The organism is Kitasatospora sp. NPDC001309 (genome assembly GCF_042896295.1).
Classification (GTDB): Bacteria; Actinomycetota; Actinomycetes; order Streptomycetales; family Streptomycetaceae; genus Kitasatospora.
In genome coordinates this window covers 1-55030 of record NZ_JBIAXC010000013.1, presented here as the reverse complement: position 1 = coordinate 55030, position 55030 = coordinate 1, and the positions used below count along the sequence as shown (strand labels likewise).

The window sequence follows — 55030 nt, the reverse complement described above, 5'->3', positions numbered from 1 at the left end:
AATTGAACAGGTGGCTCAACTCGTTGTCCCGGGTGAAGAACCGGAACACCACGATGGACGTCCAGAACGCCGCCACCCACACGCCCGCGGGCAGGCGCCTGAGCAGCGGCGGGCGGGGTTCGGTGATCATGACGCGATGGTAGCGGCGGGCCGTCGGACGGCGCATCGGCCCGCGGGCGTAATCCCCGGGGCGGGGGCCGCCGCTCCCGGTTGTGGCCCGCCGCCCGATGCCCGATCACGCCCCCGACCGGCAGCGTTGTCCCCGTGATCGAGATCGAGCGACTGACCAAGCGGTACGGCGCCACCACGGCCGTCGACCAGTTGACCTTCACCGTCCGGCCGGGCACCGTCACCGGCTTCCTGGGGCCCAACGGCGCGGGCAAGTCCACCACCCTGCGCATGGTCCTGGGCCTCAACACCCCCACCGCGGGCGCCGTCACCGTCGACGGGGTGCCGTTCGCCGGCCGCCCGCGCGGCCTGCGGCACGTCGGCGCCCTGCTGGACGCCGGGGACGTGCACGGCGGCCGCAGCGCCCGGGCCCACCTGTCCGCACTGGCCCGCAGCAACCGGATCCCGCTCGGCCGGGTGGCCGAGGTGCTCGCCGAGGTCGGCCTCGGCAAGGCCGCGGACCGGCGGATCGGCGGCTACTCGCTGGGGATGAAGCAGCGCCTGGGCATCGCCGGGGCCCTGCTCGGCGACCCGCCCGTACTGCTCTTCGACGAGCCGCTGAACGGCCTCGACCCCGAGGGCGTGCTCTGGGTGCGCGGCCTGTTCCGCCGCCTCGCTGACGAGGGCCGCACCGTCTTCGTCTCCAGCCACATGATGGCCGAGATGGAGCACACCGCCGACCGGCTGGTGGTGATCGGCCGCGGCCGGCTGATCGCCGACGAGAGCCTGGGTGAGTTCTCGGCCCGGTACGCGGAGTCGAGCGTGGCCGTCCGGGCACCGGAACTCGCCCAACTGGTGCCCGTGTTGCGCGCCGAGGGTGCCGAAGTCGGCCTGTCGGAGCCGCAGTTCGGTGTCGTCACCGGGATGGCCGCGGCCCGGATCGGTGAACTCGCGCTGCGCCACGGCGTGGTGCTGCACGAGCTGGCGACCCGGACGTCGTCCCTGGAGTCGGCGTTCATGTCCCTGACCGCCGACAGCGTCGAGTACCTGGCAGGAGAGAGCCGATGAGCACCACGACCCTGATCCGCACCGAGAGCGCCCGCTCGACGGAACCCGCGCCCCGGTTCACCGACCTGCTCGCCGCCGAGTGGATCAAACTGCGCTCGCTGCGGTCGACGTACTGGGTGCTGGCGCTGGCCTCGCTGGTCGCGATCGGGATCAACCTGAACGCCGTCCACTCCGACCTGACGTACATCGACCACCCGCCGCGGCCGATGCCCGGCTTCCCGCCGTACCGGTACGACGCGCTCTACCACAGTCTCAGCAGCACCGCCTGCTACCTGATGGCGATCGCGGCCGGCAGCCTCGGCGCGATCACCGTGTTCGGCGAGTACACCACCGGCATGATCCGCACCACCTTCGCGGCCGTGCCCGACCGGCGCGGGGTGATCGCCGCCAAGGTGCTGCTGGTCGGCGGGATCACCGCGCTGGCCGGGGCGGTGGTGTCCACGGTGTCCTTCTTCGGCGGCAACGCGATGCTGGCCTCCCGGCACGTCGGGCTCTCCATCACCGAAGGGGTCAGCCTCCGGGCCGTCCTCGCCTACGCGTTGATCGTGCCGGTCTGCGCGCTGATCGGGATGGCCCTGGGCGCCGTGCTGCGGCACGCCACCGCCTCGATCGTCTCCCTGGTGCTGCTGTTCTTCATCCTGCCGCTGATGTTCGGCGGGGACCGCTACCGCTGGCTGCACGAGATCGGCGCCCACCTGCCGATGGACACCGTCAACCTGCTCACCTACAACCCCGACTCCTCGACCACGATCAGCAAGTGGGCGCCGAGCGTGCTGGACTCCTGGATCACCATGGGGGCGTGGGCGGTCGTCTCGGTGGCGGTGACGGTGGTCGTGGTGCGGCGCCGGGACGTCTGACGCCCCCTCCGGTGGCCCCGGCCCCGGCCCTGGCCCGTCAGACTGCGGGGGCTGCGGGCACCGCCGCCTTGCTGCGGAAGGCCGCGAGGGTGGCGGCCGGGACGCCGCAGGCGGGGAGGAAGGCCTCGGCGCCGCCGTGACGGGTGCGGACGTGGCCGAGGAAGACCGACATCGCCTCGGCCGGGGCCTGGAGCAGCGGGGCGGGGATGGTGAGGGTGCGGCCCTCGGAGTCGGTGACGCGGGTGGCGGTGCCCCGGTCGTTGAGGGCGGTGCGGTGGCGCTCGGCGAGGTTGGCGAAGATCTGCGGGAGGGCCTCGGCGGTGCGGGCGTAGTCCTCGACGATCCGGTCGGCGGGGACGCCGAGGAGGTCGAGCAGCAGGGCGGTGAGCAGGCCGGTGCGGTCCTTGCCGGCGGCGCAGTGCAGCAGGACGGCGCCGGGGCGGGTGGTGGCCTCGACGGCGGCGGCGACGGCCTCGGGGGCGGATTCGGCGAGCAGCAGGTAGAACTCGCCGAGGTCGGCGGCGGTGGTCATGGTCGCCATGTGGGCGGTGAGGGCGTCGGTGGCCGGGTTCACCGGGGCGGCGACCACGGCTATCCCGGCGGCCTCGGCGGCGGCCCAGTCGTCGGGCCGGGTCTCGCGGGGGTCGCGCAGGTCGACGACGGTGCGGATGTCGCAGGCGCGCAGCTGGGCGACGACGGCCTCGTCGGCGGCCGGGAAGGGCTGGGCGGAGCGGTACAGCACGCCGGGGCGGATCCGCAGGCCCTCCGGGTCGCTGAGGACGGCGGAATCGCGGAAGTTGACCAGGGACATGCGAGGGCCTTTCGGTGAAGCCGCACACGGGAGGGCTGAACGTCCAGTAGGACATCTAGACGTCTAGATGTCCAATTCCCCCGGCGGGCTCGGGGCACCCCTCCATCCCACCGCCGCCGGCCCGCCACGGCGACCCGGGGCGGGGCCCTCGGCTTCGTAGGATCGGTCCGTGGCGACGAACCCCCCGGGCACTCCCCCAGGCACTCCCCCGAGCACTCCCGAGAACCCTCCGAGCACTCCCCCCGACAGCCCGAACACCCCGGTCTACCGCCGGCTGGCCCGCCGGCTCCAGGACCGGATCGACGCGGGCGGCTACCCCGCGGGCGCCCGGCTGCCGAGCGAGCCGGAGCTGAGCGCCGAGTTCGGCGTGAACCGGCTGACCGTGCGGCAGGCCGTCGCGGAGCTGGAACGGGCCGCGGTGGTGGAGATCCGCCGGGGCGTGGGCACCTTCGTCCGCCCGCCCGCCGTCCGGGTCTCGATCGCGGTGGACCCGCGCAGCCAGCGCTTCGACCTGGGCAGCGTGCACGAGGCCGTGCCGGCGGGGGGTCGCGGCGACGGCGAGTTCGTGGTGGCCGCCCCGCCGGTGACCGGCTCGGCCGAGGACGAGGAGGCGGCCCGCCAGCTGGGCCGGGCGCCGGGCGAGCTGCACCGGCTGGACTCGGTGATCCACCTCGGCGGCCGGGCCCGGGCCGCGTGCAGCTACTGGGTGCCGTTCGGTCCGCTGCCCGCCGAGCTGGTACGGCCCGGCCACGCCGGGAACCTGGTGCTGGACCTGGCCCGGGCCGCCGGGGTGGAGCTGGAGTACGACTGGCGGGCCTTCGGCGCGATCGGCGCGGACCTCGCGGACGCCGAGCTGCTGGGCGTCCCGGCGGGCACCCCGCTGCTGGTCCGCGAGGGGGTCAGCTGCACGCCGGACGGCACACCGTCGCTGTACGTCCGGCGCCGGATCGACGGCAGCAGCGCGCGCTTCGTGCTGCACTTCCGCGAGCGGTAGCGGGAACGGCTCCCGGGCGTATGGATCCTGATAACGTTCAGCGCCGAAATCGCAGGCCACACGGGGGTTGGCAGTAACGGTGAACGAGACGGACGAGTGCGACATACCGAACGAGCTGGCCGAGGCGTACCTCGCCCTGCTCGCCGACACCTCCCGCACCGGGCGCCTGCCCCGCCGGGACGAGCTGGAGGCGCTGCGCCGGCTCGGCGAGCAGTGCGCCGAGGCCGGTTACGGGCTGCGCGAGGTGGTCTCGCACTGCCTGGCGGCGGCCCGGCGGGCCTGGCAGACGCTGCCGGGGACGGCCGCCGCGAGCAGTGTCGGCGAGCTGCGCCGGACCGGTGACGCGGTGCTGGCCGCCACCGACGCCGCGCTGGCCGCGCTGGGCGAGGGCCACGAGCGGTCCCAGCGCCTGGCGGTCCGTCAGGAGGAGGCGGCCCGAAGGGAGTTCATCGACGACCTGCTGCACGGCCGCAGCGACCTGGGGCTGCTCGCCGAGCGCGCGGAGCGGTTCGGGCTGCGGCTGGCGGGCGCCTACACGGTGGCGGTGGCGGTGGGCGACGAACCGTTCGCGGACGTGCACCCGATGCTGCACCGGGTGGAGCGGGAGCTGACCGGGCGCTTCGGCGAGCGGGACGTCCTGCTCGCCAGCAAGGACGGCCGGCTGGTCTGCATCGCCCCGGACTCCGAGCGGGCCGTGCTGGAGGCCTTCGCCGAACTGACGCTGCGCCCCGGGCCCGGCTACCGGCCGGTGCTGCGGGTGGCGACCGGCCGCCGGCACTCGGGGGCGAGCGGGGTGCTGCGCAGTTACGACGAGGCGCTGGACGCGCTGGACTACGCGCAGCGACTGGGGCTGTCGGCCTGCCAGTTGAAGGCCGAGGAGCTGCTGGTGTTCCCGGTGCTGATGCGCGACCGGGCCGCGATGGCCGACCTGGTGCGCAGCGTCCTCGGCCCGCTGACCGAGGCGCGCGGCGGGGCCCGTCCGCTGCTGGACACCATCGCGGTGCAGGCGGAGGCGGCGTACGTGAACGCGGAGGCGGCGCGTCGGCTGGGGCTGAGCGTGCGCACCCTCGGCTACCGCCTGGAGCGGATCAAGGCGCTCACGGGCTACGACCCCTCGGACGCGTTGCAGCGCTTCACCCTGGAGACGGCGGCGATGGGCGCGCGGCTGCTGAACTGGCCGGAACAGCCGCTGTAGGGCTCCCGCGCCCCGCCTTCCGCGGCGCGTCTCCCGGCCCGCCGAAACCCCGGGTGACCTGCTCAAGTCCGTTCTGTTGCCCGACCGTCACAGTGTCACGGGCAGCGCGCGTACCAGGGTGTCAAAAGGCCGTAAAGATTGCCGGATCCTGGCAATGTGCGAACGCCCCGCCCGCTGCCATGATCTCTGCGGCGCCGATGCCCGGTGCCGGGGGAAAGGCGGGGGGCATGGCCGGGACGGGGGACTTCTTCGCGGCCGCGCTGGCCTTTCCGACGGCGCTGTTCAGCTTCGCGCTGGTGGTGGTCGTCGGGTACTGGCTGCTGATGCTGATCGGCGGCCTGGGGTTCGACGCCGTGCACGGGGGGCACGGCGTCGGGCACCACCTGGGTGCCGGGCACGCCGGACATGTGGGCCCGGCGGGTCACGTCGGACACGGTGCCGGGGGGCACGGTGTCGGGGGGAACGTGGCCCACAGGGCGTCCGGCGGGCACGGCGCCGGTGGGGGGACCGCCGACGGGGGGACCGCCGACGGAGCCCACGGCACGGGCCACCACGGGGGCGTGCTGGACGCGCTGGGACTGGGCGGGGTGCCCGCGACGGTGGCGGTGTCGCTGCTGGTCGCGCTCGCCTGGTTCGTCAGCCTGTCCGGCACCGTCCTCACCTCCGGGGCACCGGCGCGCGGCGGCGTGTTCGTCGTCGCGCTGGTCGCCTCCTGGGCGGGCACCCGGGTGCTCGTCCGACCGCTGCGGCGGCTGTTCCCCGAGGACCGGCCGGTCACCCGGGGCGACTTCGTCGGCCGGGTCTGCGTGATCCGCACCGGCCGGGTGACGGCCGACTTCGGACAGGCCGAGGTGACCGCCGGGGACGGCTCCACCGCCACCGTGCAGGTCCGCACCCCGCAGGCGGAACCGGAGCTCACCGCCGGGCGCACCGCACTGATCTACGACTACGACGCGGACGGCGAGCACTTCCTGGTCGCGCCGTTCGACCCGTCCCCGCCGGGCCTCTGACGCCTCGTCAATACAGCTTCCCCGTCAACCACTTCGCACCACCATCCCGTCAAAGGACTCCGTGATGGACACCATCGCCGTGGGTTTCGGCGTACTCATCGCCGTCGTGCTGCTCATCCTGCTCGCCGCGCTGCTCTTCGTGGGGCGCCTGTTCCAGAAGGTCGAGCAGGGCAAGGCCCTGATCGTCTCCCGCACCAAGAGCGTGGACGTCACCTTCACCGGGGCGATCGTCCTGCCGGTCCTGCACAAGGCCGAGTTGATGGACATCACGGCGAAGACGGTGGAGATCCACCGGGCCGGCCGGGACGGCCTGATCTGCCGGGACAACATCCGGGCGGACATCCGGATCTCCTTCTTCGTCCGGGTGAACAAGACCGTCGAGGACGTCGTCAAGGTGGCGCAGTCGATCGGCACCGCCCGGGCCAGCGACCCGCAGGCGATCCAGGACTTCTTCGCGGCGAAGTTCGCCGAGGCGCTCAAGACCGTCGGCAAGCAGCTGGACTTCACCGACCTCTACACCCACCGGCACGAGTTCCGGGACCAGATCATCGCGGTCATCGGCACCGACCTCAACGGCTACACCCTCGAGGACGCGGCCATCGACCACCTCGAACAGACCCCGATGAGCCAGCTGGACGGCGACAACATCCTGGACGCCCAGGGCATCCGCAAGATCACCGAGCTGACCGCGATCGAGCACGTGCGCACCAACGAGTACCAGCGCAACGAGGAGAAGGAGATCACCCGGCAGAACGTGGACGCCCGGGAGACCGTCCTGGAGCTGGAGCGCCGCCAGGCCGACGCCGAGATCCGCCAGCGCCGCGAGATCGAGACCCTGCGGGCCAAGGAGGACGCGGTGATCGCCCGGGTGCAGGAGGAGGAGCGGCTCACCGCCCAGACCGCCTTCCTGCGCACCGAGGAGGTGCTCGGGGTGCAGCGGGAGAACCAGGCCCGCGAGGTCGCGGTGGCGCAGAAGAACCGCGAGCGGGTCATCGCGGTGGAGAACGAGCGGATCGAGAAGGACCGGCTGCTGGAGGTCGTCGGCCGCGAGCGGGAGACCGAACTCGCCGTGATGGCCAAGCAGAAGGAGGTCGAGTCCCGCCGCCGGGAGGTCGCCGACGTGGTCCGCGAGCGGGTCGCGGTCGAGCGCACCGTCGCCGAGCAGGAGGAGGCCGTGAAGACCCTGCGGGCCGTCGAGGAGGCCGAGCGGATGCGCAAGGCCGTGGTCATCCAGGCCGAGGCGGAGGCCCAGGAGAAGCTGGTCAAGGACATCAAGGCCGCCGAGGCCGCCGAGCAGGCCGCCTCGCACAAGGCCCGCGAGTCGCTGGTGCTGGCCGAGGCCCGGCAGCAGGCCGCCGAACTGGACGCGGCCGCCAAGGTCAAGCTGGCCGAGGGCGTCCGGGCGGAGGCCGCCGCCGAGGGCCTGGCCCGGGTCCAGGTGCGGGAGCAGGAGGCCGCCGCGGTGGAGAAGGTCGGCCGCGCCGAGGCCGTGGTGCAGACCGAGAAGGCCAGGGCGAGCGCGCTGGAGGTCGGCGCCAGGCTCAAGGCCGAGGCCGAGGGCCTGACCGAGAAGGCCGCGGCGATGGCCAAGCTGGACGAGGCCTCGCGCGGGCACGAGGAGTACCGGCTGCGGCTGGCCGCCGAGAAGGACGTCCGCCTGGCCGGGCTGGACACCCAGCGGCAGATCGCCGAGGCACAGGCCGCGCTGGTCGCCGCCGGGCTGGAGAAGGCCAAGATCGACATCGTCGGCGGGGACTCGGTCTTCTTCGACCGGCTGGTGCAGTCGGTGACGGCCGGCAAGAGCGTGGACGCCTTCGTCGGCCACTCGCAGACCGCCCAGGCCCTGGCCGGGCCCTGGCTGGACGGCAGCGCCGACTTCACCAAGGACCTCACCCGGGTGCTGTCCTCGGTCTCCACCGCGGACGTGCAGAACCTGACGGTGTCCGCGCTGCTGCTCAAGCTGATCGGCGGCGGCGGCGAGCAGGCCGGACAGCTGCGCCAACTGCTCGACTCCGCACGGAAGCTGGGCATCGCGGAGACCCCGATCGGGGCGCTCACCGGCGCCGCCGTGAACGGCAGCAAGTAGTCACCCGCCGAGCAGCAGCAGGCAGACACCCGCCGAACACCAGGGGAATGACCGTGGAAGCCCTCGACGACGCCCGGCCCGACGCCGGCAGCTACGAGGTCCTGCGTGGCCGGCTCGCCCGGGCCGCCGCCGAACTCGCCGACCGCGCGGAGGCGTTGAACACCCGCCGGGTCGCCGAGTTCGGCGGCGGGGAACTACGGCTCACCGGCACCGGGCGGCTCACCACCACCCGGGCCTGCCTGCCGCAGGACCTCACCGCCGTCGGCGGCCGACTGCTGCTCGGCACCCGCCCGGCCGAGGCGGAGGGCGGCACCGAGGACTTCACCGACCTCCTCTCCCTCCACCGGCCCGACGACCTCTCCCCCGCCGACGGCACCCTGCTGGACGACCCCCGGCTGCGCCAGGACCTCACCGACCTGCGCCGCTACTTCCGCGACGCCCGGCTGGAACGGCTGCGCCCGGTCGGCGGCCGGCTGCTCGCCGTCTTCCGCACCGGCCCGGCCGCCACCGACGTCCGGGTGCTGCGCTGGCGCCTCGACGACGACCGCGCCACCTACCAGGACGGCCGCGGCGAACGCGACCACACCCCCGCCGACGGCCGCCAGCTCGACTGGACCCCGCTCACCCGCGACGACCAGCTGCCCGCCGCCCCCGGCACCGCACCGCGCGCCGACCTCGCCGGGGAACTCCACCTCGGCGTGGACGGCGGCCGGCTCACCCTCACCACCCCCGACGGCCGCGAACTGCACCGGGAACCGCTCGCCGAGGCCCTCCAGACCCTCGCCGACGCCCAGGTCGCCCACGCCCGGCTCGCCACCCTGCTGCTGGTGCGGGTCCGCCCGTACCAGGAGGAGACCGTCCGGCACCTGGTGGTCCACCTGCCCACCGGCCGGGTCACCCGGATCGACGCCCTCGGCCAGGCCTGCCTGCGGCTGCCCGCCGACCAGGGCGTGGCCTTCCCCGGCGGCTGCCACCTCGCCGACGGCACCGTGCGCACCTTCGACCAGCCGGTCGACGGCCTCGCCTACGAACGCACCGTCCTCTCCCCCAACGGCGAGGACCTGCTGTACGAGTTCCGCTCCGCCACCGACGGCCGGGCGCTGCTCCAGCCGTACAACTCCGTCCGCCAGGAGGCCGCCGCCCCGCTCGCCTGCCAGGGCTACGCACTGCTCGACGACGGCACCCTGATCGCGCTGCGCCCCGCCGAGGACGGCCCGACCCGGCTGCACCCCGTCCAGCTCTGGCAGAGCCCGTTCACCAGCGAGCGGCACGCCGCCGAACAGCCGCCCGGCACCGGCCCGCTGGCCCGGATCGGCAACGCCGACCTGGTCCGCGGCCTGGCCGACTGCCTCGCCCTCGCCCGGCTGGCCGCGGCCGGCGCCGACACCCCGGCCGGGCACCACGCCGTGCTCACCGCCTGCACCCGCACCGCCGACCGGCACCACTGGCTCGGCCAGAGCGGCCTCGGCGACCTCGCCGCACCGCTCGCCGAGATCCGCGACACCGCCCGGCAGGTGATCGCCGAGTACGAAGCGGTCGCCCAGCTCACCGCCCACGCCGCCGCCCGCACCGAGGAGACCGCCGAGCACGTCGAGGGCCTGCTGCGCACGGCGCGCGGCGAGACCATCGCCGACGCCGCCGAATGGGTCGACCGGCTGGCCGCGCTGCGCCGCGCCCAGGGCCGGGTGGAGGCCCTGCGGGACCTGCCGCGCGCCCGGGCGGAACGGATCGACGCGCTGGCCGAGCACCTCGCCGAGGGGCTGGCCGGGGCCGCCGACCGAGCAGTGGTCCAGCTCGCCGAACCCGCCGCCTTCGAGCCCCACCGGCGCCGGGCCGGCGAGCTGGCCGAGCGCTGCGCCGCGCTGGCGACCGCCGCCGAGGCCGAGCCGCTGGGCCTCGAACTCACGGCGCAGAGCGAGGCGTTGCAGACCGTCTCGGAGCTGGTCGGCACCCTCGACCTGGCCGACGCCACCACCCGCACCGCCATCCTGGACCGGCTCGCCGACGTCCTCGGACTGCTCAACCGGGCCCGCAGCACGCTGACCGTCCGCCGCCGCGAGCTGCGCACCCGCGAGGCCGCCGCCGAGTTCGCCGCCGAGACGGCGCTGCTCGCCCAGGCCGTCACCGCGGCGCTGGCCGCCGCCGACACCCCCGAGGCCTGCGACGACCGGCTCGGCCGCCTGCTGCTGCGGATCGAGCAGCTGGAGACCCGCTTCGCCGACGCCGACCCGGCGCTCGGCGAACAGCTCACCGAACGCCGCACCGAGATCCACGACGCCCTCACCGCCCGCCGCCAGCACCTGCTGGAGCAGCGGGCCGGCCGGGCCGACCGGCTGGCCGCCTCCGCCGAACGGATCCTCGACACCCTGCACCGGCGGCTGGCCGCCCTGGGCACTCTCGAGGAGATCGAGGCCGCGTTCGCCGCCGACCCGACGGCCGTCAAACTCCGCGACCTCGCCGGACAGTTGACCGCCCTCGGCGACCGGGTCCGGGCCGAGGAGCTGACCGGACGGCTGCGCGCCGCGCGCGGCCGCGCCCACCGGGCGCTGCGCGACCGCGCCGAGCTCGCCGGAGACGGCCCCGGCACCCTGCGACTGGGCCGCCACCTGTTCGCGGTCACCACCCAGCGCCCCGAACTCACCCTGCTGCCCTGGCGGGGCCGGCCCGCCTTCACCCTCACCGGCACCGACTACCGCGCCCCGGTCACCGACCCGGCCTTCGCCGCCACCGAACGGTACTGGGACCGGCCGCTGCCCTCCGAGACGCCCGCGCTCTACCGCGCCGAGTACCTGGCCGCGAGCCTGCTGCTGGCCGCCGAGCCGGGGGAGCCCGACGGCGATCTGCTGGAGTACGTCCGGCGGGCCGCCGAACGGCGCCCGGACGAGGGCTACCAGCGCGGGGTGCACGACCACGACGCCGCGCTGGTGCTCCGCGCCCTGCTCGAACTCCGCGCCGAGGCGGGCCTGTTGCGGCACCCGGCGGCGGCCCGGGCGGCCGCCCAGCTGTACTGGGCGCACGGCGCGGACGAACGGCAGCGGCTGGTCTGGCACACCCGGGCCCGCTCGCTGGGCCTCGCCCGGCAGGCGTACGGCGGCGCGGTGCCGGCGCTGGCCGCCCTGGCGGCCGAACTGTCGGCCGCCGTCGCGGAGTTCGCCCCGACCGGGTCCGGCCCGGGCGCGGCCGGGGCCGGGGCCGGGGCCGGGGCCGGGGCCGGCGCCGAACCGGCCGGGGCCTACCTGGTCGCCGAACTCGCCTTCGAGACACCGGAGTTCGCCTACTCCCCCGGGGCCCGCGCACTGCTGGAGAAGTTCCACGCCGCCCCCGAGTCCGCCGGGCTGACCGAAGCCCTGACCACCCTGCCCGAGGACCCCTCCCTGCTCCCCGTACGGCACCAACTGGCCACCGCCTGGCTGGAGTCGGCCGCCGCCGACGCCGACCCGGGCGACCTCGCCGAGGCCGCCGCCGTACTGCTCTGCCCGACGCTGCCGCGCCGCCGCGCCGCGGGCGCCGTCGGCACCCGGCTGACCGGACTGCTCGGCGACCACCCGCGCCTGCGCGGCGGTGCGCTGGACCTCCGCCTGGACGAACTGCTCGCCCGGGTCCGCGGGTTCGAGGCGGTCGACGTCCCCGGACACCGCGCCTACCAGCGGCTGCGCGGTGAGCTGCTGGCCGCCGAACACGCCCGGCTGCGGCTCGACCAGTACCGGCCCGCGTCGCTCAACGGCTTCGTCCGCAACCGGCTGATCGACCAGGTGTACCTGCCGCTGATCGGCGACAACCTCGCCAAGCAGCTCGGCACCGCCGGCCCTGGCGGCCCGGTGGACCGCAGCGGCCTGCTGCTGCTGGTCTCCCCGCCCGGCTACGGCAAGACCACCCTGGTCGAGTACCTCGCCGAGCGGCTCGGCCTGCTGCTGGTCTCGGTCAGCGGCCCGGCACTCGGCCACCGGGTCACCTCGCTGGACCCGGCCGAGGCCCCCGACGCCGCCGCCCGGCGCGAACTGGAGAAGCTCAACTTCGCCCTGCACGCCGGCGACAACGTGCTGCTCCACCTCGACGACGTGCAGCACACCTCGCCCGAGTTCCTGCAGCGCTTCATCCCGCTGTGCGACGCCCAGCGCCGGATCGACGGCGTCGCGGACGGCGAGGCCCGCGAGTGGGACCTGCGCGGCAAGCGCTTCGCCGTGGTGATGGCCGCCAACCCGTACACCGAGTCCGGCCGGCTCTTCCGGCTCCCCGACATGCTCGCCAACCGGGCCGACGTGTGGAACCTCGGCGACGCCGTGGCCGGCCGGGAGGACCTCTTCGCGCTCAGCTTCGTCGAGAACGCCCTGCCCGCCAGCCCCCACCTGGCCCCGCTCGCCACCGCCGAACGCACCGACCTGGACACCCTGCTCGCCCGCGCCGGCGGCACCCCGGGCGGCACCCTGACCGGCGCCTGGCCGGCCGCCGAGGTCGAGCGGATGACCGCCGTCCTGGCCGGGCTGCTCCACCTGCGCGGCACCGTCCTGGCCGTCAACCGCGCCTACCTCGCCTCCGCCGCCCAGGACGACCGCGCCCGCACCGAGCCGCCGTTCCTGCTCCAGGGCTCCTACCGCAACATGGCCAAGCTCGCCCAGCGCCTCGACCCGGCCCTCACCCGCCCCGAACTCGACGCCCTGCTCACCGACCACTACCGCGCCGAGGCCCAACCCCTGGGCGCCGACGCCGAGGCCCAGCTCCTGAAACTCGCCGACCTGCGCGGCACCCTGACCCCGGAGCAGGCGCAGCGCTGGGAGCGGTTGAAGCGCCGGTGGTGCGAGGGGGTGTAGCTGGCTGCACCCCCGGAAGTGAACCCCTGGCCATTGAGCCGCCCCCGCCCCGGGCGGTGGGATGGGGATCATGAACGCCGCCGCCCCCGCCACCGACCTCGCCGTCGAACTCCGCTCCGTCCGCCGGACCTACCGGTGCGGGCCCGAACCCGTCGTCGGGCTCGACGACGTGACCGTCGGGTTCCCCTTCGGCACCTTCACCGCCGTCATGGGGCCGTCCGGGTCGGGCAAGTCGACGCTGCTGCGGGCCGCCGCCGGGCTGGAGGCGGTCGACCGGGGCGAGGTGCGGGTGGACGGTGCCGTGCTCGGCGGGCTGCGGGACAAGGAGCTGACGGTGCTGCGCCGGGAGCGGATCGGCTTCGTCTTCCAGTCCTTCAACCTGCTGCCCGCGCTGACCGCGGCGCAGAACGTGGCGCTCCCGGCCAGGCTGTCCGGCCGCCGCCCCGCCGCGGCGGAGGTGGCCGCCGCGCTGGCGGCCGTCGGCCTCGCCGACCGGGCCGGGCACCGGCCGGGCGAGCTCTCCGGCGGCCAGCAGCAGCGGGTCGCCATCGCCCGGGCGCTGATCACCCGCCCGGCGGTGCTGCTCGCCGACGAGCCGACCGGCGCGCTGGACACCCGCAGCGGCCGCGAGGTGCTCACCCTGCTGCGCGGGATGGCCGACGACCCCGGACGCGCGGTGGTGATGGTCACCCACGACCCGGTCGCCGCCTCGTCCGCGGACCGGGTGCTCTTCCTCCGGGACGGACGGCTGGCCGGCTCCCTGGAGCGGCCGACCGCCGAGCAGGTCGCCGCCCGGATGACCGCGCTGGAGACCGACCCGGTGGAGGCCGACCCGGTGGAGGCCCGTACCCCGGAGGCCCTCGCATGCTGAGCCTCGCCCTCGCCTCCGTCCGGCTCCGCTGGGCCTCCTTCGTCGGCAGCTTCGTCGCCCTGGCCTGCGGCGTCGCCCTGCTGGCCACTTCGCTCCTGGTCATCTCGGCCACCGTCGGCGTCCCGGACCAGGGGCGCCAGCGCTTCTCCGAGGCCCCGGTGCTGGTGATCGCCGACCTGAACGTGGACTTCACGCCCGCGGGCGGCGGCGACGTCCAACCGACCCAGGTCCCCGCCCAGCCGGGCCTGCCCGCCGGGCTGCTCGCCGCCGTGGCCGCGACCGGCCGCACGGTCGAGGACCACACCTTCTACGCCCAACTCGCGGACGGCCCGCGCGACCAGGTCGGCCGGGCCTGGTCGAGCGCCGCCCTGGGCGGCTACCGGCTCACCGCGGGCACCGCGCCCGCCACCGACGACCAGGTCGTGCTCGGCGGCGGCCGCCCGGAGCAGATCGGCCGGTCGGTCCGGTTCGTCACCGCCGACGGCCCGCACACCGCGACGGTCTCCGGCGTCACCGGGGCCGAGGCCTTCGAGCACGCCGTCTTCTTCACCGACGCCCGGGCCGCCCGGTTCAGCCCCGCCGTCGGCGCGCTGGCCGCCTTCGGCCCCGCCGACGCCGTACGCCGGGCCGTGGAGGCCAACGGCGGGGCCGGCGTGGCCCGGGTGCTCACCGGTGCCGAGCGCGCCCAGGCCGACCCGCACCACGCCGAGGTCGCCGCCCGGCTGGACGGCGTGCAGACGCCGCTCGGCCTGTCCGCCGCGGTCTCCGGCGGCACCGCGGTGTTCGTGGTGGGCGGCACCTTCGCGCTGTCGATCGCCCAGCGCCGCCGCGAACTCGCCCTGCTGCGGCTGATCGGCGCCACCCGCCGCCAGCTGCGCGCCCTGGTCCTCCGGGAGGCGCTGGTGGTCGGTGTGCTGGCCTCCGCCGCCGGGTGCGCGCTCGGCGCGGTCGGGGCGGCGCCGGCCGGCCGCTGGCTGGTCGACCACGACCTGGTGCCGGACGGGTTCACCGTCCCGGTGACCGGGTGGGGGCTGCTCGTCGCAGGCGCGATCGGGCTGCTGACCGCGCTCACCGGCGTGCTGTCCTCCGCGGTGAAGGCCGGCCTGATCAGCCCCGGCGAGGCGCTCGCGGAGGCGGACGCCGAGCGGACCTCGCGCGCCGCCCTGGCGTTCCGCTGGGCGAGCGGCCTGCTGGTGCTCGGCGGCGGCATCGCCGCCCTCGCGCTGACCGCCCGCGGCTGGCCGGACGCGGCGGCGAGCGTCGCCGACGCGCTCGCCCTGCTGCTGCCGATCGTGGCCGGCTGCGTGCTGCTGGCGGCCGTGCTGGCCGGGCCGGCGATCCGGCTGCTGACGGCGCTGCCCGCACTGGTGGCCCGGCTGCGCGGCCGGTCCGTCGAGGACGGCGGCGGCATCGTCTGGGCGACCGCCCGGCAGAGTGCGCTGACGGCCTTCCGGCGCACCGCCGCGACCACCACCCCGGTGGTGCTGATCGTCGCCTTCGCCGGCTGCCTGGTCGGCAGCATCGACACCATCGACCGCGCCCAGGTCACCGAGACCCGCACCCAGCTGTCCGCCGCCGACCTGGTGGTCGTGCCGGCCGGCACCCCCGGACTGAGCCGGACCGTGGCGGACCGGGTCCGGGCCGTCCCCGGGGTGCGGGCGGCGGTGATCACCCCGACCTCGCTCATGGCCGCCGTGGACGACGGCCAGGCCCTGGTGCCCTTCCGCGCCGCGACGGCGGACCCGGCCGCGCTGGCCGCCGTCGACCGGCTCCCGGTCGTCGCCGGCTCGCTGGCCGACCTCGGCCCGGGCGCGGTCGTGCTCAGCCGCACCTGGCCGGGCTCGCCCGCGGTCGGCGCGCGGATCGCCGTCCGGCTGGCCGACGGCACCCCGCGGGAGCTGCGGGTCGCGGCCCTGCTGGGCACCGGCGCCGAGGCCGTCCAGGCCTGGGTGACCGACCCCGACGCCGTCACCGGCGGGGTCGGCGGGGTCGGCGGGCCGGCCCTGGCCGAGCGGATCGACCTGCGGCTGCCGCCCGGCGCCGACCGCGCGCAGGCCGCCGCCGCCCTGCGGACGGCCGTGGACGGGCTGGGCGCCCGGCTCGAAACGCCGGAGCAGGTCTGGTCGGCCGCCACCGACAGCACCGCGCGGGACTCCTGGAACGCCCTGCTGATGATCCTCGGCCTGGCGATCGGCTACGCGGTGATCACGCTGGCCAACTCGCTGGTGATGACGACCGGCGACCGGCGGCGGGAGCTGTCCCTGCTGCGGCTGGCCGGCGCCACCCGGGGCCAGGTGCTGCGCACGGTGGCGGTCGAGACCCTGCTCTGCGTGACGGCCGGTGCCCTGCTGGGCGGGCTGGGCACGGCGATCAGCGTCGGCGGCTCCTGGACGGCGCTGACCGCGCTGGTCGGCCCGACGCCCGTGCTGGTGCCGTGGACGGTGATGGGCGTGCTGGCCGCCTGTTGCGCGGCCGTCGCGCTGCCGGCGGCGGTCCTCCCGGCCGCGCTGGCCCTGCGCGGCCGGGACGGCGGCGGCATCCTGCACGGCGCGGCCGGCCCGGCCTGAGGCCCGGCTGCCCGGCTGCTCGGCTGCCCGGCTGCCCGGCTGCTCGACTGATCGGCTCTCGGCTGCTCGGCGAGGGGCCGGTGAACTCCCCTGGAGTCACCGGCCCTTGCGCGTCCGCCCGTCAGGCCCGCGCGTCAGACCCGCGTCAGACCCGCCCGTCAGGCCCGCGCGCGCAGCCCGTCCAGCAGGGCGTCGGCGAGCCGTTCCGGCAGGTCGGGGTCGACCGAGCGGTGTCCGAGCACGGCCCGGGTCTGGATCGGGGCGCAGAGCAGTTCCAGGGCGAGGCGGGCGTCGGTGCCGGCCGGGAGTTCACCGCGCTCGACGGCCCGGTGCACGATGACGCCGGCCCGGTCGAGGCGGGTCTGCCAGAAGGCCTGCCAGGACTCGGCGAGGGCCGGGTCGTCGGAGTTGTGCGCGGCCGCGTGGACGACGGCACGGCCGAGCGGGGTGGCGGTGTAGTCGGCCAGGGCGCGGGCGAAGGCGGCCAGGTCGGTGCGGACGGCCCCGGTGTCGGGGACGGGGATCCCCTCGTCGCTGGCGGTCAGCATGGCGTCCAGCGCCAGCTTCTCCCGACTGCCCCAACGCCGGTACACGGTGGTCTCGTTGACCCCGGCGCGGGCGGCGACGTCGGCGATGCCGAGCCGGGCGAGACCGCCCTCGGCGAGGGCCTCCATGGCCGCGGCCAGGACGGCCTGGCGCACCCGGGCGGCCCGCCCGCCGGGGCGGCGGCGGATCGGCTCCGGTTCCGGTTCCGGTTCCTGCTCGGTCATGCGGCGGTCCCCTCGTTCGGCTCGGAGGCCAGCTTAACGCAGGAGTACTTGCGTTTACGGTCCGCCAGGCGCATAGTCACTAACGCAAGAGTTCCGGCCTTAAGAATCGGAACATCGAGAGACCCAGCAGCACGGGAGGCACCACCATGTCCTTCACCTGGCCCCTGGACCCGCAGGACCTGTTCGCCGAGCGCCACCCCCAGATGACCCTCGGCCTGCCCGCCGCCGAGGTGGACGCGGTGCGCGCCGCCGTCACCGAGATGTGGCCCGACCGGCCCGGCGGCTGGGTGCACGAGTGGTCCGCCCTGGCCGCCCGGCACGCCGCCGCCGGACGGCACCGGGAGGCCGCCCAGGCGTACGGCTGGGCCAAGTTCCCCTCGCTGGCCGACGCCCCCAAGCGCACCGCGCTCGCCCGCCAGATCGAGCAGTACGTCCTGGCCGCCCCCGGCTTCCCGGTGGAGTTCGAGCGCCGTACCGTCACCGTCCCGTACCGCGGCGGCACCACCTCCCTGCCCGTCCACCTGATGGCCGCCCCCGGCCTGCCCGCCGACGCGCCGGTACTCCTGGCCAGCGGCGGGGTGGACTCCTGGAAGACCGACCTGCACGGCATGTGGGAGCAGCTGGCACTCGCCCTGCCGGTGCGGCTGCTGCTGTTCGACCTGGCGGGCACCGGCGAGACCGCCCACCTGCCGATGACCCCGGACGGCGGAGCCGAGGTGATCGAGGGCCTGATCGCCTTCGCCCGTACCCTCGGCGGCGGCCGGGTCGGCCACTTCGGCATCTCGATGGGCGGCTACTACGCGGCCCGCACCGGCCTGACCGACGCCGTGGACGCGGCGGTGGTGCTCGGCGGGCCGGTGGAGCGGTCCTTCGCGCGCGGCCGCGGCTTCGCCTTCGGCATGGACGGCATCGTCGGCAACGCCCTGGGCTTCGACGCGATGCCGGGCCCGACGGCCCGCGAGGACGCGTTCGCCGCCTTCGACCTGCGCCCACTGCTGGACCGGGACGCCAACGGGCCGATGCTGGTGGTCAACGGCGCGGACGACGTGCACGTCCCCCAGCACGACACCCTGGTGTTCACCGGGCGCCGGGACACCCGGGTCGAACTCGTCCCGGACACCGGCCACTGCGCGATCTCGCGCTTCGGCGAGGCGATGGGGCTGATCGTGCCCTGGCTGCGCGCCACCCTGGTCGGCTGATCAGCCGGTCAGACGACCGTACGAACCCTCCCGGCGGCGCAACCGCCCGTGGCGCCGCCGGGAGGGGCGACGGGCCCGCCGCTAGCGTGACGGCATGGTCGCCCAGGAACTCGATCTCGCCGCGCTGCGCCGGGTGTACGGACGCGCCGGGAGCCGGTGGTTCTACACCCGGGTGGCGCGCAACGCCCGGCACTGGGGGTGGACCGAGCCCGGCCAGTCCAAGTGGCGGCTGTGGCGGGCCCAGCGCCAACTCCAGGACGTGCTCGGGCAGAAGCTGGCGCTGCCCGCCGGATCGCGGGTGCTGGACGCGGGCTGCGGGGCCGGGGTGGTGGCCCGGGCGATGGCGACCCGCTTCGGGCTGCTGGTCACCGGGGTCGACGTCCTGGACTTCCACCTCGCCGAGGCCCGTCGGCTGAGCGCCCGCGCCGCGCTGGCCGACCGGACCGACTTCCACTGGGGCGACTACCACGAACTCCCCTTCCCCGACGGCGGGTTCGACGGCGCCTACTCGATGGAGACCCTCGTCCACTCCTACCACCCGGCCCGCGCGCTGGCCGAGTTCCACCGGGTGCTGCGCCCGGGCGGGCGGCTGGTGCTGCTCGGCCCGATGAGCACCGGCCCGGTGGACCAATTACCCGCACCCGCACGGGCCTTGCTCGAACCGTACCTGGACGCGATGGCGATGACCGGCGCCCTGCTCTACCACGCGGGCACCCTGCCGCAGCTGCTCGCCGGGGCCGGTTTCGAGGTCGAGGAGTCGCTGGACGCGACGCCCTACTACCTGCCGACCACCGAGGCGGTGCACGCGTACTTCCGGCTGCCCTGGGAGCTGCTGCGCCGCCTCGGCGACCCGGCGCGCTGGCTCAACCTCCGTTCCACCGTGGAGATGTACGCGGTGCGCGAGCACATCGCCTGGTACGTCCACACCGCCGTCAAGCCACCGAGGTGACCGCCATGGCCGAGCACTCCGCCCCGCTGCCGTACCCGAGCGGCTGGTTCTGCGTGGGCCGCGCCCGCGACCTGCCGCCCGGCCGGGTCCGCACCGCCCGGCTGATGGGCGAGGACGTGGTGCTGTACCGGACGCGGCGGGGCGCGGTGCGCGCGATCGGGCCGCACTGCCCGCACCTGGGCGCGCACTTCGGCGCGGGCGGGCGGGTGCGGGGCGAGGAGCTGGTCTGCCCGTTCCACGGCTTCGCCTTCGCCCCGGACGGCTCCTGCACGGGCTCCCCAAACGGCACCCGGTTCCGCGGCGAGCTGGCGCGGCGCCGGCTGGTCGAGCGGGACGGCGCGCTGTTCGTCTGGCGGGGCGGGCCGGAGGACGGGCCGGACGGCGCCGCGCCCGCCTGGGAGCTGCCGCCGGCGGTCGGGGTGCGGCCGCTGGCCTGGTGGAGCGGGGAGTTGCTCTCCCACCCGCAGGAGGTGATGGAGAACAGCGTCGACTTCCGGCACGTCGCGGTGCTGCACGGCCTGGACACCCGCGAGAGCGCACCACCGGAGCCGGACGGCCCGCTGTTCACCGTCCACCAGCGCACCACCACCCGGTTCCCGGGCCTGGGCGCGGTGAGCCTGGACCAGCCGGTGACCCTGGCCGGGCTGGGCATGATGCGGCTGACGGCCGAACTCCCCGACCTGGGCAGCTCGTTGCTGGTGTGGGTGCTGCCGACACCGCTCGCGCCCTGGCGCACCCTGGTGCGCTTCGCGGTGACCGCCACCGTACCGGTGCCGGGGGTCGGCGCGGCGCGGGCCGTGGACCGGGCGGCGTCCTGGCTGGCACTCCAGGCCTCGGTCCGGATCATCAAGCAGGACCGGCCCGTGCTCGCCCACAAGCGCTACCTGGCGCAGCCGCGACTGGTGCCCGGGGAGCGCTCGATCGGGCTGTTCCGGCGCTGGGCACGGCAGTTCTACCCGGAGGGCTCCGATGCCGGCACGGCCGTGGAGCCGACCGGCAGGACCGTGGAGCCGACCGGCGGCTCCCGGAGCGGGCCGCCCCCTGCGCAGGGCCCCTCCGGAAGGCCGTAGGACGGGCCCTAGCGTCGCCGGCCCGCCGCCAGCAGTTCCGCCACCGTCGCCAGCTTCACCCTCGGCCGTCCCTGCGCCGCACCGCGCTCGCGCTCCGCGCGGTCCACCGCGCGGAGCTCCTTCAACCCGACGGCGTCCGGCCGGCGCCGCCGCACCAGGCGTTCGAACTCCGCCCGCCCCGCCGGGGGTTCCGGCAGCACCCGGGCCACCGCGTCGTCCAGCAGCGCGTCCACCGTCTCCCGCGCGCAGGCCCGGTTGGCCCCGATCCCGCCGGAGGGCCCGCGCTTGGCCCAGCCGACCACGTACGCGCCCGGCAGCGCCTGCCCGGTTGCCGGGTCGACGACCCGGCCGCCCCGCCGGGCGACCGTCCCGGTCCGTTCGTCGAAAGGCAGCCCCGGCAGCGGCACGCCGCGGTGCCCGATGGAGCGCACCACCAGCCCGGCCCGCAGGGTCTCGCGCTCCCCCGTCGTCCCGTCGGGCACGCCGTCCCCGGTCAGCCGCGTCCGCTCGACCGTCAGCCCGGCGACCCGGCCGTCCGCCCCGGCCAGCTCCACCGGGGTCGACAGGAAGCGCAGCACGATCCGCCGGCCCGGCCCCGGCCGCGCACCCTCGCCGCCCTCGCCGCCCTCGCCGCCCTCGTCCCCGGTGCGCACCAGCGGCAGACCCGCCAGCAGCGCGGCCCGCGAGTCCGGCGCGGCCGCCTCGATCGCCGCCCGCACCTGCGGGTGGTCCTCGACCACCAGCTCGACACCGGGCAGCCGGCGCAGCGCCAGGAACTCCGGTGCGCTCCAGGCCGCCTGCTCGGGCCCGCGCCGGGCCAGCAGCACGACCTCCCGGACCCGGCTGCGGCGCAGCGCGGCCAGGGCGTGGTCGGCGATGTCGGTGACGGCGAGCCGGTCGGGGTCGGTGAGCAGGATGCGGGCGATGTCCACCGCGACGTTGCCGTTGCCGACCACCACGACCCGCTCGGCGGACAGCTCGACCGCGTCGGCGGGCACCGTCGGGTCGGCGTTGTACCAGCCGACGAAGGAGGTCGCGGGCAGGCTGCCGGGCAGGTCCTCACCGGGCACGCCGAGCCTCCGGTCGGCGGCCGCGCCCACCGCGTACACCACCGCGTGGTGGTGCGCGGCGAGTTCCTCGTGGGTGACGTCGGTGCCGACCTCCAGATTGAGGTGCATCCGCAGCCGGGGGTCGTGGAAGACGCTCGCGAAGCTCTCCGCGATCCGCTTGGTGGACTGGTGGTCGGGGGCGACGCCGTGCCGCAGCAGGCCGCCGGTGACCGGCAGCCGGTCGATCATGGTCAGTTCGGCGCTGGTGCAGCGCAGCAGTTCCTGAGCGGTGTACCCGGCGGAGGGACCGGTGCCGACCACGGCGATCCGCAGGGTGCCGAGTTCGCCCGGCAGGCTGCGCGGGAAGCCGGGCGCGCCCCAGGCGTGGTCGTTGGGGTGGTCGCGGTACCAGTCGCGGTTGAGGTCGCCGAAGACGACGTCCGGACCGCGCAGCCGGTCGACCGGGTACACCGCGTCCACCGGGCAGGCGTCCGCGCAGGCCCCGCAGTCGATGCACGCCTGCGGGTCGATGTAGAGCATGTCGGTGGTGCCGAACTCCGGCTCCTCCGGGGTCGGGTGGATGCAGTTGACCGGGCAGACGGACACGCACGAGGCGTCGTTGCAGCAGGTCCGGGTGATCGCGTAGGCCATGGCCGGGGTGGGTCCTCGCTGTGGGTGACGGATCGTCAGAGCATGTGCACGCGGCGGTAGATCGCCGCCGAACGGCTGGTGATCAGCCCGGTCTCGGCGAGGAAGGCCATCAGGTGCCGGGAGCTGTTGCGCATCATCGCCTTGCGGTGCTCGTTGCCCTTCACCTCGTCGAGGGCGCGGGCGACGTCCAGCCCGACGGCCTTGTAGACGCCCGGGTGGACCATGCTGCTGACGATGACGTACGCGCCGATCGCGATGCCGGTGGCCGAGGCGCGGCGCCGGGCCGGGCCCGCGTGGCGCACCCGTTCGCGGATCTCCTGCCGGGCGAACTTCATGTGCCGCGACTCCTCGACCACGTGGATCCTGGAGCTGCCGCGGACGATCTCCAGGACGTTCTCGCCGCGCATCCAGTCGCGCTGCATGACGTCCAGCACCTCCTCGGCCACCAGGATGCCGCCGTAGGCGAGTTCGCCCTTGGCGAGGGCCTTGAAGGCGCGCCCGGCCTGGGCGATCACCTTGTTGGGCCGGTAGGCGGGGACGCCCATCTTCTGGCAGGCGCGGGCGAACATGATGGAGTGGCGGCACTCGTCGGCGATCTCGGTGAGCGCGAACTGGAACTCGGCGTTGGCGGGGTTCTTGAGGTACTGGTCGCGCAGCACCATCTGCTGGAGGATCATCTCGAACCAGATGCCGGTGTTCATGATCGAGCAGACCTCGTGCCGGGTGAGCGCGATCCGCTGCTGCTCGGTCATCTCGTCCCACAGCCGGGTGCCGTAGAGGGTGCTCCACTCGGGGTTGAGGCCGTAGTGCTCCTCGGGGAGGGGCGCGTCCCAGTCGATCTCGGTCATCGGGTCGTAGGAGAGGGTGGCGGCCGACTCCAGCAGCCGCTTCGAGACGTCGTCGTCGGCCGCCGTGTGGCCGTGTTCCGCCGCCCCGTGGCCGTTCCGGTCCGCCGGCGTCTGCCGGGTGAGAGCCATGGCTGCCTCCTGGTGCCTGCCCCTGCGGGTTCCCGCTCACCCGCCTTATTAGACGGACAGTACAATAAGAGCCCGTTCCCGAGAACCCCTCGCGCAGCGCCGAACCGGCGCACAGCGGACGGCGCGCGCCTCGGGGGCGGGCGGGCACACGGACGTGCGTTTTACGCGGACGTGCGTTTCACACGGGTGTCCGGCGTGGCCGTCTGATACGGACGTACGTTCCGGCGAGCGCCTGGGACGGACGTCCGTCCCACTGGACGTCCAGGACGGACGCACCGTGCGGCTGGTCGTCTGACACGGACGTACGTCCCAGCGGGAGCCTGGGACGGACGTCCGTCCCATTGCGCCTCCGAGACGGACGTCCGTCCCATCCGCGCATCACACGGACGCCCGTCCCATCCGCGCATCACACGGACGTACGTTCAGGACCGCCCCCGCCCCCACCGCCGCGCCCGACCCTGGGCGTCGAAGAGGACCAGGGCATCGGCGGCGGGCCGGAGGACGTCCCGCAGTGCCGACGCGGTGGCCGGCTCCAAGCCGCCGAGGGCTTCGGCGAGTTCGTCGGTGACATCCTGGGCGATCTCCGCCGCGACCGCGTCCGGAGCCGTGCGCGGGCCCAGCTTGCTGACGGCGGCGGCCGCGCGGGCGGGGGTGAGCAGGGCGGAGGCCTGGACCAGCAGCCAGGCGGGGACGCCGGCGGCACCCTCAGGCGGGGGGAGGTAGGGGCGGGCGCCGTCGTAGCGCCCGTCCTCGGCGAATGCCTTCTGCTTGACCTTGAGCACCGGGCGGGCCGCTCCGGACTCGCGCCATTCGCCGGCGGGCTTGAGGACGTAGCCCTCGGCGAGGTTGTCGGCGAGTTCGGGCAGTCCGAACAGGGCCGGCACCCGGCTGGGGAAGGCGGCGGGCAGGTCCTGGAGGGTGTTCAGCGGGCCACGGGCGAGCAGGGGGACGCAGCTCAGCCCGGCGGCGTCGGCGGCGGAGCGGAGTTCGCGGTCGGCGAGCCAGCAGCGGCCGTCGGCGGTCTCCACCGTGGCGTCGAAGGGCAGCCAGCGCAGTCCGGGGTCGTACCAGACGCCCGTCTGCACGGGTTCGGCCCCGGGGGCGACGGGCACCCCGGGGTGGGGGTAGCGGCCGCCGGCCAGCTCCCCGTACACGGTGACGACGGCGGCGCCGCCCCGGCCGGCCCGCACCGCCGCCGCGAACCGGCCCGCCGCGACGCGCAGTCGGGGCCAGATCCGGCTGACGCCGAAGAAGGCGTCGAGGTCCTCGTCCCCTAGCAGGTCGCGCCGCTTGGCGGCCCGTACGGCGTCGCCCTCGCAGACCACGGCGAAGTGCGCGCCGTGGACCTTCTCCGCCGCCGTCCACTCCCGGCTGCCGGGCGCGTCGGGGCGCCCCTTCGTGGGGATCTTCGGATAGGGCGTCAGTTCGGACCAGGAGTCGGGCACGAACAGGATCCTCGCCGCAAAGCCCCACCCCCGCAACGGAGATACCCGGCAGGGACACCAGGCGGAGACGCCCGGCGGAGCCAGCTGACGGAGCCAGCCGACGGAGACGCCTAACGCTCCCGCCACAGCCCCGCGAGATGGGCGTGCAGCAGTTCCTCGGCCTCGGCCGTGGTCCGGTGGCCGATGAGGACGTGTCCGGTGAGCCCGTCGGCGAGGGCGAGCAGCGTACGGGCTTCGCGCCGGGGGTCGAGGGCGGGGGCGGCCTCGGCGACGAGTCGGGCGAGCAGCCCCTCCAGGTCGGTGTAGCCGGCCCGCAGGTCGGCGGCCAGGGCGGGGTTGACGGCGGCCGCGGCGAGGAAGGCGAGCCAGATCCGGGCCTCGGCGCGGTGTTCCTCGCGCAGCAGCGCGACTTCGCCGACGACGTGGCCGACCGTGCTGGCGGCGGACTGGGCGGGGCCGGCGACGAGTCGGCCCCGGGCCCGTTCGGTGACGCGTGCGCCGATGTGGCCGAGGGCGAACCGGAGCATCTCCTCCTTGTTGCGGAAGCAGCGTTGGACGGCGCCCATGGAGACGTCGGCGCGGGTGGCGACGTCCCGCAGGGTCGCGCCTTCCAGGCCCTGGGCGTCGATCAGCGCGCAGACGGCGTCGGCGATCCGTCGGCGCCGCTCCTCGTGGTCGACCTGCTTGGGCATCCGCCACGCACCTTCCGACTCCGCCCGATTCCACCCGCCTCCGGGCTCCACCCCGGGACATTCCGATGCAACCGTATCGGATCCACCGTCGGGAGCCCAACAGCCACCCAGCCGCCAGCCCCGGGCCGGCGACCCACCCCCTCGGCCCACCCCCTCAGCCCGCCGCCGGCACCCCCGGCGCACTCGGCGCCCCCGACGCACCTGGCACACCCGACACCTCCACCCCCGCCTCCCGCAGGATCGCCGACAGCGCACGGGCCTCGTGCTCCGTCATCCGCGTCGTCTCGTACGGCACCGCGTTCACCCAGCGCTGGGCCAGCCGGGCGATCCGCTCGCCGTACCGTTCGGCGGTGGCCAGGTCCCCGCGCGACCCGGCGTGCTCCGGCCCCTGGTCGGCGTTGCTCTGGCTCATCAGCCCCAGCCAGGAGCCCAGCCGGTTGACGTCGTCCCGGCTGCCGCCGCTCCAGTTGTTGCCCGGCATGTCGCCGACGCCGATCCACTGCATGCCCAACTGTGCACCGAAGACGGCCAGTTGCTCCAGCACGGCGAGCTTGTCGCCGCTCTGCGAAGCCGACATGGTGAACCCGCCGGCCAGCTTGTCCTTCCAGCCCTGGGTGACGAACGGCGTGAACGCGGCCTCCATGAACGCCTTGAACACCGCCGACACGCTGCCCATCAGCGTCGGACTGCCGAACACGATGGCGTCGGAGCGGTCCAGCAGGGCCAGCACCTCCGGGTCGTGCCAGCGGCCCGCGTTGACATCCTCGGCCCGGATCTCGACCAGGTGCACCTCCGCGCCCGGCACCCGCCGGGCGCCGGCGGCGAGGTGCTCGGCCAGCACCCGGGTGTGGCCGTGCACCGAGTGGAACACCACGCCGACCGTGACCGCCGGCACTGCCCGGCCGGACTCAACACCGTTGACTGCCATGTCTCTTCACCGTTCTCGTCGATCGACTGCGCTGCTTGTCCTCCCATCTCAGCCCGTGCGCGGTCCGGCATCAACGCCGAACTCCGGCATGCAGCGATCGGTGGCACCGATCGATCGCCGGGCCGGTCGCGCTACCGTGGGACGGTGGACAGGATCGAACTGGAAGCATTCGTCGCGGTCGCCGAGGAGCTGCACTTCGGCCGCGCCGCCGCCCGTCTCCACCGCGGGCAGCCCACCGTCAGCGACGCCGTCCGGCGCCTGGAACACACCCTCGGCGGCCGACTGTTCGACCGCACCAGCCGCCGGGTCTCCCTCACCGAGCTCGGCACGGCCCTGCTCCCCGACGCCCATGCCACCCTCGCCCAGCTGCGCGGGTTCCAGCAGCGCGGCCGCGCGCTCGCCGCCGGCGAGCGGACCGGGACCACCCTCGTCGTCGGCCATGCCGAGTACACCGGCCACCAGCTGCTGCTGCGCTGCCTCCCGCAACTGCGCGAGCGCTTCCCCGACGTGACGATCGTGCCGGAGGCCATGCCGACCACCGCCCTGGTCGCCGCCCTCCGCGCGGAGACCATCGGCCTGGGCATCGGCTGGGCCACCGGCGGCATCACCGGCGTACGGGCCCGGGTGCTCTCCACCGAGCGCTTCATGGCCCTCGTCCCGGAGGCCCATCCTCTGGCCGGGCACGCCGAGTTGAGCACCGCCGAACTCTCCACCACCGGCCTGCTCACCTGGCCCCACCAGATCAACAGCGGCCTCTGCGACCGCCTCCTCACCGCCTTCCGGATCGGCGGGGCCGACCTGCGCATCATCCGCACCGCCGACAGCGTCCACGCCATCGCCGCCCACGTCGCCGCGGGCACCGGCATCGGCATCACCGTCGAGTCCGCCCTCGACCACCGGCCTCCGGGGCTGCACGTCATCCCCCTCACCGGCCCCTCGACCACCGCCGACCAGGTCGTCCTCACGCCCGCCGCGCCCTCCCCCGCCGCCACCGCCCTCCGCGACCTCCTCGTCGCCGCCTCGGCGGCGCTCCGACCCCGGCACACCTAGGGCGGCTCGACTACTCTTCGTGTCGACTCACGCGCCCTCCGTGAGAGGATCACGCGACGGCACCGCGCCCCGACCCCGAGGAGTAGGCATGGCCGAGCGCCAGAACGGCACCGTGAAGTGGTTCAACGACGAGAAGGGCTACGGGTTCATCAGCCCGGAGTCCGGCCCCGACCTGTTCGTGCATTTCCGGGCGATCGAGTCGACCGGCTTCAAGTCCCTGGTGGAGGGCCAGAAGGTCTCCTTCGAGGCCGTCCAGGGCCAGAAGGGCTTGCAGGCCGACAAGGTCCGGGTCGAGGAGTAGCGACCCCGGCGGATCCGTTGCGCGCGCCCGGTCGGCGCTGTGGCCGACCGGGCGCGCCTCCGGCGCCGCTACTGGGCGTGGAGCCCGGCCAGTGCCCCCTGCACCTGCTGGACGACTGCCGGGGGCAGCGTGCCGTACTTCATCGACTCGCCGCTCGCCTGGCCCGGGCCGCTGACCGCGTAGGACGCGAGGCCCGCCACGACGGCGGAGTTCCCGCCGCTCCCGCAGAAGGCGAGGTAGCCGAAGCCGACCACCGGATAGCCGCCCTTGACCGGCTTCTGGTAGTCGAGCTTGACCGACACCTTGCCGCCCGAGGTCTCCGCCGTGCCGGTCGCGGCCATCGTGCCGGCGGTCGCGGTGCTCGGGGCCGCGTCGGAGTCACCGGTGCGCACCCGGGCCGCGTGGAGGTTCCCGACGTCCCGCAGCGGGACGAAGCCGATCGACCCCTGGGCACCGGCGACGGCGCCGGGGATGCTCGCCTCGGTCGCCCCCGGCCGGGCCTTCGCCTCGGAGTCCCAGACCGCGCCCACCTCGTACGGCCAGTCGGCGGGCGCGGCCTTGCCGAGGTACTGGGAGAACACGTAGGCGGACCAGGACAGCCCGGCCGGGATCCGGACGTCGATCGGTGAACCGGGCAGCACCGTGGCCGGGTTGAGCGCCCTGATCGCCGGGTCGTTCCAGGACTGGATCTGCTTCCGGAAGATCTTGGCGAGCGTCGGGGCGTCGAGCACCAGGTCGACGACCCCGGGCACGTTGAAGACGACCGCGACGGGGGCCACGGTGACCGGGAGCTGGGACACCTGGCCGGTGGCGCAGTGCTTGCCGTAGGTGACCGCCTGCTGATCGGTCAGTGTGGTGTCGAATCCGGCGGCGTCGAGCCCGCCGTCGGCGAGGAGGGTCGCGTTGGCGGTCTTGAACGGGTCGTCGGCGCTGGGGGCCGCAGGGCCCTTGTAGGTGAGCCGGTTGCCCGGGCAGGCCTTGCCGAAATCCGCCGTCCACCGCTCGACGAGGGCGCCCTCCATCCCGTCCACGCCGATCGTGGCCTGCCCGGCCGGGGCGCAGCTGACCCCGGAGGCGACGGCGGACGGGCCGGTCTGCCCGCTCTGCCCGGCCTGCCCGGCCTGCCCGGTTTCCGGCGCACCGGAGTGCCAGGTGAGGTAGCCGAGCGTGCCCGCCGCGGCGATGACGGCGGCGGCCACGGCGGCGCCGATCAGCAGGGCCTTACGCGGTCGGGATCGACCGGCGGGGGTGGTGGAGGGAGCGACGGAGGGGGCGGTCGGCAGGTACGGCGGTACGGTCGGCGGCGCCGGTGGCGGCACCGACGCCGGGGCGACCGGGTTGGGGGCCGTGGGCGTCGGAACGACCGGAGCCGGAACGGTCGCAGGAGCAGGAGCAGGAGCCGAGGCCGGAGCAGGCGCCACCGGCCCCGTCCGCAGCTGGACCGTCCGTTCCCTCGCCGCCTCCCCCGTCATCCTCAACAGCCCGTCCACCGTGGGCCGTTGCTCCGCCTCCTTGGCCAGGCACCCGATGATCAGCGGGTACAGCTCGGGTGCCAGCCCGGCCAGGTCCGGCTCCTCGTAGACGACCCGGAAGCCCACGGCGTGCGAGGAGTCCGCGCCGAAGGGGCCGCGTCCGGTGGCGGCGAAGGCCAGCACGGAGCCGAGGGCGAACACGTCGGTGGCCGTGGTCGCCGTGCCGTTGCGGAACTGTTCGGGGGCCATGAACGGCGGGGTGCCGACGGCGACGCCGGTGCTGGTCAACTGGGTCTCGCCGGCGCTGCGCGCGATGCCGAAGTCGATGACGCGCGGCCCGTCCTCGGCGAGCAGCACGTTGCCGGGCTTGAGGTCGCGGTGGATCAGTCCGACGCGGTGGATCTCCTGGAGCGCCTCGGCGAGTCCGGCGGCCAGCCTGCGCACCTCGGGCGGGGTCAACGGGCCCTGGCCGGAGACCCGTTCGCCCAGGGAGGGGCCGGGGACGAAGAGCGTCGCCAGCCAGGGCGCCGGGGCGTCGGGGTCGGCGTCGAGCACGGGCGCGGTGAATGCCCCGCTGACCTTGCGCGCGGCCGTGACCTCCTGCCGGAACCGGGCCCGGAACTCGGCGTCCGCGGCCAGCTCGGGCCGGATCACCTTCACCGCCACCTGCCGCCCGGAGACCGACCGGGCGCGGTAGACGACGCCCATCCCGCCCGCGCCGAGCCTGCCCTCCAGGAGGTACCCGCCGATCTCCCGCGGATCGTGTTCCGACAAGGTCACGTGCCGTTTCCTCCCCCAGGCGCGTCCGGCCGTCCAGCCGGTCGGCCGTCCAGCCGACCGACCGGCCCAGCCTAGTAGGGGCCGGGAGCGGCAGGTGAGGCAGGCTCAACCGGTGAAGCCCGGCACCACCAGTCCGGACTCGTACGCGATCACCACCGCGTGGGTGCGGTTCTGGGCGCCGAGCTTGGTGAGCACGTTGCCGACGTGGGTCTTGACGGTCTCCAGGCTGACCGTCAGCGTCTCGGCGATCTCCGGGTTGGACAGCCCGGTGGCCATCAGCCGCAGCACCTCCTCCTCCCGCCCGGTCAGCGCCGCCTGCGGCAGGGCCTCGGCGGAGTCCAGCGGCCGGGCGGCGACCATCCGGCGCAGCGCCGCCGGGAAGAGGACCGCCTCGCCCGCCGCCACCACCCGTACCGCTTCGGCGATCTGCCGGACGGGGAGGCGTTTGAGCACGAAGCCGCTGGCCCCGGCGCTGAGCGCGGCGGTGACGTAGCCGTCGTTCTCGAAGGTGGTGATCACCACGACCTTCGGCGGCTCGGTGGACTCCGCCAGCAGCTGCCGGGTGGCCTCGATCCCGTTGCGGCGCGGCATCCGCACGTCCATCAGGACGACGTCGGGCCGCAGCCGCAGCGCCTGCTCGACCGCCTCCACCCCGTCGGCGGCCTCGCCGACCACCTCGATCCCGGGCTGGACGCCGAGCAGGGTGCGCAGACCGCTGCGGGTGATGGCGTCGTCGTCCGCGATCAGCAGCGTGACGGGAGCCTCGGGCGCGGTGCTCACACCGCCGCCCGGACCGGCAGTCGGACGGCGAGGCGCCAGCGCGCATCGCCGGCCGGCCCGTCCCCAACCGACCCGTCCCCGGCCGGCCCGCCCCCGACCGACCCGTCCCCGGCCGGCCCGCCCCCGACCGGTCCGGCCTCGAACTCGCCGTGCAGCAGCCGCACCCGTTCGGCCAGCCCGGGCAGGCCGTGCCCGGACGTCGGGAAACCGCCCACCCCGGCCCCCGCGACCGCCCCCACCTGGTTGACCACCCGCAGCTCCAGCGCGTCCGGCCCCGCCGCCACCCGGACGGTGATCGGGCCGCCCGCCCCGTGCCGGAGCGCGTTCGTCAGCCCCTCCTGGAGGATCCGGTACGCCGCCCGGGAGATCGTCCCCGGCACCTGCGCCAGGTCGCCGGACAGCTCCGGCTCCGCCACGGCGCCCGCGTGCCGCAGCCGGTCCAGGAGTTCGGGCAGGTCGGCCAGGGTCCGGGTGGGCGCGGTGCCCGCCTCCTCCTCGCGCAGCACGCCCAGCACGTAGTCCAGGTCCTCCAGCGCGGCCCGGGTCGACTCCTCGATGCTGCGCATGGCGGCCCGGGCCGTCACCGGGTCGGCGTCGAGCACCTCGCCCGCGACGGCGGCCTGGATGGTGGCCGCCGTCAGGGTGTGCCCGATCGAGTCGTGCAACTCGTGGGCCAGCCGGTTGCGTTCGGCGAGCCGGCGCTCCCGTTCGGCGGCCTGCGCGAGCCGCTCGGCGGCCGACGGCCCCAGCAGGCGCGGCGCCAGCCACCGCAGGGCCGCCGCCACCGCCGCGCACCCGGCCACCGCGAGCAGCACGCACACGACGGCCACCGCCCAGCTCCACCCGCCATCGGCCACCGACGCCGACCGGCCGAACAGGCTCAGTTGTGCCCGGCCGTCGAGCCAGCCTCCCGGCAGCGACAGGCCGGCGAGCAGCAGCAGGCCGCTGGCCAGCGCCCCCGTCCACCCCAGGGCCACGTGCAGCAGCAGCCACAGCGGCGTCCGCCAGCGGTCGGCGACGGCCGCCCCGGCCGTTCCCGACGCTCCGGCAGCACCGGGATCCGGCAGCGCCACCCCCAGCAGTCGGCGGGCGGACGCGACCAGCACCCGGCGCGTGGTGCGGGCCAGCCCGACCACGCCGATCAGCACCGCCCAGACCAGCAGGGTCAGCACGACCTGCACCCCGTACGGAGCGGACCGCCACGCCAGGGCCGGCACCATCACGACCGGCAGCAGCGCGAGGCTCCCCAGCGCGCCGCAGTAGGCGAACAGCGCGCCCGTGTACGTGGAGCCGCGCAGCAGCGGCCGGATTCCCCTGATCATGCCTGCCAGTATGTCCGGCCAGGTCAGCGGCCACCTCCCCCGATCGAGGGAGGGCCTTTTCCCGCTTTTCCGCGATGTGCGCCCGGGGCTCCGGAAGTCAGGATCGTGTCCTGCCAGTTGACGAGAGGACGGCCGTTGCACACCCGAGAAGACGAGCCCCGGACGGACGTCCGCACCCTGGACCGCCAGGCCCCCGGGCACGACCCCGCCCCCGGGCAGGGCCCCACCCCCGGCCCGCACCACGACCCCGGCCCGCACCACGGCGTACGGCCCCCGGCCCGCCGCAACGGCCCGGCCGTGGCCGCGCTGACGTTGGGGGTCCTCGGCGCGGTCACCTCGATCGTCGTCGTCGGCGGCCTGTTCGGCGTCCTCGGCCTGGTGCTGGGCGCCGTCGCCCTGCGGACGGCCCGGCGGACGGGTACCGGCCGGGGCATGGCCAACGCGGGCGTGGTGCTGTCGCTCCTCGCGATCGCGGGGTCCGTCCTGGCCGCCGTCCTGCTGGCCTGGTACGCCGACCGGACGCAGCCGTGCTACCGGCCCGACAGCTTCCGGCAGTACCGGGAGTGCGTCCAGCAGCAGTTCCACCGGGGCTGACCGGCGGTCGACCGCCCCCAGCGCCCGTGTTCCCGACGAATTCCCTTCGGTTTCCCTACGATTCACAGGAGTTGACGTATGCGTGAGCAGACTTGGCAGAGGCTTCGTACCCCCCGGCGGCGCAGCGCCGTGGCGGCCTCGGTGGCCGTGGCGATGGCGGCCGGCGTCCTGGCGGCGGGTGTCCTGACACCGACCGCCGCGTCCGCCGCCACCGCCGCCGCATCCGCCGCCGCCAAGCCCGACACCGTCCAGCAGGGCCTGGACGCGCTGGTGCGGCAGGACAAGCTGCCCGCCGCACTGGCGACCGTCAAGGACCGCAAGAGCCGCACCCAGGCCTACACGGCGGGCGTCGGCGACCTGGCCACCGGCGCGAAGGTACCCAAGGACAGCCAGGTGCGGATCGGCAGCAACACCAAGACCTTCACCGCCGTCGTGGCGCTGCAACTGGTCGGCGAGGGGAAGGTCCGCCTCGACGAACCGATCGAGACCTACCTGCCGGGCCTCGTCCGCGGGGACGGCATCGACGGGCACCGCATCACCGTGCGCCAGCTCCTCCAGCACACCAGCGGCCTGCCCGACTACGAGGGCGACATCGACGAAGCCACCCTCCAGCAGCGGTACTTCGAGCCGCGCGAGCTGCTGGACATGGCCTTCCGGCACAAGGCCGGCTCCGCGCCCGGCGAGAAGTTCGAGTACAGCAGCACCAACTACGTGCTGGCCGGCCTGCTCGTCCAGAAGGTGACCGGCCGCCCGCTCGCCGAGGAGATCGACCGGCGGATCGTCCAGCGGATCGGGCTGCGCCACACCTCCTTCCCCGGCACCGGCGACCGGAGCATCCGGGAGGCCCACCCGCAGGGCTACCGCCAGGAGAAGCCGGGCGGCCCGCTGATCGACACCACCGAGCTGGACCCCTCGGCGGGCTGGGCGGCGGGCCAGATGATCTCCACCAACGCCGACCTCGACCAGTTCTTCACCGCGCTGCTCGGCGGACGCCTGCTCCCGGCGGCCCAGCTCGCCGAGATGCGCACGACCGTCCCGATCGCGGACAGCGGCGCCGGCTACGGGCTGGGGCTGATCAGCCGCCCGCTGTCCTGCGGCGGCGTCTACTGGGGCCACGGCGGGGACATCCCGGGTTTCGAGACCCGGGGCGGGGCCACCGACGACGGCCGGGCGGTCAACATCGCCGTGACGCAGATCCCGGCGGACGGCGCCGTCACCCGCCGCCTGGAGCAGGTCGTGGACACGGCCCTCTGCCGCTGATCCGCCGCCCGCCCTCCTCGCGCGGCCGCAGCCGAAGCCACGCCCGCCGTCACAGCGACAGCCCGTCGCGGATCACCCGTCGAAGTTGGACCAGAAGATCCCGACGCCCGCACCACTCGCGTCCCGGCCGACCAGGATGCTGTTCGCGGTGAAGTCGCAGGTGGGGAAGACCAAGGCGTTCGCGCCGCTCGCCGGGTCGACGAGGACGTCCAGCAGCGGGGTCCGGGAGCCGGCCTCCTGCTGGGCCTCGAACGCGGCGGTGGCGTGGTCCGCCGGGTCCGCCGCCTCGGCGAACCCGGCGGACCGGCGCAGGGCCCCGCCGATCACCAGGTTGTCCGGGGTGGTGGAGCAGATCGCCGACGCACTCTCGCTCAGCTCGTTGACGTCGTCGGACGCCTCCTCCCAGTCCGCGTCGACCAGCGCCTCGGGGCCGGTACCGGCGGCGACCAGCGCGACCGCGGAGACGGTGGCGCCCCGCTCGTCGTTCCAGTCGTACGCGAGGTACACCTCGTGCAGCCCGTCGGCAATGTCGCTGAACGTGTAGTGGTCCCCGCCGTCGAGACCGCAGACCGCGATCTCCCCGCGGCTCGCCAGCCGCCCGGCCAGCGTGAACTCGCCCAGGAAGCCGGGCTCGTCCTCCGAGTTGTTCGCCTTCAGGACGGTTTCGATCGCTTCGATCATCTTCATGGCGGGGAGTGTGCCACCCCGCCCCGACAGTCCCGGCCCCGGCCCCGGCCGCTCACCGGTCGTCCGTCGCACGCCGGGCGATGACGTCGGCCAGCTGGTCGAAGGTGCGGTTCAGCACCGTCCGCCGTTCCTCCTTGAACTCCGGGGAGGGCTCCAGGCCGTCGACGGTCCGTTCCCAGACGGCCAGGAACGTCCGCTTCCAGTCCTCGACCACCCCGGCCTCCGGCAGGCCCTCGGAGGCGTAGCCGGCCACGGCGAGGGTGTGCAGCAGCTCCAGGTTGCACGGCACGGCGACGCCCCAGTACTCGTCGGGCTCGATCTCGACGGGATCGCCGTCCAGTGCCTCGGCGATCTCGGTGACGAGCCCGTCGACGACGCTCGACAGGTGGTCGAGGGCCGTGTCGCTCTCGAAGTTGCCGCTGCCCCAGGTGCCCATGTGGTTCTCCTCGGAGGGGTGGTGCCGGTGTCGTGTTCCTCGGGCCATCGAAGCAGGGCGCAGTGACACGGCCGGTCGGTCCTGGGACCGACCGGCCGTTTGCCGTTGCCGTTCAGCTCGGCCGTTCGCCGTAGCTGTGGAGCTCAGCCGCCGGGTGGCGGGCCGGCGGCCGCGGCGACCGCGCCGGGCGGGATGAGCCGGCGGGCGACGAGGTCGGCGTAGACCTGCTGGAGGTGGGTGACCTCCCCGGCGGCGGGGTTGACGGTGGCCGCGGTGGGTGCGGTGACCCCCGCGAGGACGTCGTCGGTGCGCGGCGCGGCGAGGGTGAGCACGGCCCCGATGTCGGCGGCTGCGGCGTCGCGGGCGGTGAGGGCGGGCAGCGACCAGCGCCGCTCGACGGTGCGCAGGACGCTGGTGTGGTCCAGCTGCGCCGCGGCGTCGGGTGACCGGAAGACGGTGCCGGGGGCGATCAGCGGGGAGACGAGCACGGTCGGCACGCGGACGCCGAACCGCTTGAAGTCGAAGCCGAGTTCGCCGGTGGTGCCGTCGCCGGGCGGGGTGGCGGTGGTGGGGGGCGGGACGTGGTCGTAGCAGCCGCCGTGTTCGTCGTAGGTGATGACGAGCAGGGTCTGCCCCCAGGCCGGCCCGCCGCGCAGGGCCCGGTAGACGTCCCGGATCAGCTGCTCGCCCAACGCGACGTCGAGGACGGGGTGTTCGCTGTTCCCGGTGGCTCCCCAACTGGGTTCGAGGAAGGTGAAGGCGGGCAGGGTGCCGGCCGCGGCCGCCGCCTGGAAGGCGGTGAAGACGCCGAAGTGGTCGGCGGAGGCGCCGTGGATGTCGGGGAAGTTCCCGGAGACCATCGGCGCGGCGTGGTAGCCGTAGGCCCGCCAGGACACATCGGCGCTGGTGAGCCGCCCGAAGATGCTGGGGCAGGTGAAGTTGTGGGTGTGGTCGTCCAGGTGCCCCTGGCTGGTCGCCGCGCAGGAGAACGCCCGGTTCGGCAGGGTCTCGGTGGGCACGGAGCTGTACCAGTGGTCGCACACCGCGTAGCCGCGGGCCAGTGCGGAGAGCACCGGCAGGGTGTCCGGGGTGTGGCAGCTCATGATGTCGGCCGGGACGGTGGCGGGAAGGACGGTGTGGTTCGGCTGGGGAGGCAGGTCCAGCACGCGCGCGAAGTCCGTCACGAACCCCTGCATCCCGGCCACCGGCGGCGTCGGCGGGTCGGTCGTGCCGAACAGCTGGGCGTTGGTCGGGCCGTACCCCTCACCGGGGTTGGCGCCCGGCATGAAGTAGGGATGGGGGTCCGTCGACTGGATGCGGCGGACCGTGACGAGCTTGCCGTTCTGGTCCGGGTTGGTCTCCTGGCCGGTGAGGCCCTCGTACGGCTGGCCGGCGGGAGAGACGTTGCCCTCGTCCGTGTACAGGAACCCGAGCATGTGGTCGAAGGAGCGGTTCTCCAGCATCAGCACCACGAGGTGTTCGACCGCCTGGAGGCCGTCGCCGCCGGACATCAGCCCCTCCGTTTGCTCGGCAGCCACTGGTCGCGCGGGATCCGGCGCCGTTCACGACGGCTGCCGACGTGCGCCCGGCTGTGGTACGCGACGGTGAGGGAGGCGGTCTTCTGGGTCCATCCGGTGCCGGCCGAGACGTCGAAGATCCCGATGTAGCCGCCGGGGAGGAGTTCGAGCGGCTGCTTGATGGCATTGCCGTGGTCGAACTGGGTGCCGTTCGCGGGGCGGGCGGACTGGAACCACGCCGGGTGGACGAAGTCGCTGACCTTGACCCCGGCGATGTCGTACGCGAAGTTCTCGTCCTGGCAGGCGTCGCACACCTCCATGGCGTACAACGTCCCCTTGTTGGCGGTCGGTTGGTCGAAGACCACCTGGTCGATGTCCGGGTCGCCGATGATCTCCAGCAGCTCGTGGCTGATCGTCACGGTCCAGTTCTCGCCGTACTGCTTGTCGGTGGCGGCGAAGACCTTGCCGATCGGCAGGAAGTTCGCGGTCAGGTCGTGGTACCCGAGGGCGCCGGCCTGGTCGGAGTTGTCCAGGACGACCATCCACCAGGCGGTGTCGGAGAGTGCGTTCGACGCGACGAAGGACACGTCCGCGTCGATCCCCCACACCGGCGCGAAGTCCCGGTGGACCTGGGTCTGGAGTGCGGGGACGACGGCGCTCACCTCGTGGTCGGTGAGCACGGTGCTCTCGTTGGTCACTTCGATCTTGATGATGGACATGGCTCCTCCCGATGTCCGATTCCGTGGTGTATACGTAGGTACTACGCATCTGCCGTAAATGTCGCTTGTATACTTACAGCCTCTGCCGCGCAGCGTCGGACGTCAAGACCTGAGCCCCGAGGACAGTCCGGGAGGCACTGGTGGGAACCGACTCGACCCCCGACTCGACCCCCGAGCCGAAGCCGTCCGGCCGGGGCCGGCTGAGCAGGCCACGGGTGCTGCGCGCGGCGGTCGCCCTGGTCGACCGCGAGGGCCTCACGGCGCTCACCATGCGCGGCCTCGCCGTCGACCTGGGCGTGGAGCCGATGGCGCTCTACCGCTACGCCGACGGCAAGCAGGCGCTCCTCGACGGCATGGTGGAGGCCTTCTACGCCGAGGTGAACGAGCGGGTGGGCGACGGGGCGGACACGGGCGACTGGCGGACCCGGCTGCACCACGTCGGCAAGGCCTTCCACCAGGTCGCCGACGCCCACCCGGAGGTGTTCCCCCTGGTCGCCACCCGCCCGCTCAGCGTCCCCCTGGCCCGCCGGCCGGCCTCGATGCTCCAGCTCAACGAACTCGTCCTGACCGTGTTGAGCGGCGCCGGCCTCGACGACCGGGGCACCCTGCGCCTCTACCGGGCCGTGGTCGGCTGGGCGATCGGCTTCCTGCTGGTGGACAAGCGGCAGGTGATCGACAACCCCGACGATCCCGAACCCCTGCTCCGCCTCGGCCTGCACCGCCTCCCGGCCGCCGAGTACCCACTGCTGCGCACCCTCGCCCCGCTGCTGATCGACCACGACGCGGAAACGGAGTTCACCACCGGCCTGGACGCCCTCCTGGACCGCCTGGTGCCGTAAAGCAAAAAGGCCGGTCGATCCGAAGATCGACCGGCCATTCGCTGTGCGCGAGGGGGGAGTTGAACCCCCACGCCCTTTCGGGCACTGGAACCTGAATCCAGCGCGTCTGCCTATTCCGCCACCCGCGCATCTGGGTGATGGGTTAACTATAGACCATCTGGAGGGGTGCCCCTGACCACCCAGAAGCGACGAGAGCGACCTGCTCCCCACCGAGGATGCGAAGGCCATGCTCTTCCCTGAAGTACGCGTAGTCCTTCAAGTTCAAGGTGGCAAGCGGAAGATCATGGGTCAGGCAGCAGGCCGCAATCCACATGCCATTGACGGGGCGCGGCAAGCCTGCCTTGAGACCGGCTGCGGACAACCGGCCCCACGTTGCCGCCACCGCCCCATCGCCGGGAGAACAGGGATACCCGACATCCAGTCCGCGAGTTCCTGGCGCCGCCGCCCTCCCCAGTCCCGTACCTCACTCCCCAGCCCTCCCCCGCACCGGAAGTCGGCCCGTCCGACTTCCCATGCGGGCGCGCCTACAGCACGGCGACGCACGCGCTCAGGTCGGTGGTCAGGAAGACGAGGTGGCTGTCACCGGTCATCTCCACCTTCGCCAGGGCGACCGGGGTGGCCCCTGCCCGGCGAAGGGCCGGCAGTCCCTGCTCGAAGTCCTTGACGGTGGCGACCCCGTCCTCCGCCATCCACTGCGCCCGCCATTCCCAGATGGCGAACAGCCGACTGGCCGGTGCCCTCGCGTCGGCCCACACCTGGAAGGCCGCCCCGGCCCGCAGGGCCAATGCGGCCCGGCGGGCGCCGTCGGTCCCGTTCCGTTCGAGGACGGTGATCAGGTCTTCGCGTTCCACGCCGTGCAGTGTTCGCCCCGCGCCGGTTCAGTGGTCCGGGAGGGTGTACGCGGCGCGGATGCCGCCGTAGACGGGGAGTTCGGAGGCGGTCAGGTAGCCCGAGTCCGGGCCGGCGAGGTAGGCGGCCGCGGCCGCGACCTCGTCGAGGGTGGCGAACCGGCCCATCGGGATGTGGGCGAAGCGCCGCCGGGTCTCCTCCTCGCCCATCCGCTCGAAGACGGCCCTGATCTCCGGGGCGTCGACCGGGCCCAGCGCCAGGGTGTTCACCCGGATGCCGCGCCGTGCCAGGTGGGTGCCCAGGTCGCGCCCGAGTTGGGTCACCGCGGCCTTGGCCGCGGAGAAGGCCGTCTGGGCGGTCGCCGCGCCCATGCCGGCGAGGAAGGAGCCGGTCAGCACGATCGATCCGCCGGGGTTCATCACCGGCACCCCGTAGCGGCAGCAGAGCACCGCGGGGGCGAGGACGGCCCGGAAGGCCCGTTCCCAGACCTCGGGGGGCGTCTCCAGCAGGCCGTGGTCCTCACGGTCCATGGGCCCGGCGTTGACGTGGAGCACGTCGACCCCGCCGTACTCCGCGTGGATGCGTTCGAACGCGAGTCGCGTCTCGGCCTCGATCCGCAGGTCCGCCGTGACGACCGGGAAGCCGGTCTCCACCGGCTGCCGGTCGATTCCGATGACGCGCCCGCCCTCGGCGGTGAGCCGGGCCGCCACGGCACCCGCGATGGCCCCGCCCGCGCCTGCGATGACGCAGATCCGCCCGCCCAGCCGTCCCTGGTCCTGGCTGTTCCCGTCCATGGCCGCTCCTCTCGTCGTTGCGCCCCGGCGGCCCCTGCCCGCTGCGGGCCCGGCGGATCCGCCCGGACACGGACGCCGGACGCCGGGCCTCGGACGCCGGACGCCGGGCCTCGGACGCCGGACGCCGGGCCTCGGACGCCGTCAGGAGTCTGCCGCCTCCACCGCGCCGAGCGGACTCACCACGCCTGCCGGCGTGCCGATCCGAACGATGATCACCGGCCAACACCCACCGGCCTCAAGCAGCGAGGGCCGTGCTCGGTCGCACGGCCCTCGCTGGGGGGTGTGGGGCGCCCCGTTCCCGCCCTCGTCGTCCGGATCTGCACGTGGTGGTGAGCTGTGCGCTGTGCCCCGTCACCTGTACGCGGTGCTGAGCTGCACTGTTGGGTGGGGAATCGAACCCCTTGCGTTGCTCTTCACGCGCCATGGACCGGATGAACCGCCGGCCCGCGGTGTGTGCACGCCTCCGTGACGACTACCTGCTGCCCCACACCCTGCTCATGGGACCGGGAGGTCAGTCCTCGATCAGGTCGATCTCCCAGTTGGTGCGCTGGATCAGGGTGTCCACCTCACGGATCTCCTTGGCCAGCGCGTCCGTCCGGGCACGGAGCTCCGCGACCGGCAGGGCGGAGAGGATCCGGAGCTCGGACCGCAACTGCCGTACGGCTCCCCGCTGGTCGCGCCCGGAGGCGGCGTCGGCGGCCGCGGTGATCACCGAGTGGCGCAGCCGCAGGACGTCCCGGCGGGCGAGGGCGTCGGTGAGGGTGCCGCCGCCCTCGATCCGCGCGGTGGAGTTGGTCCGGTTGATCTGGCGGATCAGCCGCTCCAGCTCGTCCAGCGCCGTTTCGGCCTGGGCCAGGACCTCCGCCGCACTCTCGGCCGGCTCCTCGCCCTCCTGGTAGCGGGCACTGCCGACGACGCGCGCCCGCAGCTGCTCCACCTGCCGCACCGCGGCCGCGCGCTGCGCGAGCGCCTCTGCCAGCTTCATCGCGTCATCACCTCCACGTCCTCCTGATCGTCCGGCAAGTATGCACGTCAGCGCGGTACGGCCCGGTGGCGGGGGTTCGGCGCCGACCGTCGTCCCCCATCCCCCGCGCGGGGGAGGCGAGTTGGGCCTCGCGCACGATCCGGGTGCAGCGGGCCGCGCGCCAGCATGGGGGCCATGGAAACCGACCGGAACCCGATGGCCACCGCCGCCCCGACGTACCGACCGCCCGCCCGCTGGGCGGTACGGGCCGCGCACCTCGCGGCGCTCACGGCCGTACCGTCCGGGATCTGGCGGATCGCGATGGGGGTCGGCGTCCCGGTGGGGTTCGACACCTCGGGCCTGGAAGTCCCCGGCCGGTTCAGCGCCGTGTGCATCGCGATGAGCCTGGCCACCGAAGGGCTCACCCTCCTCACGCTCGGGCTGGTGCGGCCCTGGGGCGAGGTGGTGCCGCGCCGGCTCCCGCTGATCGGGGGGAAGCGGGTCGCGCCGCTGGCGGCGGTCGTTCCGGCGCTGCTCGGCGCGGCCGTCGTGATGCTGCTGACGATCCCCCGGGCGGGCGGCTTCGGCGGGGCCCCGGGAGCCCCGACCGGGCCGGCCCTCTTCCTGATGGACGCCTGCTACGCACCCCTGTTGCTCTGGGGCCCACTGCTCGCGGCCGTCACCCTCGCCTACTACCGGCGACGCCGCCGCGCCTGAACGGGAAGTCGGCCCGGCCGACTTCCCGTGCACGGCGGAGTGTGGCGGAGTGCACCCGCTCAGGCCTCGACCCGGGACTTCCAGGCGAAGGCGAACTCCGTCCGCCGCGCCAGCGCTCCGTCCCGCCAGGAGTCCGTGACGTCCCGCCATCTGCCCAGCCGGGCGTCGCGGACACCGTCCTCGCGCTCCGGGTCGAAGGTGAGGCTGAACCGGTAGACCCGGCCCTCGGCGGAGATGACCTGCCCCTCCTCGGAGCCGAGGCTCTCCTGGAGGAGGTCCACGACGACCGTCCCCTCGGGATCGAGCCCCTGGCCGCGCAGCAACTCCCGCAGCCGGACCCAGAGATCGTGGTCGCTGTTCCGCAGGAGCCCGGTGTACTGCACGACGATGCCCGTGGTCATGGCCCCCAGTGTTCCAGCCGCCACTACCGCTACCGCCACCGCCACCGGCGGCCGGAGAGCCCGCACGGGAAGTCGGCCCTGCCGACTTCCCGTGCAGCACCATCCGCTCCCCCCGGCAGCGCCCCCTCCCTGGTGACACCCCGGCCTGGGACGATGGGTCGACGACCGATCCACCAGGGGGACCGCATGGAGCTACGGCAGCTGCGCTGCTTCGTCGCCGTCGCCGAGGAGCTGCACTTCGGGCGGGCGGCCGAGCGCCTGCTGCTCGGGCAGCCGGCGGTGAGCCAGCAGGTGCGGCGGCTGGAGCGGGAGTTGCGGGTCGAGCTGTTCGACCGTTCGCCCCGGTACGTACGGCTGACCCCGGCCGGGGAGCGGTTCCTGCCCGCCGCCCGGAACGTGCTGGCCGCCGAGGACGCCGCCCGGGCGCTCGCCGCCGACCTGGCCGCGCCCGCCGTGCTGCGGCTCGGCACCGTCACCGGGCTCGCCGAGCGGCTCGACCTGATCCTGGAGACCTACCAGCAGAAGGCCCCCGGAGTGCGGGTGGAACTGCACTCCGCCCCGGTGCGGGAGCGGCTGGCCCGGCTGTCCGACGGCCGGCTGGACGCCGCCTTCGTCCGCGGGGCGATCGCCGAGCACAGCCCGGACCTGCGCTTCCTGCCCGTCTGGCAGGACGAGTTGGTGCTCGCGCTGCCCGCCCGGCACCCGCTCGCCGACGCGGCCGAGGTGGACCTCGCGGACCTCGCCGGGCTGCCGCTGCGGCTCACCGAGCGGGCCAACCACCCGGCACTGGTCGACCTGGTGACGGGGGCCTGCGCCCGGGCCGGCTTCCGGCCCGTCCTCGGCCCGGCGCACGGCGCCCTCCAGGACACCCTGGCCTCGATCGGCACCGGCACCCCGATGTGGACGGTGGTGTACGCGGCCAACGCCCGGATGGTGAACACCCACCGGGTCGCCTTCCGCCCCTGCCGCACCCCGCTGGCACTGCCCACCTCGATCGCCGTGCGGCGCTCCGCCCCGGTGCCCCGACTGCTCCTGGAGACCTGCCGCAGAACACCCCCGACCTGGAACGATCAGGATTCGTGATCGCTGCGAGAGCGATTCGGGTCTGGGTGCGGACGGCACCGGTCGGGTGGACTGTTCCCAGCCGGAGAACCCGGCGGAAGAGCCCGGCGGAACAGCCGGGCAGGACACCCGGTCAGGAGCCGAAGATGCCGATCGTCACCATCCAGCAGGGCCCGCGCAGCGTCGAGCAGAAGCGCGAGCTGGTCGAGAAGGTCACCCAGGCGTTCGTGGAGACCCTGGAGGTCCCCGCCGAGAGCGTGTTCGTCTTCGTCAACGAGTACCAGCCGGAAAGCTGGGGCGTCGCGGGCACGCTCATCGCGGACCGGTGAGCCCCGGATCGGCCCGACGCGGCGGCCCGACCCCGCGGCTCAACCCTGCGAACGGGCGCGGGGTCACTGGCCGCCCTGGCCGGCGCTGCCCATCGGGCCGATCTTCACCGGGGAGCCGGACCCGTCCGTGACGGGCAGCGAGCCCGCGCCCGGCCAGGGCAGGGTGACCGAGTGGGTCTCGTCCGGCGGGGTCACCACCAGGCCGGTGATCTTGACGCCGGAGCCGCCCGAGGTGTTGTTCGGGTAGCTGATGCCGAAGAACGTCGACTTGCCGTTCTTGACGACGCCCGCGACGACCGGCTCGCCGGAACGCTGGGCGGACAGCGAACCGGCGTTGGTCTTGAGGTCGACGCCCGCGTACCCGGTGAGCGAGCAGTCGTGGCCGCTGTGGTTCTTCAACTCGACCACGACGGTGCGGTCGGCGTCGCCGTCGATGGTGCGGTCCACCGCCGTGATCGTCAGGTCGTCGGTCCGGCACTTGCCGCCCGCCTTGCCGCCGTCGGTGGCGCCCGTCCCGCCGGCCGTGGCCTTCCCGCTCGGGGCCGTCCCGCCGGTCCCGGCGGTCCCACCGGTTCCGGCGCTTCCGGCGGACCCTGCGGAGCCGCCCGTGGTGGCCTTGGTGGGCGCGGCGGTGACGGGCGCCGCGGCCGTCGGCTTGGCCTGGTCGGTGCCGGTGTCGTCGTTGGGGCCGCAGGCCGTGAGCGACAGACCGGCGGCAACGACCAGGGCGGCGGCGAAGGTGGCCTTGTGAACGCGCATCGTGACTTCCTCGATATCGGGTGGCGGTGGCGGCTGCTCGGCACGGATCGGTACGAGCGGCGGTTCTGGTGAGCAGGACCGCCCGGGCCGATGAACCGTTCCGTCCGACCATCCGTCAGGACAGTGCTGTTACACGGCCCGCCGACCACGAAGCGCCGGAGCGGGCCCCCCGCCCAGCCGGGACAGCGGTTCCCACCGCCCCCGCACCCCCGCACCCGGCCACCCCCCGCTGGGACACACCCGTGACCCGACGGACCTTGACCCGGTGGATCTTGACCCCGGCCGCCCCCTGGCCGCCCCCCGCCCGAGCACCGGACCGGCTCCATCGCCGCCCCGTGGTCCCAACTCGCCCATTTCCCAGCCAACTCGGATCGCTTCGACGGCAACCCCCGCGCTCCCCGGCCGGTCCGGGCACGTCATCATGGCCGCGCCGGACGAGCACTGGGGGGCTGTCGCCGAGCCGGTCCTTCGTCCACCGACATTCTCCTGACCGGACATGGCCAAATCTCGCCGGTGCGGAGTGGGGGGTGGAGTTAGCCTGGCGACATGGTTGCAAACTACAAGGAAGAAGTGGCCATGAGTGACCAGGAATTCGTCAGCGGACCCGCTCTGATCCTCCGGTCCCTCGCCTCGCACCCCGAACGGCGGGCCATCACCTCCGCCGACGGCGCCGAGATCTCCGCCGGCGACTTCGCCGCCACCGCCTACCGCCTCGCCCACGAGCTCCTGGCCCGCGGCGTCGGCCGCGGCAGCACCGTCACCCTGCTCACCGGCAACACCCCCGAGGCCCTCGCCGCCCGCTACGCGGCCGGCCTGGCCGGGGCCCGGGTGGTCAACCTGTACGACGGCATGAGCGCCCCCGTGCTGGCCGAGATCGTGGCCAGCGTGGACACCACCGCACTCCTCGTCGACGCCGAACGGTACGCGGGCGCCCCCGAGTTGCTGCCGCTGATCGACGTCCCGACGGTCCTCACCCTCGGCCCCGACGGCACGGGGATCGGGGAGGACGCCATCGCGGCCAGCGCCACCCGCCCGGCCACCGACCCCGCCGTCCCCCTCGGCCCCGGCGACGACATCGGCATCCGCCACACCGGCGGCACCACCGGCATCCCCAAGGGCATCCTCAGCCTCCACGGCCCCTACCACGACATGTTCCACGTCGACTTCGCGGGCACCGACGACGAGGAGCCGCCCCGACTGCTCGCCGCCACCTCGCTCGCCCACCTGTCGGGCGTGCTCGCCGACGTGGCGCTCCAGCGCGGCGGATCCGTCGTCCTCCAGCGCGGCTTCGAACCCGGCGAGGTCCTCGCCGCGATCGAGCGCGAGCGCATCACCGACCTCTGGACGCTGCCCCCGCTGATCTACCAACTGCTCGACCACCCGGCCGTCGGCCGCACCGACCTGTCCAGCCTGCGCCGGCTCGACTACGGCGGCTGCGCCGCCTCCCCGGCCCGGATCCGCGAAGCCCTCAAGGTGTTCGGGCCGGTGCTGGTCAGCCTGTACGGCATGTCCGAGGCCCAGAAGATCGCCTACCTCACCGCCGAGGAGCACACCCGGTTCACGGACGACGGCCCGCTCCCGGTCGGCCGGCCGTTCCCCGACGTGGACGTGGAGGTCCGGGCCGCCGACGGCACCGTGCTGCCCGCCGGCGAGCAGGGCGAGATCCACGTCCGCTCCGCCACCCTGATGGCCGGCTACTGGAAGCAGCCCGAACTCACCGCCAAGGTGCTGCGCGACGGCTGGCTGGACACCGGCGACATCGGCTACTTCGACGCCGACGGCTACCTCTACCTCGCCGACCGCCTCAAGGACCTGATCATCGTCGTCGGCGGCCACGTCTACCCCACCGAGGTCGAGGAACTCCTCCTCACCCACCCGGCCATCGCCCAGTGCGCCGTCTACGGCGTCCGCGACGACCAGCAGGCCGAACACGTCCACGTCGCCGTCGTCCCCGCCCCCGGCCAACGGCCCGACCTGGAGGACGTCCGCGCCTTCGTCACCGCCAACAAGGGCCGCCTCTACGCCCCCGAAGCCCTCCACCTGGTCGACGCCATCCCGCTCACCTCCGTCGGCAAGCCCGACAAGAAGCGCCTGCGCCAGGCCCTCGCCGACTGAACCCGCTCCGGACCTCGCGCTTGCGCGAGGTCCGGAGCGCGATGGGACGCGCACCGAAACCCCACCGAACCCCGGCCGGATCCCCACCCGCTTTCACCCCAAGGCGGGGTTTGGCTCAATGAACCACCGCCCCGGTGCCGAGAAGCCAACGGGGGGTGGCGGCGCTGAGGGCTGCCACCCCTCCCCGGCCCCGGCGCCGGGGCGGATTCACTCCGGGGCGGGGCCCCCGGCGGCCGAGTGAGGCCCGTCGGCCCCGTCGGCCCCGTCGACCGCATCGCCCGCATCGCCCGCCGCCAGGCAGCACCGCACGAAGTCCCGCACCACCGGGTTCCCGTCGTCCGCCGCGGCCCACGCCACCGCGATCCGGCTCGGGCTGACCCCGCTCACCGACCGGTAGGCGATCCCCGGCCGGGCGTAGAAGCGGGCCGTGGACGCGGGGGCGAGCGCGACCCCGTAACCGTTCGCGATGGCGCTCAGCCAGTCGTCCGGGTGCTCCACCACGGCGCCGAAGCGGACCGGGTGGCCCTCCCGCTCATCGGCGGCGACCCAGTAGTCCCGCCAACGGCCGGTCTCGGCCGGGGCCGCGACGAAGGGCTCGTCCCACAACTCCCGGAACGGGACCACCTCCAGCGCCGCCAGCCGGTGCGCCGAGGGCAGCGCGACCCACCGCGGCTCGGTGAACAGCTCGGCCACCCGCCACCCCTCCTGCCCGGGGAACGGCAGCCGCAGCAGCGCCACATCGGCCTCCCCGGCGGCCAGCCCGGCCGTCGGGTCCGACCACGCGGTGTGCCGCATCTCGACCCGCCAGCCGGGATTGCGGTCGGTGAACCCGGCGACGATGCCCGGCGTGGCCTCGTTGGCGGCGCTGGCCAGGAAGCCCACCCGCAGCACCCGCTCCGCCCGGCTGGCCGCGCCCCTGGCCTCGCGCAGCGTCGCGTCCCAGTCGGCCAGCAGGCCCGGCACCCGCGCGGCGAGGCTCCGCCCGGCCACGGTGAGCGCCATCCCGGCCCGGGAACGGACGAACAGCGGCACCCCGAGCAGCTTCTCCAACTGCCGGACCTGCTTGGTCAGCGCGGGCTGGGAGACGTACAGCCGCTCGGCCGCCCGGGTCAGGCTGCCGTCCTCGGCGACGGCGGCGAAGGTGCGCAGCAGCCGGGTGTCCACATCCATTCCACCAGGTTATGGAAGCCGGTATTGGACGCAAGCGGAGGCCCGCGAAGAGGCTGGACCCATGTCCATCACCTGTCTCGCCGTCACCGTCCTCGCCATCGCCGCCAACGCCGGAATCGCCGCCGCCGACTTCGCCAAGGCCCCCTTCGTCCTGGCCAATTCGGCCGAGGTGAAGGTGAAGCCGGAGTGGGTCCCGTGGCTCGCCTCGCTCAAGCTGGCCGGCGCCGTCGGCCTGCTGGTCGGCCTGGTCGCCCTCCCGCCGCTCGGCCTCGCGGCCGCGGTCGGGCTGGTGCTGTTCTACCTCGGCGCCGTGGCGACCCACGTCCGCACCCGGGTCCTCCACAACCTCCACTTCCCGGCCGGCTACCTGGCCCTGGCCGTCGCCACCCTGGCCCTCACCGCCACCCGCTGACCGGCCTACACCACCACCGCGCACACCTTGGTGGTGCCGTCCAGCACCGGCCACTCGGCACCGTACCGGCCGTTGTGGGCCGGGCAGTTGTCCCTGCTCGTGACGACCGCCGTGATGGCGAGCATCGCGTTGGCGGTCGACGGACCCTGCCTGAGGGTGCAGTCCCAGACCACACCGAGGAAGCCGTTGTCGATGGTTCGGTGGTCGGGGGTGTGGCCCAGAAAGCACTGGCCGTACCGGAACTGCCGCTCCAGGCACAGCACCGTCACCGAGTGGTCGCGGTTGGTGTGGACGTACGCGGCACGGCCTCCGCCCGCCGGACAGCCCGCCGCGGCGGCGGCGACCACGGCAACCCGGTTGAAGGCGCTGCCACCCCGGCAGTCCACGGCGACCGGGACCGTCCGGCTCCACGTTCCCCATCCGGTGTCGTAGACGTCCAGGCAGTCACCGGCGCGAACGGCGGCGAAAGCCACGTCCGCCGGGTCGGGCGGAAGCGGCGGCGGCGTGGGCGTCGGTGTCGGTGTCGGCATGGGGGTGGGGGTGGGGGTGGGGGTGGGAGTCGGCGTCGGCCTCGGTGCCGGCCTCGGTGTCGGCGGATCCGGACGCGGGTCGGTGTCGAGGTGCGTCGTCCGGTCCCACGGCACGACGGCGGACACCGACGGTGACGGGCTCGAATCCACCAACCCGCCCGCCACCTGCTGGATCGGCTTCCAGAGCGCGAACAGCAGCAGCCCGAGCACCAGCGCCGCGCCGAGCAGCGGGACGGTGATGTGGAAGTGCTGGTCCCGGCCCGCCTGGTTGACCCGCCCGTGGCCGCTCGCCGTGGCATTGAGGTTGAGGTTGACGTTGCGCGGGCCGCGCTCCGGCCGGTCCGGGCCGGGTGGCGGCCCCTGGGGGCTCACCCGCCCTCACCGTTCGTTGACGTGGATGTCCCCGACGGCCTGGTTGATCCGGGCCCGTCCGGAGGCCTCGGCGGTCATGGTGACCGACTGCTGCGGCACGGCGGGCGCCGATCCGCCGGTCAACTCCTCGACGAGCGCGCGCAGTTGTGCGGCGGCGCCGGGATCAGCGGCGAGCAGCCGCCGCAGCCGGGCACCCCACAGGTCGACCACCTCCTGCTCCGCCCGCTCGTCCCCCGCACGGCGCGCCTGCGCCACGTCCTCGCGCGACTCGCCCAGCTCGGCGAGCACCGTCTCGGCCCGCTCGGGATGCCGGCGGCGCCACAACTCCCCGACGGCGGCACGGATCCGCTCCCAGGCGGTGGTGGTCAGCTGCTGGACGACGGCCGTCGCGGCGACGCCCGCGAGTGAGCTCAGTTCCGGGTCCATGGTCTCCCCCGACGGATATGGACGCTCTTCCGGTGCACCGGCGCTCCGGTGCACCGGTGTTCCGGTCAGGAGCGTTATACCCTGCCGGAGCGCCGGGCACCACGCGGACCGCACCGTTCCGCCGCGGCTACAGCTTCGCGAGGAACTCCCTTACGGTCACCGCGAGTTCGTCGGGGGCGGTGACCGGCAGCAGATGGTCGCCGGCCAGCTCCGCGAGGACCGTCCCGGGGCGGCGGGAGACGGCCTCGGCCGCCTGCTCGGCCGGGATCGCGCCGCCGGTGGCCCGCACCAGCAGGGCGGGGCAGTCGGACGCCGTCCAGTCGGCCCGGTGGTCGCCGTGGACCAGCTCCTCGGACTCGTACATGTCCTTCGGGTGGAAGGGCAGCCGCCAGGTGCCGTCCGCGTCCTCCCGCAGCCGGTCGGCGAAGTACGGGGCGGCCGGACCGAGCGCGGCGACCAGCGCGTCCCGGCTCTGGGCGTCGTACGGCAGGCCGAGCAGGAAGGCCAGCGGGTGCGGGCCCTCCAGGCCGAGCACCAGCGGACCCTCGACGTTGACGATCGCCTCGACCCGCTCGGGGTGGCGGGCCGCGAACTGGTAGGAGTTGATCGCCCCGAGCGAGTGGCCGAGCAGCACCGCCGTCGGCAGACCCAGGTGGTCGAGCAGCGCCTCGACGTCGGCGAGGTAGCCCTCCCGCGAGTAGTCGGCGGCCCGCTCCGAGTGACCCTGGCCGCGCTGGTCGGGCGCGATCACCCGCCAGTCGGGGCCGAGTTCGGCCGCCAGCCGGGCCCACACCGCACCCTCCGAGAGGTGGCCGTGCAGCGCGAGCAGCGGGCGGCCGGTGCCGCCGAAGTCCAGGTAGGACAACCGGCGGCCGTCGATGACCAGTTCGCCGCGAACGGCTTCGGCGTGAGTGATGGCGTCGTTCATGTCCGGTTCCCCCCAGTGAAGCGGTTGATGGGATCACCATACTCATGGATCGGACGTACGTACAAGACAAACGTCCAAGACGTACGTCCGAACCGTCCACGCTGCACGGCGCATGGGACACCCGAACGGCGCGGACGTGCAAGACGTCCGTCCGAGACGAATGTGCTACACGGACGTCCGATCCACTCCGCCGCCAGGGAACCACCCGCAGGCCGACACCCCGGCCCGCTCCGCCACCTGGCCGCCCGGGCGCATCAGGCCGCGCCGAAGTGCCGCTTGGTGTCCGCGACCAGGGTCCGCAGGAAGGACCGGTTCGGCAGGTCCGTCAGCGCGGCCGGGCGGGCCAGCAGCGGGTTGGGCTCGAAGGCGAAGGTCCAGGTGAACCTGGTGCCGGTCGGGGTGGGCTCGACCAGGTAGTCCTCCCCGAAGCGCCGGAACAGCGGCAGGCTCGCCGAGGTGACGCAGAAGGAGTGCCGGGATCCCTCCTCCCAGCGCACGAACTCCTCCCGCAGGCGCAGCAGCCGCATCGCGGTGATCTCGCGGGTCGTGCCGACGCCGTGCGGGGGTCGCGAGGTGTAGCGGCCGCCGGCCAGGCCCCGGCACCAGGACAGCGGCGCGTCACCGGCGAGCCCCCGCCAGACCGTCTCCGGCGCCACCGGGAGGTCCAGCACGTACGCGTGGCGGTGCGGCGCGGTGTCGAAGAAGGACGGGTCGAAGCGTTCGAGCGTGAACCAGGGCATCGGGGCTCCTCTTCTCACGGGGTCTCACGGGGTCTCACGGGTCTCGCGGATCCAACGGATCTCACGGATCTCACGGGGCCTCACGGGCGGACGTCCCGAGCGTCCCGCCCACCGCCCACCGCCCGCAGGGCGAAGGGCAGCAGCCGGTCGGCGGTCTCCTGGGCGGTGGCCTCGTCCACGTCCTCGGGCAGGTGCGGAGTGAGCAGGAAGTGGGTCATCACCGGCCCGACCACCACCTCGCCGAGCAGGTCCACGCCGTCCAGCGGCGGGATCTCCCCGCGCTCGACGGCCCGCCGGACGACCTCCGCGACCCGCCCGTACACCGGCTGGAGGAAGGCCGTCACCAGCGCCTGGGCCAGGGCCGTGTTGTGGGCGGCCTCGCCGATCAGGGCGCGGATCAGCCGGCCGGGCTCGCCGGTCATGCTCGCCGCCTTGTCCCGCAGGACGACCCGCAGGTCGCCCTCCAGTCCGCCGGTGTCCGGCTGCTCGTAGGAGCTCTCCCCGTGCAGCGCGGCGGCGGCGATCACCAGGTCCTCCTTGGACGACCAGCGGCGGTAGAGGGTCGCCGTGGAGACCCCGGCCCGGGCCGCCACGGCGGCGGTGGTCAGCCCGCCGTAGCCGCTCTCCGCGAGGACGGCGAGCGTGGCGTCCAGCAGCGCCCGGTCCCGGGCGGCGTCACGGGGGCGCCCGCGGCGCGCCGTGGCGGCCGGTGCGGCGCCGGAGGTCGTGGTGCCGGACCGGGTGGCGCTGGACGGGGTGGTGCTGCGGCTCATGCCGGAAGTCTACCGAGAACTAGAAACGAAATCGTTTCGTTTCGTTTATGCTCGACGGCATGAGCCTCTCTGCCGAAGCCACGCCCACAGCCGCGCCCGCCTCCGCCGAAGCCACCCCCACAGCCGACCCCGCCGCGACCGTCGCCCGCCTGCACGCCGCCTTCGCCACCGGCCGCACCAAGCCCCTCGCCTGGCGCAAGGCCCAACTCCGCGCCCTGCGCCGCCTGCTGGTCGACCAGGAGGCCGTCTTCACCGCCGCCCTCCACGCCGACCTCGGGAAGAGCGCCGCCGAGGCCTACACCACCGAGATCGGCTTCACGGTCAACGAGATCGACCACACCCTGCGCCACCTCGACGGCTGGCTGCGCCCGCGCCGCATCCCCGTCCCGCTCGCCCTGCAGCCCGCCCGGGCCCGGACGGTCCGCGAGCCCCTGGGCACCGTGCTGATCATCAGCCCGTGGAACTACCCGCTCCAGCTCGCCCTGGCCCCGCTGGTCGGCGCGCTCGCCGCGGGCAACTGTGCGGTGGTCAAGCCCAGCGAGCTCGCCCCCGCCACCTCCGCCGCCCTCGCCCACTGGCTGCCCCGCACCCTCGACCCGCAGGCCGTCGCCGTCGTCGAGGGCGGCGTGCCGGAGACCGGCGCCCTGCTGGAGCAGCGCTTCGACCACGTCTTCTACACCGGCAACGGCACCGTCGCCCGCATCGTCATGACCGCCGCCGCCCGCCATCTCACCCCCGTCACCCTGGAGTTGGGCGGCAAGAGCCCGGTCGTCGTCGAACCCGGCACCGACCTCGCCACCGCCGCCCGCCGGATCGCCTGGGGCAAGTTCATGAACGCCGGCCAGACCTGCGTGGCCCCCGACTACGTCCTCGCCATCGGCGACACCGCCACCGAGCTCGAACGCCAACTCACCGCCGCCGTCCGCGAGATGTACGGCACCGACCCGGCCCGGAGCCCCGACTACGGCCGCATCGTCAACGAGCGCCACTTCGACCGCCTGACGGCCCTGCTCGCCGACGGCCGCATCGTCACCGGCGGCGACCACCACCGCGCCGACCGCTACCTCGCCCCCACCGTCCTGGCCGACGTCGACCCGGACGCCCCGGTGATGCGCGAGGAGATCTTCGGCCCCGTCCTGCCGATCATCCGCGTCCCCGACCTCGACGCCGCGATCGCCTTCATCACCGCCCGCGACAAGCCCCTCGCCCTCTACGCCTTCACCGCCTCCGACACCACCAAGCGCCGCCTCACCACCGAGACCTCCTCCGGCGCCCTCGCCTTCGGCGTCCCCAACGCCCACATCGTCGTCCCCGGCCTCCCCTTCGGCGGCGTCGGCGAGAGCGGCCTCGGCCGGTACCACGGCGCCCACTCCATCGACACCTTCAGCCACACCAAGTCCGTCCTCGACAAGCCCCTCCTCGCCGACCCCCTCCGCCCCGCCTACCCGCCGTTCACCCCCCTCAAGTCCCGCCTCCTGCGCCGCCTCCTCTGACCGGCACGACGGCGAATCGACTCAGTCCGGCTGAGTACCCGTACGGATGCGGAGCACCCCGGCCGCCCCTAGCGTTCTGCGAGCCAGAGCGCACGCATGACGACGACGGGGAAAGGCACACCATGGACGCCATCGCGATCCGACCGGCCGGACGGCACACCTCCGCGAGCACCCTGCACAACCCGGGTCGCCCGGGCAGCTCCGGCGACGACCCCGACACCGGCTGGTCCAGGCGGCGCGGCCGCCGCCCCTGACCGCTCCGCCGCCGCACCGGCTACGCTGCCGATCGATCGTCAACTCACCCCGGGGGGAAGCATGGTCAACCAGATCATCGGCAACGTCACCATCGGCGGCCAGGTCATCCAGTCGACGAGCGTCACCATGGACGGCCCGGGCCGGAGCAACCCTGGCCCGGACGGCCCGGACGGCCCGGACGCGGGCGACTCCGCCCGCAGCACGGCCGACCTGGCCCGGGGCGTCACGGAGGACCTCGCCCACCCGGGCGCACAGGTCCGGCTCACCCACGGCGAACACCGTGCCGTCCTGCGCCTGCTGGCGCACCTGGACGACACCGGCGCCCCGGAGGCCGACGTGGCCCGCGAACTCGCCGACCGGCTCCGGGGCCGATCGGGTCAGAGCCGGAACAGCGGCTGGTAGGCGTTGCCCTCCACGGCGTTGAGCAGCACGTACGACGGCCCGAGGCCGAGGGTGACCTCGCGCAGACGGGCCAAGGCCTCGGCCGCGGTGGGGACTTCGAGCCCGATCGCGGCCGCGGCCGCGTCCCGGTCGGCGAGCAGGTCGGGCTCGTCGGCCAGGTAGTCCTCGGCCGCCTCCGTGCTCTCCTCCTCGGTCAGCCGCACGCAGTCCCGCCACCACGGCACCGCCAGCAGCAGCCGGACCAGCTCCTCCAGACCGACGGCCAGCAGCGCCGCGCCGCCCTCCGAGTCGGCGTAGAGGACGGGGCGTTCGTCGCCGCCCTCGCCGCAGAGGAAGAAGGTGCCGCCCGCACCGCACTTGGCGACCTCCTCCAGGGCTTCGCCGGAGGCGAGCACGACCTCCTCCACGTGGGAGTAGGCGTCGAGGGAGAAGTCCCCGGGCCAGAGCAGGTAGTCGACGGTGGCGGGGGTCGCCCGCAGGCGATCGAGGAACGACATGCCGCACACCCTACGAGCCCGCTCCGACAACCCCGACGAAGGAACGAGACACGGTGAACGAAACAGGCGGTACCGGCGGAACCGACGAGGGAGCCGCCCGGACCGCGCTCTTCGAGGAGCACCGCCCGCACCTGCGCGCCGTCGCCTACCGGATGCTCGGCTCGGTCAGCGAGGCCGACGACGCGCTCCAGGACGCCTGGCTGCGGTACGACCGCACCGACACGGCCGCCGTGGCCAACCTCGGCGGCTGGCTGACCACGGTGGTGTCCCGGGTCTGCCTGAACCTGCTGCGCGACCGCGCCGCCCGCCGGGAGGAGCCGCTCCAGCCGGTCGGACCGGACGGCGCGAGCGGCCCCGAGCGGCTGCCGGACCCGCTGCTGCGCCGGGAGGGGGTGGTCGACCCGGAGCAGGAGGTGATGCTCGCGGACTCGGTCGGTCTGGCGCTGATGGTGGTGATGGAGTCGCTGTCGCCCGCCGAGCGGGTCGCCTTCGTGCTGCACGACCTGTTCGCGGTGCCGTTCGAGGAGATCGCCCCGCTGATCGAGAAGACCTCGGCCGCGACCCGCCAACTGGCCAGCCGGGCCCGCCGCAAGGTGCAGGCGCAGCCCGCGCCCGACCGGGACCTGGGCCGTCAGCGGCTGGCCGTGGACGCCTTCTTCGCCGCCTCCCGCACCGGCGATCTGGAGGCGCTGGTCGCCGTGCTGGACCCGGACGTGGTGCTGCGCTCGGACGGCGGCGCCGGGCTGGCCCGCCACACCGTGGTGCTCACCGGTGCCGCGACGGTGGCCGGGCAGGCCGTCCTGTGGGGCAGGCTGTCGCCGTTCGCCCGCCCGGCGCTGGTCAACGGCGCCGCGGGCACGGTGGTCATCGGCGCCAACGGCCGGGCGCTGTCGATCATGGCGTTCACCGTCGTGGACGGCGCGATCACCGCGATCGACGTGATCGCCGACCCGGAGCGGCTAACAACCTTCGACCTCTCGGCCTTCCGGGACTGACGGCGACCGACGCAACCGACCGCCACCGGCCACGACCGACCGCGACCAGCCACGAGTGAACCGCCGGGGGTGGGGGGGGGGGGGGCCCCCCCCCCCCCCCCCCCCCCCCCCCCCCCCCCCCCCCCCCCCCCCCCCCCCCCCCCCCCCCCCCCCCAAATTAAACCGCGCCGCCCGGGCGCCCCGCC

General features: G+C 74.5%; 53 protein-coding genes and 1 tRNA gene (1 of these 54 cut by a window edge). 26 read left to right on the top strand and 28 right to left on the bottom strand.

Translation table 11 applies throughout. From position 1 onward, the window contains the following. A protein-coding gene (locus ACFY2K_RS15940) for a sensor histidine kinase (RefSeq protein ID WP_380523235.1) crosses the window boundary here: on the bottom strand, positions 1–130 show its 5' end (the start). The gene continues 1082 nt to the left of window position 1, outside the view; only the first 130 of its 1212 coding nucleotides appear in the window; the start codon lies at positions 128–130; its stop codon lies off the left edge, out of view. A 134-nt stretch (positions 131–264) separates the two neighbouring features. Here ACFY2K_RS15940 and ACFY2K_RS15935 point away from each other — a divergent pair, with 134 nt between their 5' ends. Next, positions 265–1176: an ABC transporter ATP-binding protein gene (locus tag ACFY2K_RS15935; RefSeq protein ID WP_387711842.1), complete on the top strand. Its 912-nt coding sequence runs from the start codon at positions 265–267 to the stop codon at positions 1174–1176. Then, the gene (locus tag ACFY2K_RS15930; RefSeq protein ID WP_387711840.1) at positions 1173–2033 is read left to right on the top strand and encodes an ABC transporter permease subunit; all 861 of its coding nucleotides are present in this window, start codon (positions 1173–1175) and stop codon (positions 2031–2033) included. Before ACFY2K_RS15935 ends, ACFY2K_RS15930 begins: the two co-directional genes overlap by 4 nt. A gap of 37 nt (positions 2034–2070) precedes the next feature. Here the strand turns inward: ACFY2K_RS15930 and ACFY2K_RS15925 are convergent, their stop codons facing one another. Then, positions 2071–2844, bottom strand: coding sequence for a tyrosine-protein phosphatase (locus ACFY2K_RS15925; RefSeq protein WP_375888231.1), 774 nt, complete (start codon positions 2842–2844; stop codon positions 2071–2073). A 169-nt stretch (positions 2845–3013) separates the two neighbouring features. Between ACFY2K_RS15925 and ACFY2K_RS15920 the strand changes: the two genes are divergently transcribed. From ACFY2K_RS15920 to ACFY2K_RS15890, 7 genes are all read left to right on the top strand, one after another. Next, positions 3014–3838 carry a GntR family transcriptional regulator gene (locus tag ACFY2K_RS15920; protein ID WP_387711838.1) on the top strand — a complete coding sequence of 275 codons (825 nt, stop codon included), beginning with the start codon at positions 3014–3016 and terminating at the stop codon, positions 3836–3838. Between the two features lie 79 nt (positions 3839–3917). Beyond that, positions 3918–5033, top strand: coding sequence for a PucR family transcriptional regulator (locus ACFY2K_RS15915; RefSeq protein ID WP_380523240.1), 1116 nt, complete (start codon positions 3918–3920; stop codon positions 5031–5033). A gap of 227 nt (positions 5034–5260) precedes the next feature. Next, positions 5261–6043, top strand: a complete 783-nt coding sequence (locus ACFY2K_RS15910; protein WP_387711836.1) for a hypothetical protein — start codon at positions 5261–5263, stop codon at positions 6041–6043. 64 nt (positions 6044–6107) lie between these two features. After that, on the top strand, positions 6108–8129 hold the full coding sequence (locus ACFY2K_RS15905) for a flotillin family protein (RefSeq protein WP_380407604.1): 2022 nt from the start codon (positions 6108–6110) through the stop codon (positions 8127–8129). Positions 8130–8176: 47 nt separating this feature from the next. Then, positions 8177–12937 (top strand): DNA repair ATPase, encoded by a 4761-nt coding sequence (locus ACFY2K_RS15900; RefSeq protein ID WP_387711834.1) that lies wholly within the window; start codon positions 8177–8179, stop codon positions 12935–12937. Between the two features lie 70 nt (positions 12938–13007). Next, the gene (locus tag ACFY2K_RS15895; RefSeq protein ID WP_387711832.1) at positions 13008–13808 is read left to right on the top strand and encodes an ABC transporter ATP-binding protein; all 801 of its coding nucleotides are present in this window, start codon (positions 13008–13010) and stop codon (positions 13806–13808) included. Next, positions 13802–16375 carry an ABC transporter permease gene (locus ACFY2K_RS15890; RefSeq protein WP_387711830.1) on the top strand — a complete coding sequence of 858 codons (2574 nt, stop codon included), beginning with the start codon at positions 13802–13804 and terminating at the stop codon, positions 16373–16375. The genes ACFY2K_RS15895 and ACFY2K_RS15890 overlap by 7 nt, the downstream gene beginning before the upstream one ends. 158 nt (positions 16376–16533) lie before the next feature. On the opposite strand, the gene ACFY2K_RS15885 is transcribed toward ACFY2K_RS15890, so the two are convergent. Continuing rightward, positions 16534–17145, bottom strand: coding sequence for a TetR/AcrR family transcriptional regulator C-terminal ligand-binding domain-containing protein (locus ACFY2K_RS15885; RefSeq protein ID WP_380523245.1), 612 nt, complete (start codon positions 17143–17145; stop codon positions 16534–16536). Positions 17146–17291: 146 nt separating this feature from the next. On the opposite strand from ACFY2K_RS15885, the gene ACFY2K_RS15880 reads away from it, so the two are divergent. The 3 genes from ACFY2K_RS15880 (at position 17292) to ACFY2K_RS15870 (ending at position 20363) form a co-directional block, all read left to right on the top strand. Continuing rightward, a complete protein-coding gene (locus tag ACFY2K_RS15880) occupies positions 17292–18344 on the top strand; it encodes an alpha/beta fold hydrolase (protein ID WP_387711828.1) in 1053 nt (350 codons plus the stop codon). Positions 18345–18438: 94 nt separating this feature from the next. Next, positions 18439–19293, top strand: a complete 855-nt coding sequence (locus tag ACFY2K_RS15875) for a methyltransferase domain-containing protein (protein WP_387711826.1) — start codon at positions 18439–18441, stop codon at positions 19291–19293. Positions 19294–19298: 5 nt separating this feature from the next. Next, positions 19299–20363, top strand: coding sequence for an aromatic ring-hydroxylating dioxygenase subunit alpha (locus ACFY2K_RS15870; RefSeq protein WP_387711824.1), 1065 nt, complete (start codon positions 19299–19301; stop codon positions 20361–20363). 8 nt (positions 20364–20371) lie between these two features. Here ACFY2K_RS15870 and ACFY2K_RS15865 read toward each other — a convergent pair whose 3' ends face one another. From ACFY2K_RS15865 to ACFY2K_RS15845, 5 genes are all read right to left on the bottom strand, one after another. Continuing rightward, positions 20372–22063, bottom strand: coding sequence for an FAD-dependent oxidoreductase (locus ACFY2K_RS15865; RefSeq protein WP_387711822.1), 1692 nt, complete (start codon positions 22061–22063; stop codon positions 20372–20374). A 35-nt stretch (positions 22064–22098) separates the two neighbouring features. Next, the gene (locus ACFY2K_RS15860) at positions 22099–23040 is read right to left on the bottom strand and encodes a diiron oxygenase (protein ID WP_380523249.1); all 942 of its coding nucleotides are present in this window, start codon (positions 23038–23040) and stop codon (positions 22099–22101) included. Between the two features lie 422 nt (positions 23041–23462). Continuing rightward, the gene (locus ACFY2K_RS15855) at positions 23463–24485 is read right to left on the bottom strand and encodes an RNA ligase family protein (RefSeq protein ID WP_387711820.1); all 1023 of its coding nucleotides are present in this window, start codon (positions 24483–24485) and stop codon (positions 23463–23465) included. Positions 24486–24595: 110 nt separating this feature from the next. Further along, positions 24596–25177, bottom strand: a complete 582-nt coding sequence (locus ACFY2K_RS15850) for a TetR/AcrR family transcriptional regulator (RefSeq protein WP_380590414.1) — start codon at positions 25175–25177, stop codon at positions 24596–24598. Positions 25178–25331: 154 nt separating this feature from the next. Further along, a complete protein-coding gene (locus tag ACFY2K_RS15845; protein ID WP_387711818.1) occupies positions 25332–26105 on the bottom strand; it encodes a flavodoxin family protein in 774 nt (257 codons plus the stop codon). Positions 26106–26249: 144 nt separating this feature from the next. Here ACFY2K_RS15845 and ACFY2K_RS15840 point away from each other — a divergent pair, with 144 nt between their 5' ends. Next, a complete protein-coding gene (locus ACFY2K_RS15840; RefSeq protein ID WP_380523252.1) occupies positions 26250–27155 on the top strand; it encodes a LysR family transcriptional regulator in 906 nt (301 codons plus the stop codon). Positions 27156–27243: 88 nt separating this feature from the next. Then, the gene (locus tag ACFY2K_RS15835) at positions 27244–27456 is read left to right on the top strand and encodes a cold-shock protein (protein ID WP_380407577.1); all 213 of its coding nucleotides are present in this window, start codon (positions 27244–27246) and stop codon (positions 27454–27456) included. A 68-nt stretch (positions 27457–27524) separates the two neighbouring features. On the opposite strand, the gene ACFY2K_RS15830 is transcribed toward ACFY2K_RS15835, so the two are convergent. The 3 genes from ACFY2K_RS15830 to ACFY2K_RS15820 form a co-directional block, all read right to left on the bottom strand. After that, positions 27525–29708 carry a serine/threonine-protein kinase gene (locus tag ACFY2K_RS15830; RefSeq protein ID WP_387711815.1) on the bottom strand — a complete coding sequence of 728 codons (2184 nt, stop codon included), beginning with the start codon at positions 29706–29708 and terminating at the stop codon, positions 27525–27527. A gap of 105 nt (positions 29709–29813) precedes the next feature. Then, complete coding sequence (locus tag ACFY2K_RS15825) at positions 29814–30488, bottom strand: response regulator (protein WP_375888184.1); 675 nt, start codon at positions 30486–30488, stop codon at positions 29814–29816. Then, positions 30485–31810 carry a sensor histidine kinase gene (locus ACFY2K_RS15820; protein WP_387711812.1) on the bottom strand — a complete coding sequence of 442 codons (1326 nt, stop codon included), beginning with the start codon at positions 31808–31810 and terminating at the stop codon, positions 30485–30487. The genes ACFY2K_RS15825 and ACFY2K_RS15820 overlap by 4 nt, the downstream gene beginning before the upstream one ends. Before the next feature lie 135 nt (positions 31811–31945). On the opposite strand from ACFY2K_RS15820, the gene ACFY2K_RS15815 reads away from it, so the two are divergent. Together ACFY2K_RS15815 and ACFY2K_RS15810 are read left to right on the top strand one after the other, a co-directional pair. Then, positions 31946–32404 (top strand): DUF4190 domain-containing protein, encoded by a 459-nt coding sequence (locus ACFY2K_RS15815; protein ID WP_387711811.1) that lies wholly within the window; start codon positions 31946–31948, stop codon positions 32402–32404. Between the two features lie 78 nt (positions 32405–32482). Next, positions 32483–33664: a serine hydrolase domain-containing protein gene (locus ACFY2K_RS15810; RefSeq protein ID WP_387711809.1), complete on the top strand. Its 1182-nt coding sequence runs from the start codon at positions 32483–32485 to the stop codon at positions 33662–33664. Between the two features lie 72 nt (positions 33665–33736). Here ACFY2K_RS15810 and ACFY2K_RS15805 read toward each other — a convergent pair whose 3' ends face one another. The 4 genes from ACFY2K_RS15805 to ACFY2K_RS15790 all read right to left on the bottom strand — a co-directional run bounded on the left by ACFY2K_RS15805 (position 33737) and on the right by ACFY2K_RS15790 (position 37023). After that, a complete protein-coding gene (locus tag ACFY2K_RS15805) occupies positions 33737–34351 on the bottom strand; it encodes a hypothetical protein (RefSeq protein ID WP_380642930.1) in 615 nt (204 codons plus the stop codon). Between the two features lie 52 nt (positions 34352–34403). Then, positions 34404–34787 (bottom strand): DUF4259 domain-containing protein, encoded by a 384-nt coding sequence (locus ACFY2K_RS15800; protein ID WP_380523258.1) that lies wholly within the window; start codon positions 34785–34787, stop codon positions 34404–34406. A gap of 143 nt (positions 34788–34930) precedes the next feature. Beyond that, a complete protein-coding gene (locus ACFY2K_RS15795; protein ID WP_387711806.1) occupies positions 34931–36298 on the bottom strand; it encodes an alkaline phosphatase family protein in 1368 nt (455 codons plus the stop codon). Further along, positions 36298–37023 (bottom strand): hypothetical protein, encoded by a 726-nt coding sequence (locus tag ACFY2K_RS15790; RefSeq protein ID WP_380523260.1) that lies wholly within the window; start codon positions 37021–37023, stop codon positions 36298–36300. Before ACFY2K_RS15790 ends, ACFY2K_RS15795 begins: the two co-directional genes overlap by 1 nt. A 140-nt stretch (positions 37024–37163) precedes the next feature. On the opposite strand from ACFY2K_RS15790, the gene ACFY2K_RS15785 reads away from it, so the two are divergent. Beyond that, on the top strand, positions 37164–37862 hold the full coding sequence (locus ACFY2K_RS15785) for a TetR/AcrR family transcriptional regulator (protein ID WP_380642924.1): 699 nt from the start codon (positions 37164–37166) through the stop codon (positions 37860–37862). Between the two features lie 44 nt (positions 37863–37906). Here ACFY2K_RS15785 and ACFY2K_RS15780 read toward each other — a convergent pair. From ACFY2K_RS15780 to ACFY2K_RS15765, 4 genes are all read right to left on the bottom strand, one after another. Continuing rightward, positions 37907–37990 (bottom strand) — tRNA-Leu (locus ACFY2K_RS15780). Positions 37991–38386: 396 nt separating this feature from the next. Beyond that, positions 38387–38713 carry a hypothetical protein gene (locus tag ACFY2K_RS15775; protein WP_387711804.1) on the bottom strand — a complete coding sequence of 109 codons (327 nt, stop codon included), beginning with the start codon at positions 38711–38713 and terminating at the stop codon, positions 38387–38389. Positions 38714–38740: 27 nt separating this feature from the next. Beyond that, a complete protein-coding gene (locus ACFY2K_RS15770; RefSeq protein ID WP_387711803.1) occupies positions 38741–39505 on the bottom strand; it encodes an SDR family oxidoreductase in 765 nt (254 codons plus the stop codon). Between the two features lie 511 nt (positions 39506–40016). After that, positions 40017–40490 carry a DIP1984 family protein gene (locus ACFY2K_RS15765; protein ID WP_375888150.1) on the bottom strand — a complete coding sequence of 158 codons (474 nt, stop codon included), beginning with the start codon at positions 40488–40490 and terminating at the stop codon, positions 40017–40019. 174 nt (positions 40491–40664) lie between these two features. Here ACFY2K_RS15765 and ACFY2K_RS15760 point away from each other — a divergent pair, with 174 nt between their 5' ends. Beyond that, the gene (locus ACFY2K_RS15760) at positions 40665–41186 is read left to right on the top strand and encodes a hypothetical protein (protein WP_387711801.1); all 522 of its coding nucleotides are present in this window, start codon (positions 40665–40667) and stop codon (positions 41184–41186) included. A gap of 59 nt (positions 41187–41245) precedes the next feature. On the opposite strand, the gene ACFY2K_RS15755 is transcribed toward ACFY2K_RS15760, so the two are convergent. After that, positions 41246–41587 carry a hypothetical protein gene (locus tag ACFY2K_RS15755; protein WP_380590381.1) on the bottom strand — a complete coding sequence of 114 codons (342 nt, stop codon included), beginning with the start codon at positions 41585–41587 and terminating at the stop codon, positions 41246–41248. Positions 41588–41773: 186 nt separating this feature from the next. On the opposite strand from ACFY2K_RS15755, the gene ACFY2K_RS15750 reads away from it, so the two are divergent. Next, positions 41774–42670 (top strand): LysR substrate-binding domain-containing protein, encoded by an 897-nt coding sequence (locus tag ACFY2K_RS15750; protein ID WP_380642922.1) that lies wholly within the window; start codon positions 41774–41776, stop codon positions 42668–42670. 125 nt (positions 42671–42795) lie between these two features. Continuing rightward, positions 42796–42978 carry a 4-oxalocrotonate tautomerase DmpI gene (gene dmpI / locus ACFY2K_RS15745; RefSeq protein WP_375888141.1) on the top strand — a complete coding sequence of 61 codons (183 nt, stop codon included), beginning with the start codon at positions 42796–42798 and terminating at the stop codon, positions 42976–42978. Between the two features lie 63 nt (positions 42979–43041). Here dmpI and ACFY2K_RS15740 read toward each other — a convergent pair whose 3' ends face one another. Then, positions 43042–43737, bottom strand: a complete 696-nt coding sequence (locus ACFY2K_RS15740; RefSeq protein ID WP_380523267.1) for a DUF4232 domain-containing protein — start codon at positions 43735–43737, stop codon at positions 43042–43044. A gap of 576 nt (positions 43738–44313) precedes the next feature. Here ACFY2K_RS15740 and ACFY2K_RS15735 point away from each other — a divergent pair. Next, positions 44314–45852, top strand: a complete 1539-nt coding sequence (locus ACFY2K_RS15735; protein WP_387711798.1) for an AMP-binding protein — start codon at positions 44314–44316, stop codon at positions 45850–45852. Positions 45853–46059: 207 nt separating this feature from the next. Here the strand turns inward: ACFY2K_RS15735 and ACFY2K_RS15730 are convergent, their stop codons facing one another. Next, positions 46060–47022 (bottom strand): LysR family transcriptional regulator, encoded by a 963-nt coding sequence (locus ACFY2K_RS15730; protein WP_387711797.1) that lies wholly within the window; start codon positions 47020–47022, stop codon positions 46060–46062. A 61-nt stretch (positions 47023–47083) separates the two neighbouring features. Here ACFY2K_RS15730 and ACFY2K_RS15725 point away from each other — a divergent pair, with 61 nt between their 5' ends. Then, positions 47084–47434, top strand: coding sequence for a DoxX family protein (locus ACFY2K_RS15725; protein ID WP_380523270.1), 351 nt, complete (start codon positions 47084–47086; stop codon positions 47432–47434). Positions 47435–47439: 5 nt separating this feature from the next. Here the strand turns inward: ACFY2K_RS15725 and ACFY2K_RS15720 are convergent, their stop codons facing one another. The 5 genes from ACFY2K_RS15720 to ACFY2K_RS15700 form a co-directional block, all read right to left on the bottom strand. Continuing rightward, positions 47440–48336 carry a hypothetical protein gene (locus tag ACFY2K_RS15720; protein WP_387711795.1) on the bottom strand — a complete coding sequence of 299 codons (897 nt, stop codon included), beginning with the start codon at positions 48334–48336 and terminating at the stop codon, positions 47440–47442. A 6-nt stretch (positions 48337–48342) separates the two neighbouring features. Further along, entirely contained in the window at positions 48343–48762 is a 420-nt protein-coding gene (locus ACFY2K_RS15715; RefSeq protein ID WP_387711793.1) for a hypothetical protein, read from the bottom strand. A 127-nt stretch (positions 48763–48889) separates the two neighbouring features. After that, positions 48890–49690, bottom strand: coding sequence for an alpha/beta fold hydrolase (locus tag ACFY2K_RS15710; protein ID WP_380523275.1), 801 nt, complete (start codon positions 49688–49690; stop codon positions 48890–48892). Between the two features lie 254 nt (positions 49691–49944). After that, positions 49945–50430, bottom strand: coding sequence for an SRPBCC family protein (locus tag ACFY2K_RS15705; RefSeq protein ID WP_380523276.1), 486 nt, complete (start codon positions 50428–50430; stop codon positions 49945–49947). 80 nt (positions 50431–50510) lie between these two features. Next, complete coding sequence (locus ACFY2K_RS15700; protein ID WP_387711791.1) at positions 50511–51203, bottom strand: TetR/AcrR family transcriptional regulator; 693 nt, start codon at positions 51201–51203, stop codon at positions 50511–50513. A gap of 59 nt (positions 51204–51262) precedes the next feature. Here ACFY2K_RS15700 and ACFY2K_RS15695 point away from each other — a divergent pair, with 59 nt between their 5' ends. The 3 genes from ACFY2K_RS15695 to ACFY2K_RS15685 all read left to right on the top strand — a co-directional run bounded on the left by ACFY2K_RS15695 (position 51263) and on the right by ACFY2K_RS15685 (position 53353). Then, positions 51263–52696, top strand: coding sequence for an aldehyde dehydrogenase family protein (locus ACFY2K_RS15695; RefSeq protein WP_387711789.1), 1434 nt, complete (start codon positions 51263–51265; stop codon positions 52694–52696). 122 nt (positions 52697–52818) lie between these two features. After that, positions 52819–52950, top strand: coding sequence for a hypothetical protein (locus ACFY2K_RS15690; RefSeq protein WP_387711787.1), 132 nt, complete (start codon positions 52819–52821; stop codon positions 52948–52950). Positions 52951–53011: 61 nt separating this feature from the next. Next, on the top strand, positions 53012–53353 hold the full coding sequence (locus ACFY2K_RS15685) for a hypothetical protein (protein ID WP_387711785.1): 342 nt from the start codon (positions 53012–53014) through the stop codon (positions 53351–53353). Here the strand turns inward: ACFY2K_RS15685 and ACFY2K_RS15680 are convergent. Next, complete coding sequence (locus ACFY2K_RS15680) at positions 53329–53850, bottom strand: hypothetical protein (RefSeq protein ID WP_375896230.1); 522 nt, start codon at positions 53848–53850, stop codon at positions 53329–53331. The genes ACFY2K_RS15685 and ACFY2K_RS15680 overlap by 25 nt on opposite strands. Positions 53851–53903: 53 nt before the next feature. Here ACFY2K_RS15680 and ACFY2K_RS15675 point away from each other — a divergent pair, with 53 nt between their 5' ends. Continuing rightward, positions 53904–54845 carry a sigma-70 family RNA polymerase sigma factor gene (locus ACFY2K_RS15675; protein WP_387711783.1) on the top strand — a complete coding sequence of 314 codons (942 nt, stop codon included), beginning with the start codon at positions 53904–53906 and terminating at the stop codon, positions 54843–54845. The last annotated feature ends 185 nt before the right edge of the window (positions 54846–55030 follow it).

Coding starts and splice junctions, on each gene's coding strand:
- ACFY2K_RS15680 (WP_375896230.1), bottom strand. CDS start 53,850: ATGTCGTTCCTCGATCGCCTGCGGGCGACCCCCGCCACCGTCGACTAC.
- ACFY2K_RS15730 (WP_387711797.1), bottom strand. CDS start 47,022: ATGGATGTGGACACCCGGCTGCTGCGCACCTTCGCCGCCGTCGCCGAG.
- ACFY2K_RS15845 (WP_387711818.1), bottom strand. CDS start 26,105: ATGGCAGTCAACGGTGTTGAGTCCGGCCGGGCAGTGCCGGCGGTCACG.
- ACFY2K_RS15860 (WP_380523249.1), bottom strand. CDS start 23,040: ATGGCTCTCACCCGGCAGACGCCGGCGGACCGGAACGGCCACGGGGCG.
- ACFY2K_RS15715 (WP_387711793.1), bottom strand. CDS start 48,762: ATGGACCCGGAACTGAGCTCACTCGCGGGCGTCGCCGCGACGGCCGTC.
- ACFY2K_RS15905 (WP_380407604.1), top strand. CDS start 6,108: ATGGACACCATCGCCGTGGGTTTCGGCGTACTCATCGCCGTCGTGCTG.
- ACFY2K_RS15850 (WP_380590414.1), bottom strand. CDS start 25,177: ATGCCCAAGCAGGTCGACCACGAGGAGCGGCGCCGACGGATCGCCGAC.
- ACFY2K_RS15735 (WP_387711798.1), top strand. CDS start 44,314: ATGAGTGACCAGGAATTCGTCAGCGGACCCGCTCTGATCCTCCGGTCC.
- ACFY2K_RS15770 (WP_387711803.1), bottom strand. CDS start 39,505: ATGGACGGGAACAGCCAGGACCAGGGACGGCTGGGCGGGCGGATCTGC.
- ACFY2K_RS15760 (WP_387711801.1), top strand. CDS start 40,665: ATGGAAACCGACCGGAACCCGATGGCCACCGCCGCCCCGACGTACCGA.
- ACFY2K_RS15925 (WP_375888231.1), bottom strand. CDS start 2,844: ATGTCCCTGGTCAACTTCCGCGATTCCGCCGTCCTCAGCGACCCGGAG.
- ACFY2K_RS15740 (WP_380523267.1), bottom strand. CDS start 43,737: ATGCGCGTTCACAAGGCCACCTTCGCCGCCGCCCTGGTCGTTGCCGCC.
- ACFY2K_RS15875 (WP_387711826.1), top strand. CDS start 18,439: ATGGTCGCCCAGGAACTCGATCTCGCCGCGCTGCGCCGGGTGTACGGA.
- ACFY2K_RS15795 (WP_387711806.1), bottom strand. CDS start 36,298: ATGTCCGGCGGCGACGGCCTCCAGGCGGTCGAACACCTCGTGGTGCTG.
- ACFY2K_RS15865 (WP_387711822.1), bottom strand. CDS start 22,063: ATGGCCTACGCGATCACCCGGACCTGCTGCAACGACGCCTCGTGCGTG.
- ACFY2K_RS15930 (WP_387711840.1), top strand. CDS start 1,173: ATGAGCACCACGACCCTGATCCGCACCGAGAGCGCCCGCTCGACGGAA.
- ACFY2K_RS15690 (WP_387711787.1), top strand. CDS start 52,819: ATGGACGCCATCGCGATCCGACCGGCCGGACGGCACACCTCCGCGAGC.
- ACFY2K_RS15835 (WP_380407577.1), top strand. CDS start 27,244: ATGGCCGAGCGCCAGAACGGCACCGTGAAGTGGTTCAACGACGAGAAG.
- ACFY2K_RS15695 (WP_387711789.1), top strand. CDS start 51,263: ATGAGCCTCTCTGCCGAAGCCACGCCCACAGCCGCGCCCGCCTCCGCC.
- ACFY2K_RS15800 (WP_380523258.1), bottom strand. CDS start 34,787: ATGGGCACCTGGGGCAGCGGCAACTTCGAGAGCGACACGGCCCTCGAC.
- ACFY2K_RS15895 (WP_387711832.1), top strand. CDS start 13,008: ATGAACGCCGCCGCCCCCGCCACCGACCTCGCCGTCGAACTCCGCTCC.
- ACFY2K_RS15890 (WP_387711830.1), top strand. CDS start 13,802: ATGCTGAGCCTCGCCCTCGCCTCCGTCCGGCTCCGCTGGGCCTCCTTC.
- ACFY2K_RS15810 (WP_387711809.1), top strand. CDS start 32,483: ATGCGTGAGCAGACTTGGCAGAGGCTTCGTACCCCCCGGCGGCGCAGC.
- ACFY2K_RS15725 (WP_380523270.1), top strand. CDS start 47,084: ATGTCCATCACCTGTCTCGCCGTCACCGTCCTCGCCATCGCCGCCAAC.
- ACFY2K_RS15900 (WP_387711834.1), top strand. CDS start 8,177: ATGACCGTGGAAGCCCTCGACGACGCCCGGCCCGACGCCGGCAGCTAC.
- ACFY2K_RS15910 (WP_387711836.1), top strand. CDS start 5,261: ATGGCCGGGACGGGGGACTTCTTCGCGGCCGCGCTGGCCTTTCCGACG.
- ACFY2K_RS15765 (WP_375888150.1), bottom strand. CDS start 40,490: ATGAAGCTGGCAGAGGCGCTCGCGCAGCGCGCGGCCGCGGTGCGGCAG.
- ACFY2K_RS15750 (WP_380642922.1), top strand. CDS start 41,774: ATGGAGCTACGGCAGCTGCGCTGCTTCGTCGCCGTCGCCGAGGAGCTG.
- ACFY2K_RS15880 (WP_387711828.1), top strand. CDS start 17,292: ATGTCCTTCACCTGGCCCCTGGACCCGCAGGACCTGTTCGCCGAGCGC.
- ACFY2K_RS15755 (WP_380590381.1), bottom strand. CDS start 41,587: ATGACCACGGGCATCGTCGTGCAGTACACCGGGCTCCTGCGGAACAGC.
- ACFY2K_RS15700 (WP_387711791.1), bottom strand. CDS start 51,203: ATGAGCCGCAGCACCACCCCGTCCAGCGCCACCCGGTCCGGCACCACG.
- ACFY2K_RS15805 (WP_380642930.1), bottom strand. CDS start 34,351: ATGAAGATGATCGAAGCGATCGAAACCGTCCTGAAGGCGAACAACTCG.
- ACFY2K_RS15885 (WP_380523245.1), bottom strand. CDS start 17,145: ATGACCGAGCAGGAACCGGAACCGGAACCGGAGCCGATCCGCCGCCGC.
- ACFY2K_RS15790 (WP_380523260.1), bottom strand. CDS start 37,023: ATGTCCATCATCAAGATCGAAGTGACCAACGAGAGCACCGTGCTCACC.
- ACFY2K_RS15685 (WP_387711785.1), top strand. CDS start 53,012: ATGGTCAACCAGATCATCGGCAACGTCACCATCGGCGGCCAGGTCATC.
- dmpI (WP_375888141.1), top strand. CDS start 42,796: ATGCCGATCGTCACCATCCAGCAGGGCCCGCGCAGCGTCGAGCAGAAG.
- ACFY2K_RS15870 (WP_387711824.1), top strand. CDS start 19,299: ATGGCCGAGCACTCCGCCCCGCTGCCGTACCCGAGCGGCTGGTTCTGC.
- ACFY2K_RS15705 (WP_380523276.1), bottom strand. CDS start 50,430: ATGCCCTGGTTCACGCTCGAACGCTTCGACCCGTCCTTCTTCGACACC.
- ACFY2K_RS15820 (WP_387711812.1), bottom strand. CDS start 31,810: ATGATCAGGGGAATCCGGCCGCTGCTGCGCGGCTCCACGTACACGGGC.
- ACFY2K_RS15710 (WP_380523275.1), bottom strand. CDS start 49,690: ATGAACGACGCCATCACTCACGCCGAAGCCGTTCGCGGCGAACTGGTC.